Below are 55,648 nucleotides of genomic sequence, written 5' to 3'. Positions count from 1 at the left end.
TGAACTTCGGCCGCGACATCACCTATGAGCGGCGCAGCGACTACTGGGCACGCGATCTGAACGTGCGGCGCGGGCTCTACAACTTCGACCACGTCACCTACAAGATCTACAAGGACAATACCGCGCAGACCGAGGCCTACAAGGCCGGTGAGTTCGACTACATCCAGGTCTTCATCGCCCGCGAGTGGGCACGCACCTACGTCGGCAAACCTTTCGAGAACGGCACGCTGATCAAGCGCGAACTCAAGCATGGCAATGCCGGCGACTTTCAGGGCTTCCTGCTCAACACGCGGCGCGACAAGCTCAAGGACCCGCGCGTGCGCCGCGCCATCGCACTGGCCATGGACTTCGAGTGGATGAACCGCCAGTTCTTCTATAACAGCTACACCCGGGTGCGCGGCTTCTTCAATGCCAGCGACTTCGAGTCCAGCGGTCTGCCCGGCGCGGACGAACTGGCGGTACTGGAGCCGCTGCGCGACAAGCTGCCGCCTGAGGTCTTCACCCAGCCGGTACCCCTACCGCCCAGCACCACGCCACCGGGCAGCCTGCGCGCCAACCTGCGCCAGGCACGCCAGCTCTTTGCCGAGGCAGGCTGGACCTTCCGCGACGGCGCGCTACGCAACGCCAAGGGCGAGCCCTTCACGCTGGAGTTCCTCGACAGCGGCGGCAGCATGGGACGCATCGTGACGCCCTACATCCAGAACCTCGCCAAGCTGGGCGTACAGGCCGAATACAAGCTGGCCGACTTCGCCCTGCTGCAGAAACGCATGGACGTATTCGACTTCGACGTGACCAGCGTGCGCCTGGTCGGCAGCGAAGCCCCCGGCGCCGAGCTGCAGGATCGTTTCAAAAGCAGCTCGGCCGAGCAGGAAGGCTCCGGCAACCTGATGGGCGTGCGCGACCCGGCGGTCGACGCCCTGGTCGACCAGATCGTGGCCACCACCACGCGCAAGGAACTCGTCGCCCGCGTGCGCGCACTCGACCGCGTACTGCGCTTCGGCCACTACTTCGTGCCGCACTGGTACGCCCAGACTTTCCGCGTGAGCTGGCGCGCCGGCAAGTTCGAACAGCCCACGGTGATGCCCAAGTACTACCAGCCCGACAACTGGGCGGTGGCGAGCTGGTGGGCCACGAGTGCGGTGAGAAGGTGAAAGCTTTGTGATGACACGCATGAAGCCCATAGCTCTAACCCCCCCCAGCCCCCCCTTGTCAGGGGGGGAGGCCACGCTGCCAGCACCTTGCGGGACCGTAAGGTTGGGCTCCGTCCCACAGGGACCGGCCGCAACGGAGCCGGGGCCTCATGCCCCCTCCCCTGACAAGGGGGCGGAAGGGGGAATTCGCAAGGCGCTGCCTTGCGCCCCTGGAGCGGATCGGGTGTGCAAACCCGATCCTTCGGCTGGGGAGGGGTTGAGGAATGGTAGCAACAACCCAGACGTATCATTCCTGCCCTACGATCCGAAGCTCACCGAACTGGCACGCAATAACCGCAAGAATCCGTCTCCTGCCGAAACGCTTCTCTGGCAGAAGGTGCTGCGCCATCGCCAGTTTGCCCATCTGAAGTTCCTGCGCCAGAAACCCATCGGTCACTACATCGTCGACTTCTATTGCGCGCAACTGAAACTCGCGATCGAAGTCGATGGCGACAGCCATGCGGCGCAGGCTGATTACGATGTTCGGCGTACAGCCGAGCTGACTCGATTCGGAATCCGTGTGGTCCGCTACACCAATCACGACGTCATGCACAATCTGGCCGGCGTTTTCGCTGATCTATGCCTGCATACCGGGAGTGCCCACTGACCATGTGGCCCTACATCCTCAAACGCCTGCTGCTGATGATCCCCACCCTGCTGGGTGTGCTGACCATCACCTTCGTGGTGATCCAGTTCGTGCCGGGCGGGCCGGTGGAGCAGATGGTGTCGCAGTTGCAGGGGCGCAATGCGGCGGGCGAAGGCCCTGCGCAGGGTGGTGCGGGGTATCGCGGGCGGCAGGGCGTGGATGCCGAGCGCATTGCCGAGATCAAGGCGCTGTACGGCTTCGACAAGCCGGCACACGAGCGCTACTTCCAGATGCTGGGCCAGTTCATGCGCTTCGACCTGGGCAAGAGCTTCTATCACAACAAGGATGTGTGGCAGCTCATCCGCGAGAAGCTGCCGGTGTCGATCAGCCTCGGCATGTGGACCTTTCTCATCGCCTACGGCATCTCGGTACCGCTGGGCATCGCCAAGGCGGTACGCGCCGGCTCGCGCTTCGATCTGGCGAGCACCTTTCTCGTGCTGCTGGGCTATGCGATTCCCGGTTTCGTGATGGGTGTGATCCTGCTGGTGCTGCTGGCCGGCGGCAGCTTCGTGCAGTGGTTTCCGCTGCGCGGCCTGGTGTCCAGCGACTGGGAGACGCTCAGCCTCGCCGGCAAAGTGTTCGACTACCTGCGCCACATCGCACTGCCGGTCACCGCCATGGTCCTGGGCAGCTTCGCGGTGATCACCGTGATGACCAAGAACGCGATGCTGGAGGAAATCCGCAAGCAGTACGTGCTGACCGCGCGCGCCAAGGGCCTGTCGGACCGCACGGTGCTATGGCGCCATGTGTTCCGCAACGCGCTGATCCCGATCATGACCGGCTTCCCGGCCGCCTTCGTGGGCGCCTTCTTCGGCGGCTCACTGCTGATCGAAACCTTGTTCTCGCTCGACGGCCTGGGCCTGCTGTCGTATGAATCCGTCATCCGGCGCGACTACCCGGTGGTACTGGGCAGTCTGTTCCTGTTCACCCTGATCGGGCTGGTCACGACGCTGATCCGTGACCTCACCTACCTGTGGGTCGATCCGCGGGTGAAGTATGACTGAGATGACCGAGACCACCCCTGCCCTGCCCTCGCAAAGCCCGGCGCGTCGCGCCTGGCGCCGTTTCCGCGCCAATCGCCTGGGCTACTGGAGCCTGCTGGTGTTCAGCCTGCTGTTTGCGCTGAGCCTGGCGGCAGAACTGCTGTCGCACGACAAGCCGCTGCTGGTGCGCTACGAAGGCCAGTGGTACTTCCCCCTCGCGCAGACCTTGCCCGAAACCACCTTCGGCGGCGACTTCGACAGCGAGACCGACTATCACGACCCCTTCATCCGCGAACAGTTGGCACGCGAGGGCAACTTCGCACTGTTCCCGCTGAACCCGTACTACCACAGCACGATCAACTACTTCGCCAAGTCTCCCAGCCCCTCCGCACCCGATGGCAACAATCTGCTGGGCACCGACGACCGCGGGCGCGACATGGTCGCGCGCCTGCTCTACGGCTTCCGCATCTCCGTCTGTTTCGCCCTGCTGGTGTGCGTCATCACGACCCTGATGGGGGTGTGCTACGGCGCCATCCAGGGCTTCTTCGCGGGCTGGACCGACATCGCGATGGAGCGCGGCGCCGAGATCTGGGGCGCCATGCCCACGCTGTACATGCTGATCATCTTCTCCGCCCTGTTCTCGCCCAGTTTCTGGCTGCTGGTGCTACTGATCGCCGCCTTCGGCTGGCTGGGCATCGCCGCCTACGTGCGCGCCGAGTTCCTCAAGAACCGCACGCTGGACTACGTGCGCGCCGCACGCGCGCTGGGCCAGAGCCGGCGCCGCATCATCTTCCGCCACATCCTGCCCAACAGCCTCACGCCGGTCGTCACCCTGGTGCCCTTCGAGATGGCGGGTGCCATCGGCGCGCTGACCAGTCTGGACTTCCTCGGTCTCGGCATGCCACCCGACACGCCCAGCCTCGGCGCCCTGCTGGCGCAGGGCAAGGACAACCTGGACGCATGGTGGATCTCACTGTCCACGGTCGGCGTGCTGGTGCTGACCCTGTTGTTGCTGGTGCTGATCGGCGACGCGCTGCGCGACGCGCTGGACCCGCGCAAGCTGCTGGCGGAGGACGCCGCATGAACACCCCTCACACCCTGGCACCGCTGCTGCAGGTTGAGGCGCTGAACATCCACTTCGGCCCACGCCAGGTCGTGTTCGATGCCAGCTTCACGCTGGAGGCCGGGCGCAAGCTCGCCATCGTCGGCGAGTCCGGCTCAGGCAAGAGTGTCACCGCCCTGTCCCTGCTGCGCCTCATCGACAGCGCGCGGGTGAGCGGCGGCATCCGCTTCGATGGCCGCCGCGTGCTCGACATGTCGGCCACCGAGCTGCAGCAACTGCGCGGAGGCGAGATCGCGGTGATCTTCCAGGAACCGATGACCGCGCTGAACCCGGTCATGACGGTGGGCCGCCAGATCATGGAAGCCCTGCAACTGCACAAGCAGCTCGCCCCGCAGGCGGCACGCCAGCAGGCCATCGCCGCGCTGGCGCGCGTGGGTATCCCGGAACCGGCGCGGCGCGTCGACAGCTACCCGCACCAGCTCTCCGGCGGCCAGCGCCAGCGCGCGATGATCGCCATGGCCCTGGCCTGCGAGCCGCGCCTGCTGATCGCCGACGAGCCCACCACCGCGCTGGACGTAACGATCCGCCACCAGATCCTCGACCTGCTCGACGAGCTGCGCCGCGAGCGCGGCCTGGCGGTGCTGATGATCACCCACGACCTGAACCTCGTGCGGCGTTTCGCCGACGATGTCGTCGTCATGGAGAAAGGGCATATCGTCGAGGCCGCCCCCTGCACCCAGGTCATGCAGGCCCCACAACACCCCTACACGCGCAAGCTCATCGACAGCCGCCCGCAGCGCGCCCTGGGCCAGCCCGGCAGCGGCGTGGTGCTAAGTGGCGAGCAGTTGCGGGTGGACTACGCGATCCCGCGCCCCGGCGTCGCCGGCTGGTTCCGCAAGAGTCGCTTCACCGCGGTGGATGCCGTCAGCTTCCAGCTGGCGCCGGGCGAAACCCTGGGCGTGATCGGAGAATCCGGCTCGGGCAAGACCTCGCTCGCCCTGGCGCTGCTGAACCTGATTCCCGCGCAGGGCGAGATTCGGCTGGGCGAACGCCGCTGGCAGGCGCGCGGGCGCGCCGCGCAACGCGCCCTGCGCCGCGACATCCAGGTCGTGTTCCAAGATCCGCTGTCCTCGCTCTCGCCACGCCTCACCGTGGAGCAGATCGTCGGCGAAGGGCTGGAGGTGCACGCCCCCAGCCTGTCGGCAGCCGAGCGGCGCACACGCGTACTTGCCGCCCTGCAGGACGTGGGCCTCAGTGAGGACGGTCGCAGCGAACCGCTGCTTGCACGCTACCCGCACGAGTTCTCGGGCGGCCAGCGGCAGCGCATCGCCATCGCCCGCGCCCTGGTGGTGGAGCCGCGCATCCTGATTCTCGACGAACCCACCAGCGCGCTGGACGTGACGATCCAGCAGCAGGTGCTGAGCCTGTTGGCCGGCCTGCAGCAACAGCGTGGCCTGTCCTACGTGCTGGTCACGCACGACATCGACGTGATCCGCGCCATGGCGCACCGCGTGCTGGTCATGAAGGACAGCCGGGTGGTCGAGAGCGGCACGGTGGACGAGATCCTCACCCAGGCCCGCGAGCCCTATACCCGCACCCTGGTCGAAGCCGGTCTGCCGCTATAGGAAACGGGATCGGCCTATCACTTCCGGCCGATCGGCCGACTCACGCGTTGTCGCGCAAAGGCGCGTGAAATCTTGTTTTGGCTCAAGTCGCGGGACGCCCGTGCAATCCGCCTGAAACATCGCCTGCCTACAGTGGGCGCAGCTTCATCCGGATGTAACACATGTATCCCCTCGCTTTCCCGCCCTCGATGGACGCCCCTCCGCACGAGCCGCATTCTGCCGCGGCCAGCAGCCTCCATCGCATCATCGAGCAGCGTCTGCTGGACGTGGTGTTCCAGCCCATCCTCGGGCTGTCGACGCGTCATTACCTCGGCTACGAGGCGCTGACCCGGCCGCGCGACACGAGTCTGTTCGGCGGCCCGGCCGAGATGTTCGCCGCGGCCGAGCGCCTTGGCTGCGCCAATGCGCTGGACCACGCCTGCCGCACCCGCATCTTCGAGGAGTTCGCCCGCCTGCGCCTGCCCGGCACCCTGTTCCTCAACGCCACGCCGGGCAGCCTGTACGACCCCGCGTTCCAGAACGGTGCCACCCTGTCGCTGATGCGCGCGCTCAACATCACGCCCAGCCGCATCGTCATCGAGATCACCGAGAACCAGCGCATCGCCGACTTCGACCGCTTCCGCGACGCCCTGGCGCATTTCCGCAACCTCGGCTATCGCATCGCCATCGACGACCTCGGGCAGGGCATGTCCAACCTGCGCATGTGGACCGAGATCCATCCGGACTTCGTGAAGATCGACCGCCACTTCATCCACGGCGTCGCGCAGGACCCGCTCAAGTTCCAGTTGGTGCGCGCGATGCACGGCATGGCCGAGACCTGTGGTGCCTGCCTGATTGCCGAAGGCGTGGAGCAGCCCGAGGACTTCCGCACCCTGCGTGACATCGGCATCCCCTTCGTCCAGGGTTACTTCATCGCCCGTCCGCAGCCAGAGCCCGCCCTGCAGGTGAGCGAGGCTGTGCTGGGGGCGCTGGCCGCCACCCGCATCGCGGTCTTCCCCGGCTTCACCGCCGCGCCCTCCGGCAACGTGACGGCCCGCGCGCTGCTGCGCAGCGTCGTCGCGGCGCCGCCCCAGATGCCCAATGACGCGGTGTTCACCCGCTTCGAGGCAGACCCCACGCTGCAGGCCATCCCGGTCGTGGACAACGCGGGAGTACCGCGCGGCATCATCATGCGCGCCAACCTGATCGACCGTTTCGCCCGCCCCTACCGGCGCGAGATCTATGGTCGCAAGCCCTGCACCCAGTTGATGGACGCCTCGCCGCTGATCATCGACGAGAGCATGCCAATCCAGGAACTGTCGCGCCTGGTCACCAGCGCCGCACAGGCCGGCATTCCGGAGAGCTTCATCATCACCGAGGAGGGGCGCTACCTCGGCGTAGGCAGCATCAGCGACATGGTGGCACTGATCACCGACATGCAGATCCGTGCTGCGCGCTATGCCAATCCGCTGACGCAACTACCCGGCAACGTGCCGATCAACGAGCACATCGAGCGCCTGCTGGAGAGCGACTCCGGTTTCGTCGCCTGCTACGCGGACCTCGACTGCTTCAAGCCCTTCAACGACGTCTACGGCTACCGTCGCGGCGACGACCTGATCCAGCTCGTGGCCCAGTTGCTCACCGAATGCAGCGACGTGCGCCACGACTTCGTGGGCCATATCGGCGGCGACGACTTCCTGGTGCTGTTCCAGAGCCGCGACTGGCAGGCGCGCTGCGAGCAGGTGCTCGCCGCCTTCAGCGAACGTGCGCAGGGCTTCTTCGCCGAAGAGGATCGCATCAGAGGCGGCATCCACACCGAGGACCGTCTCGGCCGCAGCGTGTTCCACCCGCTGCCCACGCTGTCCATCGGCGCGCTGCCGGTCGAACCCGGCGGCTTCGGCTCGCACCACGAGATTTCGGCCGCCGCGGCCGAAGCCAAGAAACAGGCCAAGCGGATCAGTGGCAACAGCCTGTTCGTCGAGCGCCGCCAGCCCCCGCCACGCGTGGCGGAGCGCCATCAGGCGCGGCGCGAGTCGACGTAGGCCTGGGCCGCCGTCACGAAGCGCTGGCGTGCGGCCAGGTCGTCGATTTCCGGGGCCAGCTCGGCCAGCAGGGATTCGACATTGCTGGCACTGCGCCGGGCGTTCTCCACCAGCACGCTGGCGAAAGGCCCCACGTCCTCGGCCAGGCGGTGGACCAGGAAGCGCTGCAACTCGCCGTCGTCCTTGTCCAACTGGCGGCCCGCCCGGCCCGGCTCGTCCGCGGACGGTTCGTCGATGCGCAGTTGCAGCAGGCCCTCGACGGCGGCGGCGCCGTCCAGCGGCATGAAGTGCAAGGGCGAATCCGGCCAGTCGCGTGCGTACTGCGCGAACTCCGGGGTCGCCACCGCCCCCCGCTCCAGCACCAGGCGACGCAGGATGCTGTGGGCCGAGCGGATCGCCGAGCCCACGTAGCGCTCACTTTTTCCCTCCTGGGCGGAGAAGACCACGCCATGATGAACCAGCATGCGGACCCGCTCGTCCCCATGCTTGCCCTCGAACAGGCGCGCACTGGCGGCGGCACGGCGCAGCACGCTGCCCACCGGGGCATTGGGCGGCAGCACCAGGGTCAGGCCGTCGGCGGCATCGGCGCGCGACTGGCGCTGCACGCCACTGCTTTGCGCGACGGAAGAAACCAGCAGATGGGCCAGGGCGTCCACGCGGGCCGCCAGGGGGTGCACGGCACCCTGCGGCGCCAGCTCCACGGCCACGACGGTCGCCAGGATGGGTTGTTGCATGTTGGGGTTTGCCATCGAGCTCTCCGAAACCTGCGTCCGCCGGCTCAATCGCGCTTACCGGTCGCCTGCTGTGCGTGCAGGACGCGCATGGCTTTCTCGATACTGCGCCGCATGCGGTTGAAGGAGGCATGCAGGCGGGCGATCTCGGCCGCGCCCTGCTCCTCGAACTCAGGCAGGTCCAGGTGGCCACGGCTGACCATGTCGCTCAGTTCGCACACCCGCTCGATGGGCTTCACAATCAGGCGCGAGAGCATCAGGTTGATGAGCAGGAAGAGAATCACGAAGAGCCCGCCCAGCACCGCCAGGAAGGCGTAGAAAGCGCGCTGCGCGTTATGCACCGGCAGGCTCATCGGCACCGAGATGATCTGCGCACCGACCACTTCGTCGAGGCTCCAGCCAAAGCCCCCTTCGGTGCCATATTTGGCCACCAGCGAGGCCGGCGCGGCCTGCGGCGAGGTATGGCAGGCCAGGCATTGCGGATTGGTGATACGGATCGGCCGCGCGATGTAGAGCGTCGGGCCACGCTCCCCGAGGCGCTCGCCGACCACGTCGCCACTGACCGCGCCACTGCGGAAGCGCTCCACGATCTCCTGCTCCCAGGCCACCGCACGGTCGCGCGGGTTGGTCGGGTTCAGGGTCGCCTCGCGGTAGGAGAATTCGGGATACTTGGTACGCAGGCGGTCGAAGGTCTCGATCGCAGCGAAGGCGGGCACGGTCTGGGGCAGGAACTCCTGCTCCAGCATCGGATCGAGGCGCGGCTTGATCTGCTCCACCGTGTAGGCGCGCACCGACATCGCGGTTTCCATCAGCAGGTTGGCGTTGCGCCGCACGTCCTCTTTGGCGTTATCGACCAGCACGTAGTGCGCCACCAGCGCGCAGGCGGCAAAGCCCAGCGCAAACACGGTGGTCAGGACGATGTTGAAGCGCGTTCGGATTCGCATTGTCGGGGTTCTCTTCTGTGGGTTGTTTTGGTGTTATTTATTTCGTCGCGCTCGGGCTGGGTAGGCTCGAACGCAACGGCAGGCCGGATTCTTTGGCGGCGCAGCAGAAGGGTCAAGATGGCTAATCGGGGAATTAGCGGTATTCGACACATTTGCTTCTGAACCAGAGCCTACATGGAGGAGCAATATCGCCAGGCGGTCGATAAACAGACATGAACGGGCGGGCAGTCAACAAGGTTCGTCTTCGCTGCCGCCTTGCCACTGTCGGGCGCACGCGATGCACGCCCGGCCGGCTATGCGGACCGGGCGCAGGATGCCGCACCGCAGTATTTTTGCCCGGAACAGATCAATGGTGTTGACCTTGAGTTAGTAAATGCGAATAATTCGTAACAAGAACATAACACCTCCCCCGGGTCCCAGCATGTCCAGTGCGCTCACTCATCGCCCCAGCTACGCCTCTCAAGACGGCAGCTTGCCCGCCACGCACCGGCTTGCGGCGGTGGGAGTGGTCGTCGCGCTCCATCTGCTGGCCGGCTGGGCCATGTGGAAGATGGTGATCCACCCGGTCCTGCAGCCCGAGCATGTGGTGCAGGTCAGTTGGGTCGCGCCGCCGCAGCCGACCGTGGAGCCACCCCGCCCCACGCCACCAAAACCGCAACCCAAGCAGCCGCCCAAGCCCGCGCCGGTCATCGCCGCCGCGCCCACTCCCCAGCCGACGCCTGCCACCATGGTGGTCGCGCCCGATCCGACCCCCGCCCCGGCGGTGGAGTCGACCGCGCCGCCGACGCCTGCCGCGACGCCCGCCCCCCCTGCGCCGCAGCCGCGCACCGTGTCGATCTCGGAACTGGGCCTGCGCGTACCGGCCAAGCCGGAATGGCCACGCCTGTCGATCAAGCTGGGTGAGCAAGGCCGTGTGCTGGTGCGCGTCCTGGTTGACACCCAAGGCAAGGTGGCGCAGGCCTTTGTCCAGCAATCCAGCGGTTTCGAGCGTCTCGATCGCGCCGCCGTGCGCGCCGTGGAACGCGCCGAACTGAACCCCTATATGGAAGGTGGTCGTGCCGTGCCGGCCTGGGCCATCTACCCCGTCGAATTCAAACTTGAGTAAAGGAACGCAGTCATGAACGAAGCTGGAGCAATTGCGGCGGGTGCCGCCACGCAAGGCATGGGTTTTGCCCACTTCATCGCGCAGAGCGATGCCATTGGCAAGGGCCTGCTGGTGATCCTGGTGCTGATGTCGGCGATCTCGTGGACCCTGATCGTGATGAAGGGCGTCACCCTGTTCCTGCGCAAGCGCCGCTCGGACGCCTTCCTCCACACCTTCTGGAACGCCAGCTCGCTGGAGGCGGTGGAACACGAGATCAGCACCCACGGCGCGCACTGCCCCTTCTCCCACCTCGCCTCGCATGCGCTGCACGCGCGTCGCCACCACGCCCGCTACGGCGCAGCCAAGCTGGAGGAGGCCGGCAGCCCGCAGGACTTCATCACCCGCACCATGCGCAAGGTGCTGGATGAAGAGACCTCGCGCGTCGAGAACGGCCTGACCATGCTGGCCACCATCGGCGCCACGGCGCCCTTCGTGGGTCTGTTCGGCACCGTGTGGGGCGTCTATCACGCGCTGATCGCCATCGGCATGAGCGGCGCCGGCACGCTGGACAAGGTTGCCGGCCCGGTCGGCGAGGCGCTGATCATGACCGGCATCGGCCTGGCCGTCGCCATCCCGGCGGTGATGGGCTACAACTGGCTGACCCGCAGCAACCGCGTACTGTTGTCCAAGCTGGATGCCTTCGCCTACGAACTCTTCACCTTCCTCTCGCTGGGGCAGCCCCTGGCCCGCGGCGAAGTCTCCCCCGCCAATGTGACCAGCCTGGCGCCGCGCGCCGTGCAAGGCTGAGGAGCCCGCCATGGCCTTCGGAAGCTTCAACAACAAGACGAGCAGCGCACCGATGGCGGAGATCAACATGGTCCCGCTGATCGACGTGATGCTGGTACTGCTGGTGATCTTCATCGTCACCGCCCCGCTGCTGACCCACGCGGTCAAGCTGGATCTCCCCAAGGTCAGTTCGGAGGTCAACCAGTTGCAGCCGGAGAAGATCGAGTTCGCCATCGACGCCGGCGGCACCCTGTACTGGAACGGCGAGGTGGTCGACCGCGCCACCGTGCAGGCGCGCTTCCAGGCGGAAGGGCAGAAGACCGTACAGCCGGAGATTCACCTGCGTGCCGACGAGAACGCCCCTTACAAGTTCGTCGCTCAGACCCTGGGCGACGCCTCCAAGGCGGGCTTGAGCAAGATCGGCTTCGTGTCGCAACCGGATACGCCCTGAGAACGAATCATGTGCCCGCAGGACCCCAGCTCACCCGCCGTCCCCCCGCCCCAGGTCACCGCACCGACTGCGCCACCGCGCATCGCCAGCCGCAGCCTGCTGGGTGAGCACGACGAGGTGGAGATCGAGCACGAAGGCCAGCTCTACCGCCTGCGGCGCACCGCGCTCGGCAAACTGATCCTGACCAAGTAAAGAACACCCGGGCGACGCCCCCGCCGCCCACGATTCACCAAAATCCGCACCAGCCAGCCGTCGCCAGCCAGTGTGCATGCCCTTAGAGAGAGCACCATGCTGACGAAAAAACCCATCGCCCTGGCGCTGAGCCCCAGCGCCTCCCGCACCCTGCTGCCGCTGGGTGCCATGATCTTCTCCGGCCTGTCGATGGCCCAGACAGCCCCCGCCACCCCCAAGGCGGAATCGACCCTGCCGACCGCGACGGCCACCGCCACCAAGGAGGCCCCGCAGGACGGCTACCGCGCCACCAGCACGCGCGTCGGCAAGACCCTGCAGGACCCGCATGACATCCCGCAGGCGATCACCACGCTCACCAACCAGTTGATGGAAGAGCAACAGGTCGGTTCGCTGAAGGAGGCACTGCGCAACGTCTCCGGCCTCACCTTCAACGCGGCAGAAGGCGGCCGTTCGGGTGACAACATGATGTTGCGCGGCTTCTATTCCTTCGGCGACCTCTACCTGGATGGCATGCGCGACACCGCGCAGTACAACCGTGAAACCTTCAACCTGGAACAGGTCGATGTGCTGCGCGGTTCCGCCGCCATGCTGTTTGGCCGCGGCCAGGCCGGCGGCGTGATCAACCAGGTGAGCAAGCAACCGATGCGCGTCGACAGCAACAAGGTCACCGCCAGCGTGGGCACCGACCAGTACCGCGAGGTCACCGGCGACTTCAACAAGGCCCTGGGCGAATCCTCAGGCATCCGCCTCAACGTCTTCAACCGCGACGAAAGCAGTTGGCGCGAGAACCCGGCCAACGGCGCCAACCCGGAAATCCACCGCAACGGCCTGGCTCTGGCCGCCGCCACCGGCATCGGCGAGCGCGACGAATTCCAGTTCAACCACGTCGTCACCAAGACCATGGACATCCCGGACTACGGCGTGTCCTTCGACAACAGCACCCACCGCGTCAACACCAACTTCCCGCCCGAGTACTTCTGGGGCCTGCACAACAACTTCGACGACAGCGAAACGGCCGTCACCACCGGCACCCACATCCACCGCTTCAGCCCGGTGAGCCAGTTGCGTACCTCGGTGCGCGCCGGCAAGTACGACCGCGTGTACTGGGCCAAGACGCCCAGCGCCACCCTGGCGCCCAGCGCCACCGGCGCCACCGGCGGCAACCAGAACCGCTACATGGAGTACCAGACGACTGCGCTGCAGTCGGACTACAACAACAAGCTGGAACTGCTGGGCATGAAGCATGAGCTGATCACCGGCATCGAGTACTTCCATGAAGAGAACGACCGCTCCGGCCTGCAGAACCTGGGTACCGCCAGCGCGCCCTACTACACGCCCGCCGTGCGTGCCAACAACTCGACGACCTTCCACGCCAACAGCTACGCCTTCTACGCCCAGGACTCCATCGAGTTCGTGCGCGACTGGACGCTGACCCTGGGCGGCCGGCGCGACAAGATGAAGGCGCTCTACTCCAGCGCCACCGCACCCAGCCTCGAGTACGGCGAGAACAGCTACCGCGGCGGCCTGTCCTGGAAGCCCACTGAGGCGCAGCATTACTACGTGAGCTACTCGGACTCCTTCAGCCCGACGGCCGACCTCTACCAACTGACCGTGCAGGCGCAACCGCCCGAGCGCTCCAACACCGTTGAAGTGGGCGGCAAGTGGCTGTTCATGGGCGGCGATCTGTCCTTCACCACCGCGCTGTACTCCACCACCAAGGAATGGGAACGCAACACCGACCTGGAGTCCACCGCCTCCATCCTGACCAAGAAGCGCCGCACGCGTGGCGTCGAGTTCGAAGTCACCGGCAGCATCACGCCCGCCTGGCAGATCTTCTCCGGCCTGTCGCTGATGGACGCGGAAATCCAGGAAGTGGCGGAGAACTACAACGCCAACGGCACCGTGACCAAGGCCGACCCGCGCCTCCAAGGCCAGACCCCGCGCAACACGCCGGACTACACCTTCAACCTGTGGACCACCTATCGCGTGGCCCCGCACTGGAAGGTCGGCGGCGGCGTCGAGGCTAAGGGCAAGCGCTACGTCTACCAGCCCTCGACCGCCAACGCGAACAGCCTGTTCGATGCCAATGGCAACTTCAACCCGAACACCGCACCGGCCTACCAACGCTGGGACCTGATGGTGGCCTACGAGCAGTTGAGCTACGCGATCCGGGTGAACCTGCGCAACGTGTTCGACAAGGTCTACTACGACGCGCTGTACGACAACGGTGGCTTCGCCGTGCCGGGCACGCGCCGTGCCGTGATCGTGACCGGGGAGTACAAGTTCTGATCGGTCTTGACCGTTCAACTCCCTCCGTCAGCGCAGGTGCCGCAAGGCATCTGCGCTTTTTCTTGCCTTTCGGAGACATGCCATGCCTACTCGTTTCGCCTCGTTGCTGACGTTCGGCCTGTTGCTCACGGCCTGTACCACCGCGCCCGTTACCCCGAACTTCAAGGTAGAAAGCCAACAGCAAGGCCCAGCGCTGGGGTCGATAGACAAGCTGTTCATCCTCCATGCGCAGGCCGATGGCTACGACCCTTTGCGCCGCCAGGCCCAGGAGCTGGCCCTGGTCAGCGAACGCCAGCTCCGCGCTCAGGGTTATGCCACCGCAGCGGCGGCCCTACCGGACGCCGACAATGACAGCCTGGGCAGCCTGCAGCAGGCCTTCACCGCCTCAGGAGCCAGTCACCTGATGAGCATCAGCGTCAAGAATGCGAGCGCGCGCAGCTCCGGCGAACTGCTGAGCTACACGGTCGAATACACCTTGCGGGCCCCGGGCCGCTCAAACGGTCGCTGGACTTACCGCGCCCGTCAGGAAGACGGTCGTCCCGAAACCACGGCTCAACTCACCGCGGACTTGATTCGCGCCATGCAGACGGCGGGCATGACTCCGGCATCATCTGCAGGCGCTAGCAACAGCAAGCGCCCCTGAATCCGCCAGGCCAGCCACCGCCACCCAGCGAAGGAAACACCATGATCCTGCACATTCCGAACGTTCTCGACGCCGCCACCCTCGCCCGCTGCCGGCAACTGCTGGCCGAGGCCGACTGGGCGGATGGCCGCATCACTGCAGGCACCCAAGCAGCGGTGGCCAAGAACAACAGGCAACTCCCGGAAGAGAGCCCGCAGGCGCAGGCCCTGCGCGGCATCGTGCTGGAGGCGCTGTCGCGCAACGCACTGTTCTTCACCGCCGCGCTGCCGCGCCGCATCTACCCGCCGCTGTTCAACAACTACAGCGGCGCGACCAACTCCTTCGGCAACCATGTCGACAACGCGATCCGCACCCATCCCGCCAGCGCCCAGCATGTGCGCACCGACATGTCCTTCACCCTGTTCCTGGCGGAACCGGAGGAATATGACGGCGGCGAACTGATCATGGAGGACGGCTTCGGTGGTCGCGCGGTCAAACTGCCGGCCGGCGATCTGGTGCTCTACCCCTCCTACGTCGTGCACCGCGTCGAGCCAGTCACGCGCGGCGCGCGCCTGGCCTGCTTCTCGTGGCTGGAGAGCATGGTGCGCGACCCGCAGCAGCGCACCCTGCTGTACGAACTGGACATGTCCATCCTGGCCTTGCGCCAGGAGCAGGGCGAAACCGACACCGCCGTGCGCCTGACCAGTTGCTATCACAACCTCATGCGCATGTGGGCGACGGTGTAGGGCGGAACTCCGCAGGAGGTTCCGCCATGTGCCTTCGATGATATGCGTGCCGCCAGGCAGCGATCGGGCCGACCGAGAAGTCGCCTGGCGGCGACCGGCGGAACGCCCTGCGGGCTTCCGCCCTACGCCCTTGTGACTCCCCTCGCCCACGGGCGGGAGAGGAGATTCATGCAGATCAGGCGCCCACCGCCGCCTTCTGCAAGGCGATCAACTGGCCAATCCCCTGCTCCGCCAGCCCCAGCAGCGCATCCAGCTCCTGCCGCGAGAACGGCGCGCCCTCGGCCGTCCCCTGCACCTCGACGAACCCCCCGGCGCCGGTCATGACCACGTTCATGTCGGTCTCGCAATCCGAATCCTCGGGGTAGTCCAGGTCCAGCACCGGCTGACCTTGGTAGACGCCCACCGAGATCGCCGCCACCCAGTCCCGCAGCGGCGAGGCGCTCAGCGTACCGGCCGCGATCAGCTTGCCGATGGCATCGTGCAGCGCCACGCAGGCCCCCGTGATCGAGGCCGTGCGCGTGCCGCCATCGGCCTGCAGCACATCGCAGTCGATCGTGATCTGGCGTTCACCCAGCGCGGTCAGATCGACCACCGAGCGCAGGCTGCGACCGATCAGGCGCTGGATCTCCTGGGTACGCCCGGTCTGCTTGCCCTTGGCCGCCTCACGCGCCATGCGCGTATGCGTCGAACGCGGCAGCATGCCGTACTCGGCTGTCACCCAGCCCTGCCCCCTGCCGCGCAGGAAGGGCGGCACACTCTCTTCCACGCTGGCGGTGCACAGCACGCGCGTATCACCAAACTCCACCAGCACCGAACCCTCGGCATGGCGCGTGAAGTTGCGCGTGATGCGCACCTCGCGCAGTTGATCGGGGGCGCGACCGGAGGGACGGATACTCATGGGAAATTACCTGTAGCGAGGGAAACTCAAAATGGAACAGGTCGATGCGGCAGAGGCCGTCGCGAGCGGTTCAAGTTTGAGAGGAGAAGCGCAGCCGTACACGAAGTACGGCGAGCATCGCAGTCTCAAAATTGATCCGCGCAGTAGGCCTATGCCTTATCGACCGGGGTCGAAGCGGGAGTACTTTTTGATCGCCGAGTTGATCTCGTTGATCGCCTGCTCGATGTCGGCATCCGACAAGGCGCTGCCCCCCTCGCCAGGGGCGCGGCTGCGGAAGCCCTCCATCTGCGTCGTGTTGCCATCGAAAGGCATGGTCGCGGTAGAGATGGTCGAGGGCGTTTCCTCGGCGTAATCGTCATGCCAGCGCATGGCCAGCATCGACAGATTGTCGCAGGTGAGCCCGCCACGCGCCTCCGCGCGGTCCATCAGGCGCGGCGACGCGGCCACCACGTCGGCGTCGCCCAGGCGCTCGGCCATCTCGTCATTCTCGAGATTGCCCCACACGCCGTCAGAGCACATCACGATCAGGTCGTTGACGAACAAGGGCACCGGCGAGGAGAACTCGATCTGAGGTGAATGCGTACCGCCCAGGCAACTGAAGATGCGGTTGCGCGCCGGATGGTGCGCCGCCTCTTCCTCGGTGATCAGCCCCTGGTCGATCATCAGTTGCAGGCGCGAGTGGTCACGCGTCTGCGCGATGCTGCGGCCACGCCGGATCAGGTTCAAGCGGGAATCCCCCGCATGCGCCCAGAAGGCTACGCTGTTCTGCACGATGCAGGCCACGATGGTGGTACGCGGCGGCTCTGGCAGGCCCTTGTCGAAGGAGTAGTCGAGGATGGCGTTGTGCGCGTTCGACAGCGAACGCGACAGGAACATCATCTCGTCCTTCAACTGCGGCGTGGCACTGCGCTGGAAGGCTTCGACCAGGTACTGCACCGCGATCTGCGCCGCGATCTCACCGTGCAGGTGGCCGCCCATGCCGTCGGCCAGCACCATCAGCAAGGACTCGCGCGAATAGCTGTAGGCCACGCGGTCCTGGTTGGTCGGCCGGCTTCCCGGCCGGCTCTCTTGGAAAATGGTGAATTTCATCGCTTGCCCATCAGCTCACGCAACCGGTAGCTGATCCGACCGAGAATGGTCGTCGGTTGCTTTGGAACGACGTGCCGGGAGCGCGTCAACAAGGCCTTCTGCAAGGCATACACGCTCTGCGGACGATCCAGCGGGTTGATCTGCAGGCACCAGTCGATGGTTTCCAGCAGGTGGTTCGAGTATTGACCGTTCCAGCGCTTGGTGGCCCACTCGATGGAGTCTTTCTTGATGCGTTCGTCCGAGCGCTGCGGCGCGCAACCGGCGAGACAGGCGTACATGGCCGCCCCGGTGCTGTAGATGTCGCTCCACGGGCCAAGATTCTCGCGCTCGTTGAACTGCTCGGGCGGGGCGAAACCAGGCGTGTACATGGGCTTGAGCATCGGCGTATCGGCCGCCAGGGTCTGGCGCGCCGCGCCGAAGTCCAGCAGCACCGGCGTGCCGTCGTTGCGCAGATAGATGTTGGAGGGCTTGATGTCCAGGTGCAGCAGCTTGTGCGCATGCACCTCGCGCAATCCATTGAGCATGCGGGTGAACACACCGCGGATGAAGCGCTCCTTGATGTGCCCCTTATTGCGGTGGATGAAGTCCTGCAGCGTGCGACCACGCTCGAACTGCATGACCATGTACACGGTGCCGTTGGCGCGGAAGAAATTCAGCACGCGCACCACGTTCGGATGCATCAGCTTGGCCAGCGAGCGGCCTTCCTCGAAGAAGCACTTCATGCCGTAGCGGAAAGCGGCCTGGTGCTCCTCGGTGATCTGCGGCTCGATCTCGCCGGATTTGCGCAGGGCGAGCGAATTGGGCAGGTATTCCTTGATCGCCACCGGCGTGCCATCACTGTCAGTGGCGAGGTAGACGATGGAAAAACCGCCCAGGCTCAATTGCTGCTCGATACGATACTGCTCCAGCTGGAAGCCGGGTGGCAGGGGACTGTTGGCTTGAGACGGCATCTGTCTGGGCGTTAATATCCGGCTGGCGGGCGCATTGTCGGCTTTGGGGCGCGAACTGTAAAGAAACCGTCTCAGAAAAGCCGGCCGCGCCATCGGCACCGCCTCGCTACGGCTCAGGCCGCGGGCGATGCGTCGGCCATTCACGATCGTCGTCGCCCCTGAAAGGCGGGCACTACTCCCGGTTGTCGTGCCTGGATTCAGGCGGCGTCTCATCTTTGTTCTGACTCTCTGCGCTCGTCCTGCGAGCGCCATTACCCTGGAAATTCCTATGGTCTACAGCATGACAGGCTATGCAGTCGTCTCCCGTAATATCGGCCGTGCGCTGATGCAACTGGAGCTGCGCAGCATCAATTCGCGTTATCTCGACCTCGCCTTCCGCATCATCGAAGAGCTGCGCTTTGCCGAGCCCATCGTGCGCGACCAGATCTCCAGCAGCATCACGCGCGGCAAGATCGAATGCCGCATGAACCTGCAGGCCAACGCCGAGCAGACCGCCGAGCTGCGCCTCAACGACACGGCCCTGGGTCAGTTGCGCGAAGCGCAAGCGCGCGTCAGCGCCCTGTTCCCCGAGGCCAAGCCGATGAACGTTGGCGAGATCCTGCGCTGGCCCGGCGTGCTCAGCGAAGACCGCCTGGAGTCCGAGACCCTCACCGCCACGGTGCTGGAACTCGCGCGCGAGGCCGTCGAGGAGCTCCGCGCCAGCCGCGCCCGCGAAGGCGAGAAGCTGGTGGCCATGCTGCGCGACCGAGTGGCGATTATGCGCGAGCGGGTTGCCCGGGCGACCCCTCTCGTCCCCGCCGCGGTAGCCGAATATCGGGAAAAGCTCACCACCCGCCTGCGTGAGGCCGTGGCCACCCTGGACGAAGACCGCATCCGCCAGGAGGTCACGCTGTTCGCCCAGCGCGTCGACGTGGCCGAGGAGCTGACCCGCCTGAACGCCCACCTGGACGAGGTGGAGCGCGTGCTCAAGGCGGGCGGCGCAGTGGGCAAGCGCCTGGACTTCCTGATGCAGGAGCTGAATCGCGAAGGCAACACCCTGGCCTCCAAGTCGGTCTCTACGGAACTCACGAACATTGCCGTAGACCTGAAGGTCTACATCGAGCAGATGCGCGAGCAAGTGCAGAACCTGGAGTAAGCAAGGACATGAGCGGCATCCTCTACATCGTCTCGGCCCCCTCGGGCGCCGGCAAGACCACGCTGGTGCGCGGCCTGCTGGAGCGCGACCGTGGCGTGCGCCTGTCGATTTCCTACACGACGCGCGCACCGCGCGAGGGCGAGCAGGAAGGCGTGGCCTACCACTTCGTGGACATCCCGCGCTTCCTGGCCATGCGCGAGGCGAACGAATTCCTGGAATGGGCCGAGGTTCATGGCAACTATTACGCCACATCGAAGCCCTGGATCGAGGCCCAGCTCGCCGCCGGGAAGGACGTGCTGCTGGAGATCGACTGGCAGGGCGCGCAGCAAGTACGGGGCCTGTTCCCCGACGCCGTCGGCATCTTCATCATGCCACCATCATTCGCCGAGCTGGAATCGCGCCTACGCGGGCGGGGTAAGGACAGCGAAGAAGTCATCGCGCGCCGCCTGGCGGCAGCCGAGGACGAGATGAGGCAGGTGAACCAGTTCGATTACGTTATAATTAACAACGACTTGCCGGAAGCCCAGGCGGACCTCGTCGCGGTCGTCCGCGCGGCCCGCCTGAAAACCCGCATTGCCCGTGTCCGGCACCCGGAAGTATTCCTTCCTGATGCCTGACCGCCATCCCGACTTTTCCTGGAGCCCACCATGGCCCGTATCACGATCGACGATTGCCTGAAAAGAATCCCCAACCGTTTCCAGCTGACCCTGGCCGCCACCTACCGCGCTCGCCAGATCACCAATGGCAGCACGCCGCAGGTCGAGACCGAGCGTGACAAGCCCACCGTGGTCGCGCTGAAGGAGATCGCTGCCGGCAAGGTCGGCCTGGAAATCCTCAACCGCGGGCAGGCCTGAGGCCGCCAAGACCGCACAAGGGATGCAGCACAGGAAGCCCGCCATGGAGCCTTCTCCGCCGCCTGCGTCCCTCCTGCCGCCTGTCGAGTCCGGCCCGCCCCCCATGGGGCCGGCCAGTCTTGAGCCGGATGACGGCGCCACCAAGGGCGCCGGTGAGGCCGTCTCGCACCACCTTTTGAGCCCGGCCGACGCCATCGAGTTCTCACGCCTGCGCGCGCAGGCCGGCCGCTACCTGAAGCAGGACGATGTCGAACGCGTGGAGCAGGCCTTCGCGCTGGCGCTCAAGGCGCACGCCGGGCAGTTCCGCATCAGCGGCGACCCCTACGTTTCCCATCCGCTGGCCGTGGCCGAAATCCTGGCCCAGTGGCATCTCGACCCGCAGGCCCTGATCGCCGGCCTCCTCCACGACGTGATGGAGGACAGCGAGATCACCAAGGACGACATCACGGGTCAGTTCGGTCGCATTGCGGCCGACCTCGTCGATGGCGTCTCCAAGCTGGACCGCATCGAATTCCAGTCCTACGAACAGGCTCAGGCCGAGAACTATCGCAAGATGTTCCTGGCCATGGCGCGTGATGTGCGCGTCATCCTGATCAAGCTGGCCGACCGCCTGCACAACATGCGCACGCTGGACGTGGTGCGCCCCGACAAGCGCCGCCGCATCGCCCGCGAGACGCTGGAGATCTACGCCCCGATCGCCAACCGCCTGGGCCTGAACACGCTGTACCGCGAGCTGCAGGAACTGTCGTTCAAGCATTCACACCCCTACCGCTACCGCGTGCTGGCCAAGGCACTGAAGGAAGCGCGGGGCGACCGCCGCGAACTGGTGGCGCGTCTGATGAACAGCGTGCAGGAACGCCTGCCGGCCTGGGGCGTGGATGCCGAGGTGTATGGCCGTGAAAAGCACCTGTTTGGCATCTACAGCAAGATGATGGAGAAGCGCCTGTCCTTCTCGCAGGTGCTGGACATCTACGGCTTCCGCGTGCTGGTCAAGGATGTGGCGAGCTGCTACCTCGCCCTGGGTGCGCTGCACGAGCTGTACAAGCCGGTGCCGGGCAAGTTCAAGGACTACATCGCGATCCCCAAGGCCAATGGCTACCAGTCGATCCACACCACCGTGATCGGCCCGCTGGGCATGCCGGTGGAGGTGCAGATCCGCACCCTGGAAATGCACGCCGTGGCCGAGAGCGGCGTGGCCTCGCACTGGCTGTACAAGGACGACTCCGAGTCACTGTCGGACCTGCAGCGCAAGACGCACAACTGGCTGCAATCGCTGCTGGAGCTGCAGACCACCTCGGGCGATTCGAGCGAGTTCCTGGAGCACGTGAAGATCGACCTCTTCCCGGGCGACGTCTTCGTGTTTTCGCCCAAGGGCAAGATCTTCAACCTGCCGCGCGGCGCCACCGCCGTTGATTTCGCCTACGCGGTGCACACCGACGTCGGCAACCGCTGCGTGGCCTGTCGCATCAACGGCGAACTGCTGCCGCTGCGCACCGAGCTGAAGAACGGCGACCAGGTCGAGATCGTGACCGCCGGCCACGCCAACCCGAACCCGGCCTGGCTGTCGTATGCGCGCACCGGCAAGGCACGCGCCGAAATCCGTCATTTCCTCAAGACGGCGCAGCAGGCCGAGGCCACCTCGCTGGGCGAGCGCCTGCTGATCCAGGCCCTGCGCCCGCACGGCCACGTGCTTTCCGACATCGGCACCGCGGTGTGGGACCGTTATCTCAAGGATTCCGGCGTCAAGACACGCCACGAGGCGCTGACCGAGATCGGCCTCGGCAAGCGCCTGGCGGCCGTCGTGGCCAAGCGCCTGGCCGAGCTGCAGGAAGGTCACGAGGCGGCCAGCGGAGAGCTGGACCCCAATCGCCCGCGCAACACCAGCCCGATCCTCATCCACGGCGGCGAAGGCATGGCCGTGCAGATGGCGCGCTGCTGCCGCCCAATCCCCGGCGATCCCATCGTGGGCATGATCCGCAAGGGCCATGGCCTGGAAGTACACGTCAACGACTGTCCGGTGCTGACGCGCAACCGCTCGGCCGACCGCGACCGCTGGGTCGACGTGGAATGGGAACTCGGCACCGAGCGCCTGTTCGACGTCACCATCCGCGTGCTGGCCCAGCATCGACGCGGCGTGCTGGCGCGCGTGGCGGCCGCCATCGCCGATCAGGACTCCAACATCCAGAACGTGACCATGGAGTCGGAACGCAACGAGCACACCACGATCAACTTCACGCTGCAAGTACAGAACCGCCTGCACCTGGCGCGCATCATGCGCGGCGTGCGACGCATTCCGGATGTGATCCGGATCGGCCGCGTGCGCAGCGAGAAACCCAGCGAAAAACCCACCAGCGAACGCAAGTCGGGCACCTGAGCCCTCGTCCGCCGCCACGAATTCATTGAAACCCACGGAGAAACCGACATGGCCCTGTACGAATCGGACCACACCAAGTTCATGCGCGAGTGGATGGACAAGCATCCAGAGCAACGCGAGGAGCAACGCGCCGGGCGCGCCCTGTGGTGGGACAAGCCGCAGGAAGTGTCCCGCCAGCAGGAAGTGAAGTCGGCCGCCGTGCCGCAGAAGGCTTACTACTACCAGACCGAGAGCTGATTCCGGCGTCGCCGGCTTCGCCGCGCGGCACCGAGCAGTGCATCAGGCGGCCTCTATGGCCGCCTTTTCGTTGCTGCTGGCGCCTGTGTCAGGAAGCTGCGGCGGCCGACGCGGCTACGACGGCCGTTTCGGCGCTGACCCCGTCGGGCAGACCACCGACGATGCGCACCTCGCGCTGCGGGAAGGGGATTTCCAGACCCTCTTCCTTGAAGCGGCGCCAGATCTCGCGGTTGATGTCGGAGCGGAGCTGGCCGGTGCCGTTCAAGGGATCGTCGATCCACACGCCCAGCTCCAGCGTGATCCCGCTGTCATCGAATGACAGCAGATGGGCCGACGGCGCCGGGTCCTGCAGCACGCGTTCCTGGCCGCCGGCGATCTGCAGCAGCAGGTACAAGGCATGTTCCACGTCGCTCTGGTAGCTCACCTGCACGCGCATCGCGACGCGCGTGCGCGTGGTGGCGAAGGTATCGTTCTGGACCACGGTGCCGACCAGGGTTTCGTTGGGCACGATGTAATGGATGCCGCTGAGCGAACGCACCACCGTGTAGCGCGTGGTGATCTGGGTCACCTCGCCGCGCTGCTCGGCGTTGAGCTGGATGATGTTGCCGAGGCGGATCGAACGATCGAGCAGGATGATGAAGCCGGACACATAGTTGGCCGCGATCTTCTGCATGCCGAAGCCCAGACCCACACCCAGCGCGCCGCCGAAGACCGACAGCGTGGTGATGTCCAGCCCGGCCAGCGACATGCCGACCAGGATGGCCACGAACACCAGCACCGCCTTGAGGAGGCGGGAGAACACCACCTTGAGGTTGGCGTCCAGGGTATTCGCGCCATGCAGGCGATTCTCGGCGATACCGCCCAGCCACAGGGCCAGGATCACCGTGGCCAGGATCGTCACCACGCCCTGCGCGACCTGCCACAGCGTGACCTTGGTCTTGCCGATGGGCATGGCGAAACTGTCGAGCCAGGCGATGACCTCGGGCAGCAAGCCCACGATATCCAGGGCCACCGCAAGCCAGATCAGGGCAGCCAGGGTCTTCTCGAAACTGGCCAGCCAGCCGGAGGGAGAGAACACCCGGCGCAAGGCGAACACCGCCATGCGGATGCCCGCCATCGCGAACAGCAACTGCATGCCCAAGCCCAGCAGTTGAGAAGGCCAGCCCTGGCGATGTGCCACGAAGCGGCATACCGCCAGCAGGCCGATGCCGATCAAAGGGAAGGCCAGGCGCCGCGCGCCCTGCTTCTGGAAGGCATCATCACCCGCGGTTCGCCGTTGCAACCAGGCGGCAGCCAGCCACGCGGCGACGAGTACGACGGCAATCGCCATCAACTGGCGGCGCGCCGACACCTGTTCCATCAGGTCCAGCAGATCGTGCCACATGGCTTCCATGCCGCTTCGCTCCTATGACCGCGTGAACACGGCGGCGAAGAAGCCGTCGGTGCCGTGGGTGGCCGGGTCCAGGTGCAGGCGCTTGCCGGTATCCAGCGCAATCTTCTGCGCCGCCAGCGCCTCGCTGGCCGGCAGCTCGACGAACTCGGGATGCGCCGCGAGGAAAGCGTCAACGATGGCGTCGTTCTCCTCGGCCAGCAGCGAGCAGGTGGCATACACCAGGCGACCGCCTTTCTTCACCAGGCGCGCAGCAGCTTCGAGAATGGCGGCCTGCTTGACCACCAGTTCGGCGATGGCCGATTCATCCTGCCGCCACTTGAGGTCGGGGTTGCGGCGCAGTGTGCCGAAGCCGCTGCAGGGCGCATCGACCAGCACGCGGTCCATCTTGCCGGCCAGGCGCTTGATGCGCTGGTCGTTCTCATGCGCGATGGCGCTGGTCTGCACGTTCTGCAGGCCGGAGCGGGCCACGCGCGGCTTCATGCGGGCCAGACGGCGTTCCGACACATCGAAGGCATACAGGCGGCCGGTGGAGCGCATCAGGCCGCCCAGCAACAGCGTTTTTCCGCCAGCGCCGGCGCAGAAGTCGGTGACCATCTCGCCGCGCTTGGGGGCGACCAGGAAACCCAGCAGTTGCGAACCCTCGTCCTGCACCTCGACGCTGCCGTCGCTGAACAAGGGATGACGCTGCAAAGACACGCGGCCGTCCAGGCGGATGCCCAGCGGCGAGTACGGCGTCGCCTCGGCCGCAATGCCCTCTTCCTTGAATCTGGCCAGCACAGCATCGCGTTCGGCCTTGAGCGGATTGACGCGGATGTCGAAGGGCGCGGGCCGGTTCAGCGCGTCGGCCAGCTTCAGCGTGGCTTCTTCGCCGCGCTGTGCGACCAGGCGCTCGGCCAGCCAGTCCGGCATGTCGCAGCGCTCGGCCAGGCTCTCTTCGCGCGTCGCCGCCAAGCCCTTCACGCCGGCCAGCCACTCGCGCTCGCCGCCCGACATCAAGGGCTCCAACTGGCGCAACGAATAGCCCTCGAAACGCATCAGCCAGGCCAGGATCAGTTTGCGCGCACCCACCGCCTCGCCCAGTGCGGCGCGTACCCGGCGCAGGTGGCGCAGCACGCCATAGACGCTCTCCGCCACGAAGGCGCGGTCGCGCGACTGCAGCTTGCGGTTCTCGCGGAAGTAGGCGGACAGCACGGCGTCGGCCGGCTGCTCGAAACGCAGCACGTCATACAAGGCCTCGCCGGCGGCGTCCATTTGTTCAGGGGTGATGCTCACAGCCATGTTTTTCAATCCGTATCAGGTTCAGGTGGGGGGGGCTGACGACGTGCCAGCATGGCCCCCTCGATTTCCACTTGCGCGGCGCGCAGTTCAAGCTTCAGGTCCTGCTTGCGATCTTCAATGAAGATACGCACCGGTGCATTGCGCCAGGCCACAGCCAGGTCCACTTCGATGTACAGCTCACCGCCACGCGCCTCCGCCACGAAGGGACGCACCAGGACGCGGCCGACGGGCAGTTCGCGCTCACGTAGCGCCTTCTGCAATACCGTCACCCGCGCGACCGAGGCACGCGGACTCACGACGAAGATGTCAAAGGCCTCCGCGCTAGCCGGCTGCCCGCCCAGAAAGTGCAGCAGGGACAGGATGTCCAGCGCCACTCCTTTGGCTTCCACCTCGCGCTTGGCGCCATTGCGGTCCTGCCGCACCACCCCGGCAGCATGGTCGAACAGCGATTCGAAATGGCGCGTATTGGCCTGTTCGACGTAGCGTTCGACCCGCAGGTTGTTGCCGACCAGCCGGCCAACGGTTTCCTGCTGTGCATCGTAACGATAGGCAAGGCGGACCAGACCCGCAGAACGCAGGCTCAGGCGCGCATTGTATTGCAGCGCATCGTGAGTCCAGACATGTTCTGCATCCCCCGCCGACAGGCCACTGAGGCTGGCATCGAATTGCACCGCGCCGGCCACCGGCCAGTCACGCAGATCGGTGAGATTGCGCACGCCGTCAGCTGGCGCACTCTGGGCCAGCGGAACCGGCGCCGATTGCGCCAAGGGAGCCGAGGCCGCAACTTCCACCGGGGCCGACGCCGCGGGCGCGGCCGGCAGCACGGGCTCGGACTGCGCAGCCGGGGCGGATTGCAGCGGCGCTACTTCTGCCGCGGCCAACTGGCTCGCGGGCGATTTTTCGCGCCCTTCGGCCCGGCGCGCCGGTGGCCGCGGAGGCGGTTTTGGGGGCGTCGGCGCAATCGCCGCCACTTCGGAAGGCGCAGCCAGCAGGCGCGCCTCGATGCGCAAGGGCTCGCGGTGCTCGGGCAACTGCCAGCCGGGCGCCCCCACCAGGGCCCCCAGATGCAGCACGGCGGAAACGAGGTAGCCGATCTTCAGCGCGCTTCGCGTGTCTTGGGCGCGCACCCAGTCTTCCTTCAGTGATCGAGCGGCGGCACGCACCAGCCGACAGGGGAGTCGCCCTCCCCGGTCAGCCGCACCCGGCCGTCGACCAGGCTCAACCGGCCCTCGACGAACCAGCGCACGGCCTGCGGGTAGATACGATGTTCCTGCACCAGCACGCGCGCCGCCAGGCTGGCCTCGTCATCCCCCGCCAGCACCGGCACCGCGGCCTGGATGACGATGGGGCCGCAGTCGAGCTCGGCGGTCACGAAATGCACGGTTGCACCATGCAGGCGCACGCCGGTCTCCAGGGCCCGCTGATGCGTGTGCAGGCCGGCAAAGGCCGGCAGCAGCGAGGGGTGGATGTTGAGCAGGCGCCCTTCGTAGCGGCGCACGAAACCCTCGGTCAGCACACGCATGAAGCCAGCCAACACGACGAGGTCCGGCTGATGCGCGTCGATGATCTCGGCCAGCGCGGCATCGAAGGCCTCTCTGCTTGGGTAGTGCTTATGGTCGACCAGTTGCGCGACGATGCCCTGCTCGCGTGCGAAGGCCAGCCCGCCGGCGTCGGGGCGGTTGGCGATCACCGCCGCGATGCGCGCGCCGGGAATGCGCGCCCGCACGATGGCTTCCATGTTGGAGCCCCGTCCCGAGACGAGAATGACGATGTTCTTCATGCTCAGGCGGCGCTGGAAGCGCTACGGCTGCGCAGCCAGGCGATGGCCAGCGGCAGCAGCGAGATGGCGATGATGCCCACCACGAACAGCGAGAGGTTGTTCTTGATGACCGGAATGTTGGCGAAGAAGTAGCCGGCCCAGGTCAGCGAGAAGATCCACAGCGCGCCGCCGAAGATGTCCAGCGGCAGGAAGCGGCGGTAGTCCATCGCCGCCACCCCGGCCACGAAGGGGGCGAAGGTGCGGGCCAGCGGCAGGAAGCGCGCGATGATGATGGTCTTGCCACCGTGCTTCTCGAAGAAGGCGTGCGTGTTGTCAAAGGCACGCCGGTTGAAGAAGCGCGACTGCTCCCACTTGAACACGCGCGGGCCGACCGTGCGCCCGATCCAGTAGTTCAGGTTGTCGCCCAGCACGGCGGCCACGAACAGGGTGAAGGCCAGCACGTTGACGTCCATCCCCCCCGCGGCGGCCAGCCCGCCCGCCACGAACAGCAAGGAGTCGCCGGGCAGGAAGGGGAATACCACCAGGCCGGTCTCGCAGAAGATGATGGCGAACAGGATCACGTAGATCCACGCGCCGTACTGCGCCACCAGCATGGCGAGGTACTTGTCCAGGTGCAGGACGATGTCGATGAATTGGGCGATGAGTTCCATGTCGGGGTCCGTACTTGCTTGTCTTTATTCGGCGTCGGCACGACGCACGCGGCGCGTGCGCACGGCTTCGGCCAGCATGTCCAGCAGCTCGACCGAACGCTCCCAGCCGAGGCAGCCGTCGGTGATGCTCTGGCCATACTCCAGCGTCTTGCCGGGCACCAGATCCTGGCGCCCTTCCTTCAGGTGCGACTCGACCATCACGCCCATGATCCGGTCCTCTCCGGCCGCCAGTTGGCCGGCGACGTCCTGTGCGGCTTCGAACTGCAGGGCGTATTGCTTGCGGCTGTTGGCATGCGAGCAGTCGACCATGAGGCGAGCCGCCACGCTGGACGCCGCCAGCTCCTTGCAGGCTTTGTCAACGCTGGCCGCATCAAAGTTCGGTTCCTTGCCGCCGCGCAGGATCACATGGCAATCCTCGTTGCCGGCGGTCGACACGATGGCCGAGTGGCCGGCCTTGGTGACCGACAGGAAATGGTGCGGCGAAGCGGCCGCCTTGATCGCGTCCACCGCGATGCGGATGTTGCCGTCGGTGCCATTTTTGAAGCCGACCGGGCAGGACAGGCCGGAGGCAAGCTCGCGGTGCACCTGGCTTTCGGTGGTGCGCGCGCCGATGGCGCCCCAGGCGATCAGGTCGGCGATGTACTGCGGGGTGATCATGTCGAGGAACTCGGTGGCCGCTGGCAGGCCCAGCTCGTTGACCTCCCACAGCAGCTTGCGCGCCAGGCGCAGCCCCTCGTTGATCTGGAAGCTGCCGTCCAGGCGCGGGTCGTTGATCAGGCCCTTCCAGCCCACCGTGGTGCGCGGCTTCTCGAAATAGACGCGCATCACCACCAGCAGGTCGTCCTTGAGCCTTTCGGTCTGCTCCTTGAGACGCCCCGCGTACTCCATGGCGGCCTGCGTGTCATGGATCGAACACGGCCCGACGACCACCAGCAGGCGGTCGTCCTGTCCGTGCAGGATGCGATGGATCGCCGCCCGCGCCGCAAAGGTCGTCTGCGCCGCCTTGTCGGAAGCCGGAAACTCACGCAGCACATGGGCCGGCGGAGCCAGTTCCTTGATTTCGCGGATGCGGACGTCGTCGATATGCGGGGTGAGGGCACTCATGGGGGGGAATCCAGGGTGATGAGAGGAGGACCGCATATTTTAGCCGACCCAGCCCCTCCCCGGGCCGCCGACCGGCCGGCGCCGTCATGACTTGGCAGGGCATTCATGCTTCAATGCGCCCATGTCCGCCCATCACCTGATGGCCTGTCCCGACTGCGACCTGCTGCTGCGTGCCGAAGCCCCCGCGCCGGGCGCCGTGACGCGGTGTCCGCGCTGCGATGCCGTGCTGCACCGCCAGTCGTTCCAGGGCCCCGACTTCACGCTGGCCCTGGCCGGCGCGACCCTGATCGTGCAGATCATCGCCAACAGCTTCCCCATCGTGTTGCTGAACCTGCAGGGGCTCAAGAGCAGCGCCACCCTGCCCGGCACCGCCGGCATGCTGCTGGAGCAGGGCTTCGAGACAGTGGCGGTCCTGGTGTTCATGGGAGTCGTGCTGGTGCCGACGCTGCTGCTGTGCTGCACCCTCCACGTCTATGGCGGCCTGTTGCTGGGACGCGTGCTGCCAGGCTTCCGCCACGTCGCGCGCCTGCTCTTCGCGCTGCCGCCCTGGGCCATGATCGAGGTCATGATGCTGGGCATCATCGTCGCCGTGGTGAAACTGCGCGCCTATGCCGATGTCACGCCGGGGCTCGGCCTGTGGGCCTATTGCCTGTTCATGCTGATGTTTACCGCCCTGCTGCCGCGCCTGGACCGGCGCTGGGTATGGGACCGCCACGACGCGCTGCGCAGCGCCGCGACTGAGCGCAGTCCTCTGGCGGAGCAGACATGAGCAGCGCCGCCGAACGCGGGCTGGCCCGCTGTCACATGTGCGAGTTGGTTCAGCGCTTGCCCAGCGGCACGAGCGACGGCATCTGCACGCGCTGCGGGAGCGCGATCCATCTGCGCAAACCCAACAGTCTGGGGCGCACCTGGGCCTTGCTGGTGGCGGCCTACATCCTGTACCTGCCGGCCAACCTGCTGCCGATCATGGAGAGCACCAAGCTCGGGGATGCGCAGATCGACACCATCATGAGCGGTATCATCTACCTGTGGCATGAGGGCAACTGGGATCTCGCCATCATCGTGTTCATCGCCAGCATGGTGGTACCGATCGGCAAGCTGCTTGCGCTCTCCTGGCTGGCGCTGAGCGTCCACTTCGGCCCCTCGCGCCAGCGCCATGCGCGCACCCGCATGTACCGTGCGGTGGAGTTCATCGGCCGCTGGTCGATGCTGGACATCTTTGTCGCCGGCCTGCTCACCGCCCTGGTCAATTTCAACGCGCTGCTGATGGTGCGCGTGCTGCCCGGTGCGGTCGCCTTTGCCGCCGTGGTGGTGCTGACCATGCTGGCGGCATTCTCCTTCGACCCCCGGCTGATCTGGGATACACGACGATACGATGACTGAGCCCCACGCATCCGAACCGACTCCGCTGCCCGATTCCCTGCCGGTGGCAAAACCCCTGCCACGCAAGCGCTGGGTTCCCTCGCTGGTGTGGGTGATTCCGATGCTGGCGCTGCTGGTAGGAGGCGGACTGGCGATCAGCGCCTGGCTCTCGCAAGGACCGCTGATCGAGATCCAGTTCCGCGCCGCGGAAGGCATCGAGGCCGGCAAGACCAAGATCAAGTACAAGGACGTGGAGATCGGCCAGGTCACGGCACTACGCCTCAGCGCCGACCGCAGTGGCGTTGTCGTGCAGGCGCGGCTGGACAAATCGGTCGAGGACCTGCTCGTCGACGACACCCGCTTCTGGATCGTCCGGCCGCGCATCGGCGCTGGCGGCGTCTCAGGCATCGACACCCTGCTGACCGGAGCCTACATCGGCCTCGACTTCGGCAAGTCGAGCGAGTCGCGCACCGAATTCGTCGGGCTGGAAACCCCGCCCATCCTCACCTCCGGCCTGCCTGGTCGCTCGTTCAAGTTGCGTGCCGACGACCTGCGCTCGATCGGCTATGGCACGCCGGTGTACTTCCGTCGCCTGGAGGTCGGGCGCGTGGTCGCTTACCAACTGGATCAGAACGGCCAGGGCATCACCGCCCAGGTCTTCATCGACGCGCCCTACGATCAGTATGTCACCACCAGTACGCGCTTCTGGTCGACCAGTGGCGTCGAGGTGTCACTGGATGCGCAGGGCTTCCGCATGAGCACCGAGTCCCTGTCCTCGGTACTAGTCGGCGGTATCGCCTTCGGCGAGCCCACCGCCGCACCGGCGGCACCACGCGCAGCAGAGAACGCGGGATTCCGCCTGCATCCAGGCCGCGACCAGGCCATGCGCGAACCCGACGGCCGCGCCGAAGACCTCGTGCTGGTGTTCAGCGAGTCGGTACGCGGGCTGGAAGTCGGCGCCCCAGTGGATTTCCGCGGCATCGTGGTGGGCGAAGTCCGCAGTATCGGCGTGAACTACAACCCGCAGACGCGGGTCATCAATGTGCCGGTCACCGTGCGCATCTACCCGGAGCGCCTGTCCGACCGCTTCACCGGCAAGGAGACGCCGGAACGTGCCGGCATCCATCCTGACAACCAGCTCGCATCCCTGGTCGAGGCCGGCCTGCGCGGCCAGTTGCGCCTGGGCAGCCTGCTCACCGGCCAGCTCTACATTGCGCTGGACTTCTTCCCCAAGGCGCCCAAGGTACGGGTCGACGCGCGCCGCCAGCCGCGCGAATTGCCCACCGTGGCCAGCGGTACGGTGGAACTGCAAGCCACGGTCACCAGCATCGCCAACAAGCTGGACGCGATCCCCTTCCAGGAACTCGCGGCCGACCTGCGGCAGGCCCTGCAATCGCTCGACAAACTGGTGCAACAGGCTGATCGGACGCTGGCGCGGGTGGACGACGAGACCCTGCCGGAGCTGCGCGCGACCCTGGCCCAGGCACAACAGACCTTATCGACCGCCAATCGCACCCTGGACGACACCGCCCCGCTCAAGCAGGACCTGCGCGAAACCCTGCAGGAGGTTCGCCGTGCCGCCAGTTCGCTACGCACCCTGAGCGACTACATCGAGCGCCACCCGGAAGCGCTGCTACGCGGCAAGAAGGAGGAAAAACAGTGAGCTTCGCGCGCACCGTAATCAGCCTGTTCGCGCTGCTGACGCTGGTCGCCTGCAGCACCGCCGACGTCCCGCCACGCTACTACTCCCTGGCCCTGCCCACCGCCGCTGCGCCGATGGCGGCCACACCAGCGGTGCAGGTGGCCATTGCCTCGGTCAGCCTGCCCGAAGCGCTGGACCGCTCCAATCTGGTGCTGCGCAGCTCGCCCACCCGCATCGAGGTGATGGACAACGACCGCTGGGCCGAAGGCCTGCGCTACGAGATTCCGCGTGTCCTGGCCGCCCGCCTGAATGCGCTGCAGACGCATGCCGGCGTCAGCCACTTTCCGCAAGCAGCAGCGGACCGCGCCGACTACGCACTGGATCTGGACGTACAAGCGCTGGACGCCGAGCGCGGCCAGAGCGTACGGTTGAGCCTGCGGTGGAGCCTGCGCCCGGCGCGTGGCGAAGGCCCGCCCCTGCGCAGCGTCCAGGCGCAATACAGCGCCGCCCCGCGCGACACCAGCGTGGACGCCATCGTGGCGGCCACCGGCGACGCGCTGGACCAGTTCGCGCGGGAACTTGCCCCACAGCTCGGCGCTCTACCGCCTCTCGCGGCCAAACGCTGACCCGCATCAGCATTCCGCCCCGCTACGGCGTCCATACTGCAAACGAGGCAGATTCGACTGCCCAACCCTGATCACATCCATCACGCACGGAGAATCCGCACATGAAGCGAATCGCACTCGCCATCGCGCTGCTCGGCCTGGCCAGCGCCGCCTCAGCCGACATCGTCGTCAAGATCGGCCACGCCGGCCCCACCACCGGCCCGCTGGCGCACATCGGCAAGGACGGCGAGAACGGCGCCCGCCTGGCGATCGAAGACGCCAATGCCAAGGGCATCACCCTGGGCGGCCAGAAGGTCAAGTTCGAGCTGGTCGGCGATGACGACCAGGCCGACCCGCGCACCGCCACCACGGTGGCCCAGCGCTTTGCCGACGGCGGCATCAAGGGGGTGGTGGGCCATGTGACCTCGGGCGCCTCGATCCCCGCCTCGCGCGTCTACAACCAGGCCGGCATCCCGGTCATCACGCCCTCGTCCACCAATCCCAAGCTGACCGAGCAGGGCTTCAAGGTGACCTTCCGCGTGATCGCCAACGACCTGCAGCAGGGCGCCGCCATGGCCAGCTACGCCAAGACCATGGGCATCAAGAAGCTGGCCATCATCGACGACCGTACCGCCTATGGCCAGGGCCTGGCCGACGCGCTGGCCGAGAGCCTCAAGCAACGTGGCATCGAGGTGGTGGGCCGTGACTTCACCAACGACAAGGCCACCGATTTCATGTCCATCCTGACCCGCCTGAAGGGCAAGAACCCGGATGCAATCTTCTACGGCGGCATGGACGCCCAGGCCAGCCCGATGCTCAAACAAGTACGCCAGCTCGGTATGAAGGTCACCTTCCTCGGTGGCGACGGCGTGTGTACCGGCGAGATGCTCAAGCTCGCGGCCGCCTCGCTCGACGACAAGGTGTTCTGTACCCAGGCCGGCATTCCAATGGAAAAGATGCCCGGCGGCGCGCAGTTCCGTGAGCGCTTCAAGAAGCGCTTCGGCGGCGATGTGCAGCTCTACGCGCCGTACAGCTATGACGCAGCGATGAGCCTGATCGAAGCCATGAAGGCGGCCGACTCGCCCGAGCCCGCCAAGTACCTGCCGGCCCTGGCCAAGCTCAAGAGCAAGGGCGTCACCGGCAACATCGCGTTCGACACCAAGGGCGACATCCAGGAAGGCGGTATCACGCTGTACGCCTACAAGGCTGGCAAGTGGGTCGCCCAGTAATCGTCTGAGCTGTGCGGAGGCCCGGCGCGATCCGGGCCTCCGGTTTTTCTGCCTGGTGCTGCACACCTGCCGCCCCTGCTCCATGCCATCCCCCTCCTCCGCCTCCCCCCTCCTGCCCAAGCTGCAGCGTGCCACACGCATCGCGCTCCAGGTGCTCGCCCTGAGCCTGCTGTGGTGGCTGGCTGACTGCTTGTCACATGCTTTCCTGCCTGGGATTCCGGGCAGCGTGCTGGGCATGGCCCTGCTGCTGGCTGCACTCGCCAGCGGCCTGGTCAAAGCGGACTGGCTCGCCGCCGGCACGGCCTGGCTGCTGGGCGAACTGCTGCTGTTCTTCATCCCGGCAGTGATCGCGATCGTGGATTACGGCGATTTCGTGCGTCTCTACGGCCTGGCCCTGGTGGCTATCATCGTGCTCAGCACCCTGGCCGTGATGGCCGCCACTGCGCTGGCGGTGGAATTCACCGTGCGCCGCTTCGGCCGACAGGACGAGGAGCACGAGGCATGAGCGCACTCCACGCGCACCTGCTGCCCAGCCTGTGCCTGCTGGCCACCCTGGGCCTGTACTTCGGGGCCAAGCGCCTGTACCGGCGCTGGCCGCGCTGGTGGAGCTCGCCGATGATCCTGGTGCCGACCGTGTTGATCGCCGGCCTGCTGCTGGCGCGCATTCCGTATGGGACCTACACGCAGTACAGCCACTGGCTGACCTGGCTACTGGGGCCGGCCACGGTGGGCTTCGCCCTGCCGATCTACGAGTACCGCGCGGTGATCCGGCGCCACTGGCTGGCGCTCAGCGTCGGCGTCACGGTCGGTCTCAGCGTGGCCCTGCTCACCAGCGTGGGCCTGGCCCGCCTGCTGGGCCTGGCCGATGTGCTGGCACGCAGCCTGGCCATGCGCTCGGTGAGCACGCCCTTCGCCATGTTGGGCGCACCGCTGGCCGGTGGCGCGGCCGACATCGCAGCAATCTGCGTGGTGATCACCGGCGTGTTCGGCGCCATCGCGGGCGAATGGCTGCTGGGTTGGCTGCCGGTGAAGAGCCCGCTGGCGAAAGGCGCCCTGTTCGGCGTCGCCGCGCACGGCGTGGGTACGGCCAAGGCCTATAGCCGCGACGCCGAGGAAGGCATGATCGCCAGCCTGACCATGGTGATCTCCGGCGTGATCATGGTGCTGATCGCGCCCTGGCTCGCCTACCTCCTCTGACAAACCAAGCGCGCGGCGTTCAGGCCGGATCGAAGCGATAGGCATCCATCGCCAGCGCCGGCCCGTCGAATCCACTCAGCACCGAGTGGGCGCGGTAAGCCTCGCCGGCCGCCCCCAAGGCCACGAACAGCGGCAGGAAGTGCTCCGGCGTGGGGTGTGCGCGGCGCGCGCCCGGTGCGGCCTCCCATTCCAGCAGCTCGGCGACGCGGCCCGCCAGTACGCGCGCATCCACCCAGTCACGGAAGGCCTGCGCATAGTCCAGCGGAGCCGGCGCGCCCTGGTGGCGGAAGAAGTCGCCGAGGTTGTGGGTCATGTGTCCGGAAGCAATGATCAGCACGCCTTCGGCCGCCAAGCCGCGCAGTGCGACGCCGACGGCGTGGTGACGCCGCGCATCGCCGCCAGCCTGCAAGGCCAGTTGGAGGACCGGGACATCGGCCTGCGGAAACATGTGCAGCAGCGGCACCCAGGCGCCGTGGTCCAGCCCGCGCGTGGCATCGGTACCCGCTGCGATGCCGGCGGCCTGCAAGCGCGCCGCCAGGGTCTCGGCCAGTACAGGTGCGCCCGGTGCCGGGTAGCGCAAGCGATACAGGGCCTCCGGGAAACCGCCGAAGTCATGGATCGTGCGCGGTGCGGCACTTGCCGTCAGCGTGGGATTCGCGGCCTCCCAGTGCGCCGACACCATCAGGATCGCGCGGGGCCGCGGCAGCGTAGCCGCCACCGCCTGCCAGGCGCGGCCGGCGGCGCCAGCCTCGACCGCATGCATGGGCGAACCGTGGGACAGGAAGAGGATGGGTTGGGGTTGGGGGGCGGTGTTCATGGCGACATCCTGGTTAGATGTGGCCATTGTGCGAGCAGCCTGTCCGCACCAGAAGCCATGTCACCGGGATTGATCGTTCCTCGCCCGGAACAATCCTGCGAGTCAATCAGAACGGCCAGGTGCCTTCGGGACAATTGACGTCCGCCGGGCGGAAGGCCGAGGGCGGGGTGCAGTCGCGGCAGGCGCAGCGCACACCACGGGCATTGATGCCGGCCCACAGGCGCAGCGCGGGGGCGCCGCCGCTCAACACATAGAGACGACGCGCTTCATCTGTACGGTAGGAGAACTGCATGCCACTCGCCGGCGGCAGCGGGATCGCGGGCGGGAAACGCTGCTCCGCGTCGCGGCTGCGCTGCAACTGCTCAGCCTGGCCCAGCAGGCTGTCACGCAGTTGCTTGCCGCGCGCGCGGCCGACCTGGGCCTGATAAGCCAGCCAGGATGCCGCCACGAACACCATGATGACCAGCAGATAGACCCCGGCCTCCAGCATCCACGTCCCCCGCTGGGCACGCCTGCTCTGCGGCCGGCGACGCTGGCCTACGTCCCCCCGTAGTCCCCCGCTCACCTGATCCCCGACTTGCTTGTTGTTATGCGTTTGAACGATACACCACAAACACTAATTACAACAAAATCAAGGGAAAGCAAATGAAGCTCAGTCCTCCGCCTGCGCCCATTCGAGCGCTGGCGACACTTCCGCCCCCAGACCGCGCGCACCGAAGCGCAGCGCCTGCGGGTAGGGGAAGAAGTCCTCGACATGTCCCTCGCGCAAGCGCTGCTGGGTGCGCTGCCAGAACTCGGGGGTCAGGAGGTCCGGGTGGTACCTCATGAAGGCGTTGCGCACCCGCGGCAGGCCCAGCAGGAAGGTGCCGAACTCTTCGGGGAACACGTCGTTGCGCGCCACCGCGTACCAGATCTCGCCGCTCATCTCGGCTTCGGGGTTGGGCGGTGGCGGCACGCTGCGGAAGTGACAGTCGGTCATGAACTCGATCTCGTCGTAGTCGTAGAACACGACGCGGCCGTAGCGGGTGACGCCGAAGTTCTTCCACAGCATGTCGCCCGGGAAGATGTTGGCCTGCGCCATCTCGCGGATGGCATTGCCGTATTCGCGCACGATGTGGTCGGTCTGCGCCTCGTCGGCCGTCTGCAGGTAGATGTTCACCGGCGTGAGGCGCCGCTCGATGTACAGGTGGCGGATGACGATGGAATTGCCCTCCTCCTCGATGCTCTCCGCCGCCAGCTCGCGCAGTTCGGCGATCACCTCGGGCTGGAAACGATGCTTGGGCAGGGCCACCGACGAGAACTCCAGGGTGTCGGCCATGCGCCCCACGCGGTCGACCTCCTTCACCATGTGGTACTTGCGCTTGACCGTCTCCGGGTCCATCTCCTTGCGGATCGAGCGCGGGTCCTTGATGACCTTGAACACATAGGGAAAGGAGGGCAGCGTGAACACCGCCATGACCATGCCGCGGATGCCCGGCGCGATGATGAATTGGTCGTTCGAGTGCTGCAGATGGGTCATCAGGTCGCGGTAGAACATGGTCTTACCCTGCTTGCCCAGCCCCAGCATGGTGTACAGCTCGGAGCGCGGCTTGCTGGGCATGATGGAGCGCAGGAACTGCACATAGCCCGAGGGCACTTCCATATCCACCATGAAGTAGGCGCGCGACAGCGAGAACAGCAGCGAGATGCGCCAAGGCTCAAGGATGATGGTGTCGACGTAGAGCCCCTGCTCGCCACGCCGCACCACCAGCGCGAAGGGGTATTCGCGGTAACCGTTGATGGCCTTGCCGATGATGTAAGCCGTCTTGTTGCGGTAGAAGGCCGAGTGCAGCACCTGGATCTGCGCATTGAACTCGGGCGCCGGCCAGCCGCCGCGCAGATGGCGCGCCACCGCCAGCAGGATGTGGTTCACATCGCGCCGCAGGTTCTCGAAGGGCACCCCCCAGCCAAAATCCTCGATGATCTTCTGGATGGTCTGGCGCAGGCCCGCTTGCTGCGGGTAGTAGCTGGACCAGGTGGGCGGGTAGGAGTGGATGAACTCGGTGGAGATCGCCGGCCGCGCGAAGATGTAGTCGTTGTGGAAGTAGGTGCGGTGCAGGATGCGGCAGCACACCGAATTGAAGAAGGTTTCGGCCAGCTCCGGCTGCTTGTGGTTGATGAGCTGGCCGATGAAGAACAGCTTGACCTGCTGCCAGGTCTCGTCCGGCAGGTTCTCGGCATCGAACTCGCGCAGCAGGCGTGCGGTCGTCTCGCCGACCCGCGCGTCGTAGAACTCGACGCGCTCCTTCACCGCGCGCAGCTCACCCTGCCAATCGGCCTGCTCGAAGCGCGTCTTGGCCAGGCGCGTGGTGCTGCGGAAGATCCAGTAGTGGTTGTTGAAGCCTTCGATCAGGGCGAGCGCGATGGCGCGCGCCGCCCCTTCTCCGGCCACCGAAGTGTCGGCATCGCGGAACGCGGAACGGAAATCGCTCATGAGGTGCCTCCTGGCGAACTCAGCACGGCGCCCCCCAGGGGCACCGAGCAAGCTTCATGTCAGGCGCGGTCCTTAGGCTTGCACCTGCGGACGACGGCCCGCCCTCATTGTGCACCGCACAGAACGGGTCTGTACAAGGGGGACAATCCCTTTTCGCCAAGTCTTATATAAGTCTTGGCCGGATGCTAGAATGACGTGCTTGCGGCGAGAGGGCCCACCCCCTGCCGCCAACCGAGTCCGGCCAGAAGTCCCCGCTTGTCCCCGGCCGGATCCCCCAGACTGACAAACCTAGAGGAAGCCAGAAACATGAGCGCATCGCTGATCAAGGTCCCCGCCGGCGGCCAGAAGATCGTCCCGGGCCAACCGATTCCCAACAACCCGATCATCCCCTTCATCGAAGGCGACGGTATCGGCGTGGACATCACCCCGGTGATGATCAAGGTCATCGATGCGGCGGTGGAAAAGGCCTACGGCGGCCAGAAGAAGATCCACTGGATGGAAGTCTATGCCGGCGAAAAGTCGACCAAGCTGTACGGCGAGAACGAATGGTTCCCGGCTGAAACCTTCCAGGCCCTGAAGGACTACTCCATCTCCATCAAGGGCCCGATGACCACCCCCGTCGGCGGCGGCATCCGTTCGCTGAACGTCGCCCTGCGCCAGGAACTGGACCTGTACCAGTGCGTGCGCCCGGTGCGCTACTTCAACGGCGTGCCCTCGCCCCTGAAGCGCCCTGACCTGGTCGACATGGTGATCTTCCGTGAGAACACCGAAGACATCTACGCAGGCGTCGAATGGGCAGCCGGTTCCGAGCAGGCCAACAAGGTCATCAACTTCTTCAAGACCGAGATGGGCGTGAAGAAAATCCGCTTCACCGACGACTGCGGCATCGGCGTCAAGCCCGTGTCCAAGCAAGGCACCGAGCGCCTGGTGCGCGCCGCCATCAAGTACGCGATCGACAACGACCGCAAGAGCGTGACCCTGGTGCACAAGGGCAACATCATGAAGTTCACCGAAGGCGCCTTCCGCGACTTCGGCTACGCCCTGGCCAAGAACGAATTCGGCGCGGTGGAGATCGACGGCGGACCGTGGTGTTCGTTCAAGAACCCGAAGACGGGCCGCGACATCATCGTCAAGGACGTGATCGCCGATGCCTTCCTGCAGCAAATTCTGCTGCGCCCGGCCGAGTACGACGTGATCGCCACGCTGAACTTGAACGGCGACTACATCTCCGACGCGCTGGCCGCACAAGTGGGCGGCATCGGCATCGCCCCGGGCGCCAACATCTCCGACCAGTACGCCTGCTTCGAAGCCACCCACGGCACCGCCCCGAAGTACGCCGGCAAGGACTATGTGAACCCCGGTTCGCTGATCCTCTCGGCCGAAATGATGCTGCGTCACATGGGCTGGACCGAAGCCGCCGACCTGGTGATCAAGGGCATGGAAGGCGCCATCAACGCCAAGACCGTGACCTACGACTTCGCCCGTCTGATGGAAGGTGCGACCGAAGTGAAGTGCTCCGCCTTCGGCGACGCGATGATCGCGCAGATGTAACTTGCCGCAGTCCTGGCAAGAAAAAGCCCCGCTCTGGCGGGGCTTTTTCTTTGGGTTACGAATGCGCTACCCCGCCTTGCGCAACATCGACACCATGCGCGGCAACACCAGCAGCACGGCCGCCACGGCCAGCAATGAAGCCGACAGCGGGCGCGAGGTGAAGGTGCTCCAGTCGCCCTGGCTGATGACCAGCGCCTGCCGCACCGACTGCTCCAGCAGGGGACCCAGGATCATACCGACGATCAAGGGCGCCGCCGGAATGTCGAGCCGGCGCATCATGAAGCCCAGCACCCCGAACGCGAACAGCATGCCGACGTCGAACAGCGAGTTGCCCGCGCCGTACACCGCCACGGTCGAGATCACCAGGATGCCGGCATACAGCCACTGCGGCGGGATGTGCAGGATCTTCACCCACAGCCCCACCAGCGGCAGGTTCAGCAACAGCAGGATCACGTTGCCGATGTAGAGGCTGGCAATCAGCGTCCACACCAGGCCGCTCTGCTGCGTGAACAGCAGCGGGCCGGGCTGGATGCCGTAGCCCTGGAAGGCGGACAGGATCACCGCCGCCGTCGCTGAGGTCGGAATGCCCAGGGTCAGCAGCGGCATCAGCACGCCGGCCGCCGAGGCGTTGTTGGCCGCTTCCGGCCCCGCCACGCCCTCGATGGCTCCCTTGCCGAACTCTTCCGGATGCTTGCTCAGCTTGCGCTCGCTGTAATAGGACAACAGGGTCGGCAGTTCCGCGCCCCCCGCCGGCAAGGCGCCGAAGGGGAAACCCAGCGCGGTGCCGCGCAACCAGGGCTTCCAGCTACGTTTCCAGTCCTCGCGCGACAGCTTCACGCTGCCTGAGAGCTTCATCACCTCACCCTCGGCGAAGTGCCCCTGCCAGGCCAGGAACAGTGCCTCGCCTACGGCGAAGATGCCGACCAGCACGACCGTGACCTCCACCCCGTCGAGCAACTCGGCGGCGCCGAAGGTGAGACGTGGCTGGCCGGTCTGCAGATCCACGCCGACGAAGCCCAGCATGAGCCCGATGGCCAGCGCAATCAGCCCTCGCAGGGCGGAGTTGCCCAGCACCGAGGACACCGCCACCAGGGCCAGCACCATCAGTGCCGCGTACTCGGCCGGGCCGAAGGCCAGCGCAGCCTCCACTACCCAGGGCGAGAAGAAGGTCAGCGCGATGGTGCCGATGGTGCCGGCGATGAAGCTGCCGATCGCCGCCGTGGCCAATGCCGGCCCTGCGCGCCCGCGCCGCGCCATGCGATTGCCCTCCATGGCGGTCACCATGGTGGCCGACTCGCCCGGCGCGTTGATCAGGATGGAAGTGGTCGAGCCACCGTACATGGCGCCGTAATAGATGCCCGCGAACAGCACGAACATCGCCGCCGCCGGCACCTTGTAGGTCAGCGGCAGCAGCAGCGCGATGGTCAGCGCTGGCCCGATGCCGGGCAGCACCCCGACCAGGGTGCCCAGGAAGCAACCCGCGAATCCATACATCAGAATCTCGGGTTGCAGGGCGACCGCGAAGCCGCCCATCAGTGCGTCGAATGTGGACATGGTCATCCTGGAATGGAGAGAGAGCCCAGCTTCAGGAAGGGGCCCAGTTGCACCCCCAGCGCGCGGTCGAACAGCAACCAGATCGCCAGCGTGACGACGAACCCCATCAGCAGCGCACGCCCCACGCCCCGGCTGCCGAAGGCCTGGGCGAACAAGGCGAAGCCCACGGTGCCGGCGGCACCGATGCCGACCGTGGCCAGCAGCCCCATGAGGGCCGCCAGACCACCGATGAGCCAGGCGCCACGCAGGGTACCGCCGGGCACCGGTTTGAGCTCGGCATCATCCGCCGCATCGGGGCAACGCCCCTGCCAGGCAGCCTGGGTATAGCCCATGGCCAGCACCAGCAGGAACAAGGCGCCGGCCCCCGGCAACAGCCGCGGGCCGACGCCGTCGTCGAGGATGGGCTTGGGAATGGCCATCACGCCGACCACCCCCAGCACCGCCAGCGCGAAGATGGCGATGCCGGCGGCAATCGGGAACAGCCGATCGCTGATCTTGAACCAGCTTGTCATAGCGCCTCCTCAGGCCAGGCCCAGTTCCTTCATCACGGCTTCGGTCTCGGCCACGTCCTCGGCCAGTTCCTTGGCAAAAGCGTCGCCGGACAGGAAGACGTCGGTCCACTTGCGCTGCGCAACGATCTCCTTCCAGGCAGGCGCCTTGTCCAGCGCGCCGAGGTAGTCGGTCAAGGCCTGCTTCTGCTGCGCCGTGAGGCCGGGAGGCGCAAACACGCCGCGCCAGTTGGCCGCCACCACCGGCACGCCGAGTTCCTTCAAGGTTGGCACCTCCACACCGGGGATACGCTTGTTGCCCGAGACCGCCAGCAGACGCATGCGGCCGGCCGCCACCTGTTCGGCGAATTCCGAGTAGCCCGAAATGCCGGCCGAGACCTGGCCGCCGATGATGGCCGCCACCGCTGCGCCGCCGCCGGCGAAGGCCACGTAGGCCGCATCCTTCGGGTTGAGCTTCAAGGCACGCAGCAGCATGCCCAACAGCAGGTGGTCGGTGCCACCGGCGCTGCCGCCGGCCACACTGACCGCCTTGGGATTGGCCTTGAACGCGTTTTCCAGATCCTTCCAGGTCTTGAAGGGGCTGCTCGCCGGTACCGCGATCACGCCCGCCTCTTCGGTCAGACGCGCGATGGGCGTCACATCCTTGATCGTGACCGGGCTCTTGTTGGCGATGCCTGCGCCCACCATGACCGAGCCGCCCACCATCAGCGCATTGCCCTGCCCTTTACGCATGTTCACGAACTTCGGCAGGCCCACCATGCCGCCGGCGCCGCCGACGTTCTCGAACTGGAAGTTGCCGACCAGCCCCGCCGACTTGGAGGCCGCCTCGATGGCCCGCCCGGTGCCGTCCCACCCGCCACCCGGCGCGGCCGGGATAAACATGTTGATGCTCTCGAACAAGGGCGCAGCAAAGGCGATGCGCGGCAGACCCGCCGCCAGCGGCGCAAGGCCGGCACCGATGATCAGACGACGACGTTGGGTGTTGATGCTCATGATTGGCTCCTCTTGTGGGTGGTACGCCGGTCAGGCGTGGTTGCTCGCAGAGGCTGCTACGCAGCCCGCCGCCAGCATTTCTTCTATTTCTTCAGGTTCGTAGCCCAGTTCGGCCAGCAAGGCGCGGGTCTGCTCACCCACGGCGGGCAAGTCGCGCCGGGTACGCGTGCGCCGGCCATCGAGCGCCAGCGGCAGGGCCGGCACCGCGCTGACCCGGCCGTCGGGCAAGGTGACTTCGGTGAATCCATCCGACGCCAGCAGATGCGGGTCGCCGAACAGATCCTCGGGGCGCTGGATCGGCGCGAAGGGCAGGCCGGCCGCCTCGCAGCGACGCATGATCTCCGCCTTGGCGAAACCGCCGATGTGCTCACGCAGCGCGGGCATGAACTCGTCGCGCGCACGCACGCGCATCGCATTGCTGGCCAGGTCGGGCCGATTGAGCAGATGCGGCAGGTCGAAGGCCCGGCAGAAGGCCTGCCATTGGGCATCGCTGACCACACCGATGAAGACCTGATCCGCGTCGCGCGTGGCGAACACGTCATACACCGCCCAGGCCGACAGGCGACTGGGCATCGGCGGCGCCGGCCGACCGGTCACGGCGTACTGCAGCATGTGCTGCGCGACGAGGAAGACGTTGTTCTCGAACAGACCCGCCTGCACCAGCTTGCCCTGCCCGGTGTGCTGGCGCTCGACCACGGCGGCGAGGATGCCGATCACCGCGAACAAGCCGCCCATCACGTCGTTCACCGAGGCCCCGGCACGCAGGGGGCGCCCCTCGGGCCCGGTCATGTAGGCCAGGCCGCCCATCATCTGCACCACCTCGTCCAGCGCGGTGCGCTGCTCGTAGGGGCCGGGCAAGAAGCCCTTCATCGCGCAGTAGATGAGGCGCGGATGGCGCGCACGCAACGGCTCTGGCCCCAGGCCCAGCTTCTCCATCGCACCGGGGCGGAAGTTCTCGGTCACGATGTCGGCGCTGGCGATCAGGCGCTCGACGACCTCGCGCCCGCGCGACGACTTCAGGTCGACCGCCAGGCTCTGCTTGTTGCGGTTGTAGGTCGGCCAGTAACCGGCACCGGAGCCCGGCAGGCTGCGCGTGCTGTCGCCCTCCACGCTCTCGACCTTGATGACTTCGGCCCCCAGGTCGGCCAGCACCAGGCCGCAGGCAGGCCCCATGACCATGTGCACGAACTCGACCACACGCAGCCCGGCGAGCGGCAAGGCCGTACTCATGGCGTGCCCCCCGAGGCGTAGCGGAAGTCTCGCGGCAAGCCTGCTTCCGGCACCTGGCCGTAGAGCGGCTCACCCGGCAGCGCCTCGGCGAGCACCTGGCGCGCGGCGAGCAGACCATCCAGGCGCACGCCGGTGTCCACGCCCATGGCCTCGAACATGAAGACGAGGTCTTCGGTAACGATGTTGCCGCTGGCACCCGGCGCATAGGGGCAGCCACCCAAGCCGGCCTGCGAGGCATCGAAGGTACGCACGCCAACCTCGTAGGCCGCCAGCGCATTGGCCAGCCCGAGGCCGCGCGTGTTGTGCAGATGCGCGCCGCCCGCGCGCTTACCCAGTTCCGCCTGCAGGCGCGTGAACAATCGCTTCACCTGCGCCGGATTGGCATAGCCCGTGGTGTCGGACAGGCCCACGGCATCCGCGCCTGCCTCCGCACAGGCCAAGGCCAGCGTGATGACCTCGTCTTCCTCCACCTTACCCTGCAGGGTGCACCCGAAGGCGGTGGAGATGCCGACCTCCACGCCGACCGCTGGCGCCTGCTCGGCGCGCAGGGCGACCACGCGACGCAGCTCCTCAACCGCCTCCTCCGGCGTCTTGCGGATATTGGCGAGGCTGTGCGCGCGCGAGGCGGAAATGGGCAGGGTCAGCTTGTGCGCACCGGCCGCCAGCGCCGCTTCGGCGCCCTTCAGATTGGGCACCAGGGCCAGCACGGTAATGCCCGGAATGGCTCGCGCACCGGCCACGACCTCGGCCGCGTCGGCCATCTGCGGCAGCAGCTTCGGCGGCACGAAGGCGGCCACCTCGATCTCGCGCAGACCGCTGGCCGCCAACGCGCGTATCCAGTCCAGCTTGGCCGACGTCGGCATGCTGCGCGCAAGGCTCTGCAAGCCATCACGCGGGCCAACTTCGCTGATCAGGACGGATGCATCTGACATGCCCCCAGTGTGGGAGGCGGGTTGACGCAGATCAAGCTGTGGAAATCCGAATACTGCGCCGCAACATTCGGCGCCGCCCAGGCGCAGGAAAAGAAAAACCCCGCCGCAGCGGGGTTTTCACGGTGCAAGACGCCCGGATTACAGGGGCTTGCGTGCCTTCTGATGGCATTCGGCTTCGTACACCACGCGGCGCAGGGCACGGGTGGACTTGCGGAACAGGCGCTTGGAGGACTTGCTCAGGCAGCGGCGCTCCATGGAGGAACGGCGAGTACGGTTGGCGGTAGAGGCCATGAATCTTCTCCGAAAGGGAATTTGCTCGACACAGCGCCACCGGAGCGCCGGCAGCAAAGCGCGCTAATTTACTGTTTTTGGACCACAAATGCAAAGCCCGCGCAAGCCGATCAGGCGTTTCCGCCCGCGCCCGGAGTCTCAGCTGGCCTGCGCAGGGAGGCTTCCAGCCGGTCCATGTAGAGCGCGTAGAAGCCGACGATGGCGAGAAACCACAGCAACAAGCCCTGCGCCGCCATGTAGAAACCCAGCGGAAAGCCCATCACCACGATCTGATTCAATTCGTTGGCGTACAGGCAGCAGGCCACGGTCGCCAGCCCCCACAGCAGCAACAGGCCAAGGGTGATGCGGCGGGTTCGCCGCCAGTATTCGAGCTTCAGGCGCGCGGAATCGGGCATGCGCGCATGCTACGCACGCCCGGTCCGCACGCCATCAGGGCTTCCCCGCCCGGCTCAGTCCAACTTCTCGTACAGCGGCAGGGTGAGGAATTCCGGGTAGTCCTCGGCCAGCGACATGGTCTCGAAGATCTCCGCCGCGCGCTCATACGTGCCCACCGCTTCGCCCTGCGCCGTCACGGTTGCCTTCACCTTGGCCAGCTCTTCCGGGATCAGCCCCTTGACCAGCTCGGCCGTGACCTTGCGACCATCTTCCAGCACGCCCTTGGGCGAGCGCACCCACTGCCACACCTGCGAGCGGCTGATCTCGGCCGTGGCCGCATCTTCCATCAGGTTGTGGATCGGGACGCAGCCGTTGCCAGCCAGCCAGGAGCCGAGGTAGTGGATGCCGACGTTGATGTTGTTGCGCAGGCCGACTTCCGTGATCGGCGCCTCGGGCACGAAGTTCAGCAGGTCGGCCGCGCCGTAGCTGACGTCCTCACGCTGCTTGCTCCACTGGTTCGGCTTGTCGCCCAGCACCTTGACGAACTCTTCCATGGCGATGGACACCAGCCCCGGGTGCGCCACCCAGCCACCGTCGAAACCGTCGCCGGCATCGCGCGTCTTGTCGGCGCGGATGCCGGCCAGCGCCTTCTCGTTGGCCTCGGGATCACTCTTGATCGGAATCAGCGCGCTCATGCCACCGATCGCCGGCGCGCCGCGCTTGTGGCAGGCCTTCACCAGACTCAGCGCATAGGCACGCATGAAGGGCACGGTCATCGTGATGCTGCCGCGGTTGGCCAGACAGAAATCGCGGTTGGTCTTGAACTTCTTGATGCAGGAAAAGATGTAGTCCCAGCGCCCCGCATTCAGGCCCGCGCTGTGCTCGCGCAGCTCGTACAGGATCTCTTCCATCTCGAAGGCGGCCAGGATGGTCTCGATCAGCACCGTCGCCTTGATCGTGCCGCGCGGAATGCCGATCTCGTCCTGCGCCATGCAGAAGATGTCGTTCCACAGGCGCGCCTCCAGGTGGCTCTCCATCTTGGGCAGATAGAAGAACGGCCCGGCGCCACGCGCGATCTGCTCCTTCGCGTTGTGGAACAGAAACAGCGCGAAGTCGAAGATGCCGCCTGACACACGCTGGCCGTCGACCAGCACATGTTTCTCATCCAGATGCCAGCCACGCGGACGCACCAGCAGCGTGGCCACCTTGTCATTGAGCTTGTACGACTTGCCGCTCTGCTCCAGCGAGATCGTGCCGCGCACCGCGTCAATCAGGTTGATCTGACCCTGGATCTGGTTGAACCAGTTCGGCGTGTTGGAATCCTCGAAGTCGGTCATGTACGAATCCGCCCCCGAGTTCAGCGCATTGATGATCATCTTGCGCTCGACCGGGCCGGTGATCTCGACACGACGGCATTCCAAGGCCTTGGGCAGCGGCGCGATCTTCCACTCACCCTCGCGCACCGCCTTCGTCTCCGGCAGGAAGTCCGGCTTCGCGCCCGCATCCAAAGCCTTCTGGCGCTCGACACGCGCTGCCAGCAAGGCCTGCCGGCGCGCTTCAAACGTCCGATGAAGCTTGGCCACCAATGCCAGCGCCCCTGGCGTCAGCACCTGCTCGAAACCCGCTTGCAGCGGCGCGTTGATCTGCATGCCCGTCGGTAGATCCAGCTTCATCACACACCCTCCATGAACGAATGTGGCGAGTCTAGCAATGCCACGAAATGTATAGAATCCAAGAAACAATCAACTCTTTATGTACAAAAAGTACAAAATGGACCGCTTTAAGGAAATCTCCTGCTTTGTCGATGCCGCGCGCCTGGGCAGCCTGTCGGCCGTCGCCCGCAGCGAGGGCGTCAGCCCGGCCATCATCGGGCGCCGGTTGGACGCCCTGGAGCAGCGTCTGGGCGTCAAGCTGCTGGCCCGCAGCACGCGGCGCCTCACGCTCACCACCGAAGGCCAGTTCTTCCTGGAGCACTGCCAACGCATCCTGGCCGACCTCGCCAACGCCGAAGCCACGGCCAGCCAGGGACGCACCCATCCCGCCGGCCACCTCAAGATCACCGCCCCCGCCGGCTTCGGCCGGCGTTACATCGCCCCCATCGTGCAAGAGTTTCTTGCAGCGCACAATAAAGTCAGTGTAAGCCTTGAACTCACAGATCGCATCGTCGACGTCGCCGCCGAAGGCTTCGATTGCGCGATCCGCTTTGGGGAGGTGGGCGACACTCATCTGGTCGTGACCAAGCTGCTGGAAAACAAGCGTGTTTTCGTTGCCAGTCCAGACTACTTTTCCACTCATGGGCACCCCAGCACACCCACCGATCTGTCACGGCACGCCTGTCTATTGCTCCCGCATCAGCAAGGCTGGCTGTTCGGCATGCCAGGCAAGGCCGGCGTCACCAACCTACGCCTGCGGGGCCGTTTCGTATGCTCGGATGGCGCAGTGCTCCGGGAGTGGGCACTGGCAGGCTTAGGCATCGCTTGGCGTTCGATGTGGGAAGTCCGTCAGGATCTCGATGAGGGGAGGCTGACCAGAACGCTGCAGGATTTCGAACCGCCCCCCGTGAAGATCCAGGCAGTCACTCCGCCCCAGGGCCTGGCGCGCGTGGCGCTCCGGTTATTTATCGAGCGCCTTCAGGCGGCCCTGCTACGCTAGGGGGCAAAGGCCCAGTCGGTATCACGATCAGGTTCTCGGGCGCGACCGCCAGATCGCCAAAGGCCAGCTCAAAGCCCAGCCGACTTGCCACCGCGGCGCCCTGCTTCCTTGCCGGCGTGAAGCGCAAGGACCGGATGTAGGCATCCAATCGCGCAACCACCCAAGGCGCGCCCCTGGCCCCAACCCAGCGGACACCGCGTACCTTTCCCTCCTGGTCGATGAACACCCAGGCTTGGGCACGCGTCGTAGGCACCGGCAGATCCTTTAGAGGCAGCTCGAAATCCAGTCCGTCCGGGGGGATAGGCGGTTCATCTAGATCCTTGAGCGCCCAATACTCGCGCTCGTCAAGCGGCTCAACTTTCGTATCGATATCCGCTTGAGCACTGGCGGGCATGCGTGCAGGTTCCGCCGCGGTCCGGTCCACCTCCGCGCCAGGCCGTGGGCCGGGCTCGCCAGCCAGGGGGTCGTCCGCCGCGGGTAGCCACACGTGGAAACGAGCAGGTGCGCCAGGAGTTGCACCAAACTCCACGTCCTCCGATTCCATCCAAAACCACCAACCGACGGCATGGATAACGAACGACACGACAGACGCGACAAGGAATGTTCGCGACACACACTCACTCCGAAAACCAATCCACCTCAGCTTAACCCACCTACCATTCGGGGGAATCCTGGGTCCGCTGTTCCGCTCACGGGCGGCGCCCATCTGAAGGAGGTCAAAAAACGACACCTGCCTGACGATAATGGTCACAAGACTGACTACCCGACTGGTACACGTCACTTTGCACGATTTGATCAATCAAGACATTGCTGGGACGATGCGTTGCTCATGTGTTAAGAAGGACAGCCACTCGCCCCTTCTAATCGTCCGCCCGTCCGGACTCTGTCAAAATTGACAAAACCGCATTCCAGACTGTACTGAGAGGGAGACTAACCATGGCGCGACAAAAAGGCTTCACCCTTATCGAACTCTTGATCACCGTGGCCATCATTGCCATTCTGGCGAGCTTGGCCGTGCCTGCCTACACAGACTACATCCGGCGCGGCCGCGTCGCTGGCGCAACCCAGTTCCTGTCGGAACTCAAAATCCGCCTTGAGCAGTTCTACGGATCAAACCGGGATTTCAACGCGGCCAACTCTCCCTGCCTGACGAATTGGGACACGCCCGACAGGGCCTTTACCGTCACCTGCCGCGCGCCGACCGCCGACACCTTCATCTTGACGGCCAACGGTAATGTCGATGTCGGCTACGTCTACACCATCAACCAGAGTGGCCAGAAAACCTCGACCGGCTTTGGCAGTAGTTCGACAAACTGCTGGATCATGAAGCGAGGGGGGGGCTGCTGATGAGCACGTCCCGCTCAAATGGCTTCACCCTGATCGAACTGATGGTGACGGTCGCACTCATCGCGATCCTGCTTGGCATCGGCGTACCTAGTCTGGGCAACTGGATTGCACGGGCAGGCGTGAACACGGCCGCCGAAACGATCCAAAACGGCTTGCGCCAGGCCCAGGCCGAAGCGGTTCGCCGGAATGCTGCGGTGGATTTCCTGCTGGTCAGCGTCGCGGCCAACGCCGTCACTTCGGCCACGCCAGCCACGGCAGGCACCACGGGCTGGCAGTCCTGGGTCATCCGGCTCGCCTCGGACAACAGTGTGATTGTCGCTGCCGATATTTCTGCAGATGCCGCGAGGGCCACGCTTAGCACCAGCACCGCTGCAGCCAATGCCTTGCGCTTCAATGGATTCGGCCAGGTCATGACGACCGCAGGGGCTCAGTTGGGCGCGCCGGTGATTTTCGACGTGCGTAACACCGACCCTTCGGTTCGCTCCGCCCGCTGCGTGTATATCACCCCCGCCGGTGCGGTTAAGGTTTGCAACCCGTCAGTCTCAGCCGCCAATCTCGCCAGTTGTGCCAACACCCCGATCGTCAACAACTGCAATGCGCCCTGAGGGATCTTTCATGCAACGCCACCACGCCAAAGGTTTCATGCTGCTCGAGGCGATGATCGCGCTCCTGATATTCTCGTTGGGAATACTCGGGGTCATCGCCTTCCAGGCCTCCAGCACAAAGCTGACTGCTGACGCCCGCTATCGCACCGAAGCTGCGTTGTACGCAGACGAATTGATCTCCCGCATGCGGCTCGCCGATCGCGCAACGCTGGCTGCCAGTTATTCAACGGGCGGTGCGGCTCTGAACGCCTGGACCGCCTCCCGGCTCAATGCGGCGGCAAACCGGCTCCCAGGTGCGGCGGCAAGAGTGACCATCACGCAAGACCTTACCGTCCCCGGTGGCCTGGGTGCCTTCCTCGCCAACGTCACGATCGAATGGCACGGCCCCGGCACGGCAGCGGCGACCACCACAGCCACCGCCACCGCCATCCAGACTGCCGAACAAGGCAGGTACGTCACCACCGCGTTCATTGAATAGCATGGATACCCTTCACGCGCGTCGCGTTACCAAAAGGCCGGCATGCTCCGGGATCAGCCTAATTGAGATCATGATCGGCATGGCGATCGCCATGGTCGCTGCCGTCATTATTCTGCAGACTTTCTCGAACAATCAGGTTTTTGCCCGGGCTACGCAAGGCGCCAGCGATGCGCAGCAGACCGGTAACGTCCTGTCCCGCTACCTTTCCCGAACGCTGGAGGAATCTGGGTCTGCACTGACGGCAGCAGAGGGCATCTGGGGGTGCCGTCTCAATGCCACCATGGCAGGCGTGGTCACCCACCCACGCCCCGGTGCATTTCCCAACCCTTTCCAATTCATACCAATCCCACTGCGCCTTGCTCCGGCCATTGCAATCAGTGGCTCTGCTACTGGGGTCAATCCAGATATCGACACCATGGTGATTTCGATCGGCAGACCCGCCGGGTCCAGCCAGGACTTTGGTGCCACGTTCAATACGGAACTCCAGATTTCACCCAACCCAGCCATCGGATTCAGCCCCAACGACTACCTCCTGTCCTATCCGCCGCTGGAAGGCGCCGCCAACGTCAATGACTGCAATCTTGTCCGCGTTGCTTCCACTTTCGTCCCGACCGCGCTACGTCCCATCATTCCCGGCCTCGGTTCACGCGCCGTAGGTCTTGCCCCCAACTCGGTAGCACTGGCCGCAAATTACGGTCAGCCTCCCAACACTGGCGCCCCGTTCTTCATTCGAAACATCGGTCAGGCCCCCGCGCTGCTCGGGCTCACCGTGGACGCCAATACAGCCTCCCTCATGTCGCTGGACCTGTTAGCGGTCAATCCGGCGCCACAGATCATCGCGGAGAACGTCGTAGCGCTGAAGGTGCTTTATGGCTTCGATGCAGACAACAACAACATCATCTCGAATGCGGAATGGCAAGAGCCCGTGGGCGCACTGGCACCAGCCACGCTGCTGAACGGAACGCAAGCCTCCGCCAGCGTGCTTTCGCAGATCATCGCCATCCGGATCAACTACGTCGTCAGAAGTTCGCAATTGGCGGGCTTCGATGGTGGTAACCAGACCGTGACCCTGTTTCCTGATCGCGTCCCTGCCTACCCGCCCATCGTCATGGCCGGCAATGCTGCGCGCTACCAGTACCAGGTGTTCGATGTCACGGTTCCCCTGCACAACCCGAGGTCCCTGTGATGACCAGCCATTACCCGAACGGATGCAAACGGCAGCGTGGCGCCATCCTCATCATTACGCTCGTCATCCTCACCGCGATGACGCTGGCCAGCGTAGGGCTCCTCCGCTCCGTCGACACTGCCACGCTGCTGTCCGCCAACATCGGCTTCAAGAGAGATGCGGCCGCACGTGCCAGCGTCGTCGCGCAAACCCTGATCACCGCACTCAGGGATGCCACCTTCACGGCCAACACGGATTTTGGCTGCACCAGCACAGGCTGTACTCCCTCCATCAATAAATACAACTACTCGCCGATCATGCTCGAAACCGGAACAGATGGCATTCCGTCAATCCTGCAGCCAGCGAATAAAACAACCTACCAGGCAAATTTCGGAGTGAACTCCTGGACGACCAATACGACTGCATTGGCTGAAATGGCCCAGAACAGAGTTGATATTTATTTCCTACTGGATCGTCTATGTGACGAAATGGGCAGCGCCACCAAAGAACGCTGCGTATTCGACGAACCACAGGACATCATTGCGGATCTATCCGGCGACTACCGAGGATCGGGCTCTTCCAAGGGCCTAGGCTCCCCACCCGGCACCAACGCACGCCCCTTGTACCGATTGACGGTACGTGCGGACGGACCGCGCCAGACCGCGGCCTACATTCAACTGATCGCAACCCTCAAATAACTGAGGCAGGAGCATAACCATGAGCTATGTGAAAATGCTTCGCTCTGCATTGAGCGTTTCGCTCGCAGTATTGCCCTCCATCGCGCTGAGCGCGCCAACCAAACTGGCCGATCAGCCCCTTGCCTGGGGAAGTGCGCAAGCAGTCGGCGGAGCGAACGTAATCCTTACGCCGTCGGTGGAATGGCCAACCGCACTGGGGGTTGCACACAAAGAGGCCGACTTTGTTCCTACTAAGGAATTCGTCGGCTATTTTGACCCAGCAAAATGCTACACATACAATGGAACATATTTTGTACCGGCTTCCATGGCCGCGATCGTCTCCGGTCGCTGGCAATGCAGCAACGCCTGGAGTGGAAACCTGCTGAACTACGCCACGATGGGCACGATCGACATCTTCCGGTGGACCATGACCGGCGGAAGCAGGTGGGTGGACCCCAACGCATCACCTGCTGTCAACTACGACCTCCCCTACGACAGCACCGACACTTCCAGTTCGCTTGTCGTCCTGAGGCGAGCATACTCTAACGGTCAAGGTGGGGACGCGACTTTTCCTGTCAGGAGAATTCAAGGTTCAGTCGCCGGAACCATCTCGGCTTACATGCCCGCAGTGTCAGGCATCAACCGCAGCAATACCGTTGGATTTGATAGCTTAACCCGTGGCATTACCTTTGCTGTCGCAAACACCACCACCACGGGTCACTCCAATTTCCCAACTCCTGCCGCCATATTTAACGCGGCCGTTGAGGTATGTAATGTCAACGTCGGACTGGAAGGAAACTGCAAGACCTACCGGACTGTAACAAACGGCGTCACTCGTTACGCATACAAGCCTGAAGGCCTGATGCAGCAGTACAAGGATCAATTCCGTTTTGCCATCTTCGGCTACCTGAATAGACAGTACGCATCCGGCTCCAGCGGGCCGGATTTGGATGGCGCCGCCTTGCGCGCACCAATGAAGAATATCAGTTCGGAACTGACTGATATGGGCGCGTATGTCCGCAATCCAGACTCCGCGCTGGCGAGTGCCACCTCGGTGGCGGGCGGAGGTGCGATACAAGACTCAGGAGCAATGAACTACCTGAACAAATTCGGGTTCCGCTCACAGAGCTACAAATCCCATGACCCGGTTGGAGAAATGTATGCCGAAGCTATACGTTATTTCACTGGGGCATCCGGTTCCTCGCTGACAACCATCCCTGTCGCCACACCTTCGCTGGCGGAACTCGACTACTTTCCGATGATCACCAACTGGACTCAGTATCCAGCAATCAAGAACTGGTGTGATCGGAATTTCGTGATCGGGATCGGTGACGTCAATACGCACGCTGACAAAAACATTTCGGCCACAGACTCCCCAAAAGCGGCGATCGAAGACACACGCGGTGTCATCACTGTGACGGATCCAACCGGTGCAACCGTAGACGTCAAGGCCTGGACTGCCAAAATTTTCAGCTCTGGACAAGAGCCCGGCGGCATGGCTGGCTGGGAAGGCCGCCAAACCATCGGTGGCGTTGAAACCGGAACCAATGCAGGCTACAACTTTGTCACCAGCGCCTCAGTAAACAGCGTCGGGCGCTGCTGTAACCAGAACGGTTTTTTCATGGCAGGCCTGGCCTTCTGGGCCAATACCAACGATGTGAGCGCCCTGGCAGGCCCCAAACCGACCAATCAGATTCAGACAGTGCAAACCTACTGGGTAGATGTGCTGGAAAATCTGCTCTACAAAAATTACAACCAGTATTACCTGGCAACCAAATATGGCGGTTTTCGCGATGGCAACGCCACGGGATTCCCTTCATACAATCCTGCAAACAGCTATCCGAATACATTGACCGAATGGTCAGCCGATTGCCGGACTCTTCTTGGAACTTGCTCAAATCCGGGCACACCGTCAATCCGCGTACCGGACAATTATTACCCCGCATCAGATGCCAACAAGATGCGCTCCGGGCTGTCAGCGATCTTCCAAAATGCAGGCGGCACCATTTCGGCAGGGTCTGGCATTTCTGGAGGAACAGCAAACTTCCCCAGAAACGCCCTGGTCACGGCATACCAGACGAAATTCGACCCCAATGATTGGACCGGTGACGTCTATCCCATTTCAACGACGGGCTTCGACTCCGCCGGTAATTTGATCATTTCCACATCGCCTGCACCATGGTCTGCTAGGACAGTACTTACCAACCAGTTCGCCGGCACAAACTGGGATCAAGGAAGAAAAATCATCACCATGGGGCTGGACAGTGTCGTCAATGGTGTAGAGACCTTCAAGCCGACACCATTCCGGATTAACGCGCTTGCTCCGACGCAATTGGCGACTTTGGGAAGCACCGCAACCGAGCAACAGGCTGTGCTTAACTATCTACGAGGCGACCGGACAGGAGAAACCGCTACTGCACCCGCCACCCCGCCCTTCCGCGAGCGTAAGGCCCTGCTTGGAGACATCGTCGACTCTTCCGCCGTTTATGTGGGAGAGCCGGATGCCGTGTATGGTGTGGATGACTTCAACCCCGGATACAGCACATTCAAGTCTGGGTCAGCTTCACCCGCAGCGGGCCGTGCAGCCAATCCAATACTGGTTGTTGGCTCCAACGACGGAATGCTGCATGTGCTGAACGCGACGACTGGTCAGGAATTGTTCGCCTACGTGCCTTCGGCACTGTACGAGGGACCCACCATCGAAGCCACAGGATCCGCCGAGATCGACGGCATCGCTGCACTTGCAAGCAAGAATTACTCGCACCATTTCTACGTCAACGCTACACCGACCGTGCGCGATGTGGATTTCAATCGCGCTGGCGATGACAACTGGAAAAGCGCGGGCGCAG

General features: G+C 65.2%; 56 protein-coding genes (2 of these 56 only partly in view). 33 read left to right on the top strand and 23 right to left on the bottom strand.

What is annotated here, in order from left to right; translation table 11 throughout:
* The 6 genes from NMB43_RS06460 to NMB43_RS06435 all read left to right on the top strand — a co-directional run.
* Positions 1–1,151, top strand: partial view of an extracellular solute-binding protein gene (locus NMB43_RS06460; RefSeq protein WP_494351330.1) — the 3' portion only. Its footprint begins 685 nt before the window's first position; the window shows 1,151 of its 1,836 coding nt (coding positions 686–1,836); its start codon lies beyond the left edge, outside the window; it ends in the stop codon at positions 1,149–1,151.
* A 223-nt stretch (positions 1,152–1,374) separates the two neighbouring features.
* Complete coding sequence (locus NMB43_RS06455; protein WP_494351329.1) at positions 1,375–1,797, top strand: endonuclease domain-containing protein; 423 nt, start codon at positions 1,375–1,377, stop codon at positions 1,795–1,797.
* 2 nt (positions 1,798–1,799) lie between these two features.
* Entirely contained in the window at positions 1,800–2,840 is a 1,041-nt protein-coding gene (locus NMB43_RS06450) for a microcin C ABC transporter permease YejB (RefSeq protein ID WP_494351328.1), read from the top strand.
* A gap of 1 nt (position 2,841) precedes the next feature.
* Complete coding sequence (locus NMB43_RS06445; protein WP_494351327.1) at positions 2,842–3,903, top strand: ABC transporter permease; 1,062 nt, start codon at positions 2,842–2,844, stop codon at positions 3,901–3,903.
* The gene (locus NMB43_RS06440) at positions 3,900–5,507 is read left to right on the top strand and encodes an ABC transporter ATP-binding protein (protein ID WP_494351326.1); all 1,608 of its coding nucleotides are present in this window, start codon (positions 3,900–3,902) and stop codon (positions 5,505–5,507) included. Before NMB43_RS06445 ends, NMB43_RS06440 begins: the two co-directional genes overlap by 4 nt.
* A gap of 161 nt (positions 5,508–5,668) precedes the next feature.
* Positions 5,669–7,528 carry a GGDEF domain-containing protein gene (locus NMB43_RS06435; protein WP_494351325.1) on the top strand — a complete coding sequence of 620 codons (1,860 nt, stop codon included), beginning with the start codon at positions 5,669–5,671 and terminating at the stop codon, positions 7,526–7,528.
* On the opposite strand, the gene NMB43_RS06430 is transcribed toward NMB43_RS06435, so the two are convergent.
* The gene (locus NMB43_RS06430; RefSeq protein ID WP_494351324.1) at positions 7,504–8,277 is read right to left on the bottom strand and encodes a DUF8082 domain-containing protein; all 774 of its coding nucleotides are present in this window, start codon (positions 8,275–8,277) and stop codon (positions 7,504–7,506) included. The two genes, NMB43_RS06435 and NMB43_RS06430, sit on opposite strands and share 25 nt — an antisense overlap.
* 29 nt (positions 8,278–8,306) lie before the next feature.
* Positions 8,307–9,203, bottom strand: coding sequence for a Tll0287-like domain-containing protein (locus NMB43_RS06425; protein ID WP_494351323.1), 897 nt, complete (start codon positions 9,201–9,203; stop codon positions 8,307–8,309).
* A 421-nt stretch (positions 9,204–9,624) separates the two neighbouring features.
* Between NMB43_RS06425 and NMB43_RS06420 the strand changes: the two genes are divergently transcribed.
* From NMB43_RS06420 to NMB43_RS06390, 7 genes are all read left to right on the top strand, one after another.
* Positions 9,625–10,308 carry an energy transducer TonB gene (locus NMB43_RS06420; protein WP_494351322.1) on the top strand — a complete coding sequence of 228 codons (684 nt, stop codon included), beginning with the start codon at positions 9,625–9,627 and terminating at the stop codon, positions 10,306–10,308.
* A gap of 12 nt (positions 10,309–10,320) precedes the next feature.
* Positions 10,321–11,094: a MotA/TolQ/ExbB proton channel family protein gene (locus NMB43_RS06415; RefSeq protein ID WP_494351321.1), complete on the top strand. Its 774-nt coding sequence runs from the start codon at positions 10,321–10,323 to the stop codon at positions 11,092–11,094.
* 10 nt (positions 11,095–11,104) lie between these two features.
* The gene (locus NMB43_RS06410) at positions 11,105–11,524 is read left to right on the top strand and encodes an ExbD/TolR family protein (RefSeq protein ID WP_494351320.1); all 420 of its coding nucleotides are present in this window, start codon (positions 11,105–11,107) and stop codon (positions 11,522–11,524) included.
* A gap of 9 nt (positions 11,525–11,533) precedes the next feature.
* Complete coding sequence (gene hemP, locus NMB43_RS06405; protein ID WP_494351319.1) at positions 11,534–11,716, top strand: hemin uptake protein HemP; 183 nt, start codon at positions 11,534–11,536, stop codon at positions 11,714–11,716.
* Positions 11,717–11,812: 96 nt separating this feature from the next.
* Positions 11,813–14,005 (top strand): TonB-dependent receptor, encoded by a 2,193-nt coding sequence (locus tag NMB43_RS06400; RefSeq protein WP_494351318.1) that lies wholly within the window; start codon positions 11,813–11,815, stop codon positions 14,003–14,005.
* Positions 14,006–14,087: 82 nt separating this feature from the next.
* On the top strand, positions 14,088–14,648 hold the full coding sequence (locus tag NMB43_RS06395; protein ID WP_494351317.1) for a hypothetical protein: 561 nt from the start codon (positions 14,088–14,090) through the stop codon (positions 14,646–14,648).
* A gap of 41 nt (positions 14,649–14,689) precedes the next feature.
* Positions 14,690–15,373, top strand: coding sequence for a Fe2+-dependent dioxygenase (locus NMB43_RS06390; protein ID WP_494351316.1), 684 nt, complete (start codon positions 14,690–14,692; stop codon positions 15,371–15,373).
* A gap of 175 nt (positions 15,374–15,548) precedes the next feature.
* Here the strand turns inward: NMB43_RS06390 and rph are convergent, their stop codons facing one another.
* The 3 genes from rph to NMB43_RS06375 form a co-directional block, all read right to left on the bottom strand.
* Positions 15,549–16,265: a ribonuclease PH gene (gene rph / locus NMB43_RS06385; RefSeq protein ID WP_494352123.1), complete on the bottom strand. Its 717-nt coding sequence runs from the start codon at positions 16,263–16,265 to the stop codon at positions 15,549–15,551.
* A 162-nt stretch (positions 16,266–16,427) separates the two neighbouring features.
* Positions 16,428–17,360, bottom strand: a complete 933-nt coding sequence (locus NMB43_RS06380) for a PP2C family protein-serine/threonine phosphatase (protein ID WP_494351315.1) — start codon at positions 17,358–17,360, stop codon at positions 16,428–16,430.
* Complete coding sequence (locus NMB43_RS06375; protein WP_494351314.1) at positions 17,357–18,310, bottom strand: serine/threonine protein kinase; 954 nt, start codon at positions 18,308–18,310, stop codon at positions 17,357–17,359. The genes NMB43_RS06380 and NMB43_RS06375 overlap by 4 nt, the downstream gene beginning before the upstream one ends.
* 268 nt (positions 18,311–18,578) lie before the next feature.
* On the opposite strand from NMB43_RS06375, the gene NMB43_RS06370 reads away from it, so the two are divergent.
* From NMB43_RS06370 to NMB43_RS06350, 5 genes are read left to right on the top strand one after another with little or no spacing between them, the layout of a single operon-like run.
* Positions 18,579–19,445, top strand: a complete 867-nt coding sequence (locus NMB43_RS06370) for a YicC/YloC family endoribonuclease (protein ID WP_494351313.1) — start codon at positions 18,579–18,581, stop codon at positions 19,443–19,445.
* A gap of 8 nt (positions 19,446–19,453) precedes the next feature.
* A complete protein-coding gene (gmk, locus tag NMB43_RS06365) occupies positions 19,454–20,062 on the top strand; it encodes a guanylate kinase (RefSeq protein WP_494351312.1) in 609 nt (202 codons plus the stop codon).
* A 30-nt stretch (positions 20,063–20,092) separates the two neighbouring features.
* Positions 20,093–20,299, top strand: coding sequence for a DNA-directed RNA polymerase subunit omega (gene rpoZ / locus NMB43_RS06360; RefSeq protein ID WP_494351311.1), 207 nt, complete (start codon positions 20,093–20,095; stop codon positions 20,297–20,299).
* Between the two features lie 43 nt (positions 20,300–20,342).
* Positions 20,343–22,673 (top strand): RelA/SpoT family protein, encoded by a 2,331-nt coding sequence (locus NMB43_RS06355; RefSeq protein WP_494351310.1) that lies wholly within the window; start codon positions 20,343–20,345, stop codon positions 22,671–22,673.
* Positions 22,674–22,721: 48 nt separating this feature from the next.
* Positions 22,722–22,910: a DUF3460 family protein gene (locus NMB43_RS06350; protein WP_494351309.1), complete on the top strand. Its 189-nt coding sequence runs from the start codon at positions 22,722–22,724 to the stop codon at positions 22,908–22,910.
* A gap of 88 nt (positions 22,911–22,998) precedes the next feature.
* Here the strand turns inward: NMB43_RS06350 and NMB43_RS06345 are convergent, their stop codons facing one another.
* From NMB43_RS06345 to aroG, 6 genes are read right to left on the bottom strand one after another with little or no spacing between them, the layout of a single operon-like run.
* Positions 22,999–24,303, bottom strand: a complete 1,305-nt coding sequence (locus NMB43_RS06345) for a mechanosensitive ion channel family protein (protein ID WP_494351308.1) — start codon at positions 24,301–24,303, stop codon at positions 22,999–23,001.
* 12 nt (positions 24,304–24,315) lie between these two features.
* Positions 24,316–25,581, bottom strand: a complete 1,266-nt coding sequence (locus NMB43_RS06340; protein WP_494351307.1) for an RsmB/NOP family class I SAM-dependent RNA methyltransferase — start codon at positions 25,579–25,581, stop codon at positions 24,316–24,318.
* 5 nt (positions 25,582–25,586) lie between these two features.
* On the bottom strand, positions 25,587–26,708 hold the full coding sequence (locus tag NMB43_RS06335; RefSeq protein WP_494351306.1) for a DUF3108 domain-containing protein: 1,122 nt from the start codon (positions 26,706–26,708) through the stop codon (positions 25,587–25,589).
* A gap of 11 nt (positions 26,709–26,719) precedes the next feature.
* Positions 26,720–27,361, bottom strand: a complete 642-nt coding sequence (gene purN / locus NMB43_RS06330) for a phosphoribosylglycinamide formyltransferase (RefSeq protein ID WP_494351305.1) — start codon at positions 27,359–27,361, stop codon at positions 26,720–26,722.
* A 2-nt stretch (positions 27,362–27,363) separates the two neighbouring features.
* Positions 27,364–28,011 (bottom strand): DedA family protein, encoded by a 648-nt coding sequence (locus NMB43_RS06325; RefSeq protein WP_494351304.1) that lies wholly within the window; start codon positions 28,009–28,011, stop codon positions 27,364–27,366.
* Positions 28,012–28,035: 24 nt separating this feature from the next.
* Positions 28,036–29,115: a 3-deoxy-7-phosphoheptulonate synthase AroG gene (gene aroG, locus NMB43_RS06320; protein WP_494351303.1), complete on the bottom strand. Its 1,080-nt coding sequence runs from the start codon at positions 29,113–29,115 to the stop codon at positions 28,036–28,038.
* 121 nt (positions 29,116–29,236) lie between these two features.
* On the opposite strand from aroG, the gene NMB43_RS06315 reads away from it, so the two are divergent.
* From NMB43_RS06315 to NMB43_RS06285, 7 genes are all read left to right on the top strand, one after another.
* Entirely contained in the window at positions 29,237–29,884 is a 648-nt protein-coding gene (locus tag NMB43_RS06315) for a paraquat-inducible protein A (protein ID WP_494351302.1), read from the top strand.
* Positions 29,881–30,498: a paraquat-inducible protein A gene (locus NMB43_RS06310; protein WP_494351301.1), complete on the top strand. Its 618-nt coding sequence runs from the start codon at positions 29,881–29,883 to the stop codon at positions 30,496–30,498. The genes NMB43_RS06315 and NMB43_RS06310 overlap by 4 nt, the downstream gene beginning before the upstream one ends.
* Entirely contained in the window at positions 30,491–32,140 is a 1,650-nt protein-coding gene (locus tag NMB43_RS06305; RefSeq protein WP_494351300.1) for a PqiB family protein, read from the top strand. The genes NMB43_RS06310 and NMB43_RS06305 overlap by 8 nt, the downstream gene beginning before the upstream one ends.
* Complete coding sequence (locus NMB43_RS06300) at positions 32,137–32,745, top strand: PqiC family protein (RefSeq protein ID WP_494351299.1); 609 nt, start codon at positions 32,137–32,139, stop codon at positions 32,743–32,745. Before NMB43_RS06305 ends, NMB43_RS06300 begins: the two co-directional genes overlap by 4 nt.
* A 101-nt stretch (positions 32,746–32,846) precedes the next feature.
* The gene (locus tag NMB43_RS06295) at positions 32,847–33,953 is read left to right on the top strand and encodes a branched-chain amino acid ABC transporter substrate-binding protein (protein ID WP_494351298.1); all 1,107 of its coding nucleotides are present in this window, start codon (positions 32,847–32,849) and stop codon (positions 33,951–33,953) included.
* An 82-nt stretch (positions 33,954–34,035) separates the two neighbouring features.
* Positions 34,036–34,458: a CidA/LrgA family protein gene (locus NMB43_RS06290; RefSeq protein WP_494351297.1), complete on the top strand. Its 423-nt coding sequence runs from the start codon at positions 34,036–34,038 to the stop codon at positions 34,456–34,458.
* Positions 34,455–35,150 carry an LrgB family protein gene (locus NMB43_RS06285; RefSeq protein ID WP_494351296.1) on the top strand — a complete coding sequence of 232 codons (696 nt, stop codon included), beginning with the start codon at positions 34,455–34,457 and terminating at the stop codon, positions 35,148–35,150. Before NMB43_RS06290 ends, NMB43_RS06285 begins: the two co-directional genes overlap by 4 nt.
* Positions 35,151–35,169: 19 nt before the next feature.
* On the opposite strand, the gene NMB43_RS06280 is transcribed toward NMB43_RS06285, so the two are convergent.
* The 3 genes from NMB43_RS06280 to aceK form a co-directional block, all read right to left on the bottom strand.
* Entirely contained in the window at positions 35,170–35,967 is a 798-nt protein-coding gene (locus NMB43_RS06280) for a dioxygenase family protein (RefSeq protein WP_494351295.1), read from the bottom strand.
* Between the two features lie 106 nt (positions 35,968–36,073).
* Complete coding sequence (locus NMB43_RS06275) at positions 36,074–36,457, bottom strand: hypothetical protein (RefSeq protein ID WP_494351294.1); 384 nt, start codon at positions 36,455–36,457, stop codon at positions 36,074–36,076.
* 162 nt (positions 36,458–36,619) lie between these two features.
* The gene (gene aceK / locus NMB43_RS06270) at positions 36,620–38,440 is read right to left on the bottom strand and encodes a bifunctional isocitrate dehydrogenase kinase/phosphatase (RefSeq protein WP_494351293.1); all 1,821 of its coding nucleotides are present in this window, start codon (positions 38,438–38,440) and stop codon (positions 36,620–36,622) included.
* A 306-nt stretch (positions 38,441–38,746) separates the two neighbouring features.
* Here aceK and icd point away from each other — a divergent pair, with 306 nt between their 5' ends.
* Entirely contained in the window at positions 38,747–39,991 is a 1,245-nt protein-coding gene (icd, locus tag NMB43_RS06265; RefSeq protein WP_494351292.1) for an NADP-dependent isocitrate dehydrogenase, read from the top strand.
* Between the two features lie 66 nt (positions 39,992–40,057).
* Here the strand turns inward: icd and NMB43_RS06260 are convergent, their stop codons facing one another.
* From NMB43_RS06260 to aceB, 8 genes are all read right to left on the bottom strand, one after another.
* Positions 40,058–41,545, bottom strand: coding sequence for a tripartite tricarboxylate transporter permease (locus NMB43_RS06260; protein ID WP_494351291.1), 1,488 nt, complete (start codon positions 41,543–41,545; stop codon positions 40,058–40,060).
* Between the two features lie 2 nt (positions 41,546–41,547).
* Entirely contained in the window at positions 41,548–42,057 is a 510-nt protein-coding gene (locus tag NMB43_RS06255; RefSeq protein WP_494351290.1) for a tripartite tricarboxylate transporter TctB family protein, read from the bottom strand.
* Positions 42,058–42,066: 9 nt separating this feature from the next.
* On the bottom strand, positions 42,067–43,047 hold the full coding sequence (locus NMB43_RS06250; protein WP_494351289.1) for a Bug family tripartite tricarboxylate transporter substrate binding protein: 981 nt from the start codon (positions 43,045–43,047) through the stop codon (positions 42,067–42,069).
* A 30-nt stretch (positions 43,048–43,077) separates the two neighbouring features.
* Positions 43,078–44,277: a CaiB/BaiF CoA transferase family protein gene (locus tag NMB43_RS06245; protein WP_494351288.1), complete on the bottom strand. Its 1,200-nt coding sequence runs from the start codon at positions 44,275–44,277 to the stop codon at positions 43,078–43,080.
* Positions 44,274–45,209, bottom strand: coding sequence for a hydroxymethylglutaryl-CoA lyase (locus NMB43_RS06240; protein ID WP_494351287.1), 936 nt, complete (start codon positions 45,207–45,209; stop codon positions 44,274–44,276). The genes NMB43_RS06245 and NMB43_RS06240 overlap by 4 nt, the downstream gene beginning before the upstream one ends.
* Before the next feature lie 138 nt (positions 45,210–45,347).
* A complete protein-coding gene (locus tag NMB43_RS06235) occupies positions 45,348–45,500 on the bottom strand; it encodes a hypothetical protein (protein ID WP_494351286.1) in 153 nt (50 codons plus the stop codon).
* 110 nt (positions 45,501–45,610) lie between these two features.
* Entirely contained in the window at positions 45,611–45,895 is a 285-nt protein-coding gene (locus tag NMB43_RS06230; protein WP_494351285.1) for a DUF4212 domain-containing protein, read from the bottom strand.
* Between the two features lie 54 nt (positions 45,896–45,949).
* Positions 45,950–47,548 (bottom strand): malate synthase A, encoded by a 1,599-nt coding sequence (aceB, locus tag NMB43_RS06225; RefSeq protein ID WP_494351284.1) that lies wholly within the window; start codon positions 47,546–47,548, stop codon positions 45,950–45,952.
* Positions 47,549–47,645: 97 nt separating this feature from the next.
* On the opposite strand from aceB, the gene NMB43_RS06220 reads away from it, so the two are divergent.
* A complete protein-coding gene (locus NMB43_RS06220) occupies positions 47,646–48,527 on the top strand; it encodes a LysR family transcriptional regulator (protein WP_494351283.1) in 882 nt (293 codons plus the stop codon).
* Here NMB43_RS06220 and NMB43_RS06215 read toward each other — a convergent pair.
* Positions 48,493–48,921 (bottom strand): hypothetical protein, encoded by a 429-nt coding sequence (locus NMB43_RS06215; protein WP_494351282.1) that lies wholly within the window; start codon positions 48,919–48,921, stop codon positions 48,493–48,495. The genes NMB43_RS06220 and NMB43_RS06215 overlap by 35 nt on opposite strands.
* 542 nt (positions 48,922–49,463) lie before the next feature.
* On the opposite strand from NMB43_RS06215, the gene NMB43_RS06210 reads away from it, so the two are divergent.
* The 6 genes in view from NMB43_RS06210 to NMB43_RS06185 are tightly spaced (at most 19 nt apart) and all read left to right on the top strand, a layout consistent with a single transcriptional unit that may run on beyond the window.
* Positions 49,464–49,874 carry a type IV pilin protein gene (locus NMB43_RS06210; RefSeq protein WP_494351281.1) on the top strand — a complete coding sequence of 137 codons (411 nt, stop codon included), beginning with the start codon at positions 49,464–49,466 and terminating at the stop codon, positions 49,872–49,874.
* The gene (locus NMB43_RS06205; protein WP_494351280.1) at positions 49,874–50,479 is read left to right on the top strand and encodes a GspH/FimT family pseudopilin; all 606 of its coding nucleotides are present in this window, start codon (positions 49,874–49,876) and stop codon (positions 50,477–50,479) included. Before NMB43_RS06210 ends, NMB43_RS06205 begins: the two co-directional genes overlap by 1 nt.
* A 10-nt stretch (positions 50,480–50,489) precedes the next feature.
* Positions 50,490–50,957 carry a type IV pilus modification protein PilV gene (gene pilV, locus NMB43_RS06200; RefSeq protein ID WP_494351279.1) on the top strand — a complete coding sequence of 156 codons (468 nt, stop codon included), beginning with the start codon at positions 50,490–50,492 and terminating at the stop codon, positions 50,955–50,957.
* Position 50,958: 1 nt separating this feature from the next.
* Positions 50,959–52,143, top strand: a complete 1,185-nt coding sequence (locus NMB43_RS06195) for a PilW family protein (RefSeq protein ID WP_494351278.1) — start codon at positions 50,959–50,961, stop codon at positions 52,141–52,143.
* The gene (locus tag NMB43_RS06190; protein WP_494351277.1) at positions 52,143–52,820 is read left to right on the top strand and encodes a pilus assembly PilX family protein; all 678 of its coding nucleotides are present in this window, start codon (positions 52,143–52,145) and stop codon (positions 52,818–52,820) included. Before NMB43_RS06195 ends, NMB43_RS06190 begins: the two co-directional genes overlap by 1 nt.
* 19 nt (positions 52,821–52,839) lie before the next feature.
* A protein-coding gene (locus tag NMB43_RS06185; RefSeq protein ID WP_494351276.1) for a pilus assembly protein crosses the window boundary here: on the top strand, positions 52,840–55,648 show its 5' portion. 1,184 nt of this gene lie beyond the right edge of the window; only the first 2,809 of its 3,993 coding nucleotides appear in the window; the start codon lies at positions 52,840–52,842; the stop codon falls past the right edge of the window.

The sequence above is a fragment of the Uliginosibacterium sangjuense genome (assembly GCF_059132465.1).
The sequence above is the reverse complement of the archived record's forward strand: the minus strand, read 5'-3'. Positions and strand labels throughout refer to the sequence as shown.

What these genes read in the sequence shown, in the direction of transcription:
- NMB43_RS06310 (WP_494351301.1), top strand. Translation starts at nt 29,881, where the DNA reads ATGAGCAGCGCCGCCGAACGCGGGCTGGCCCGCTGTCACATGTGCGAG.
- NMB43_RS06435 (WP_494351325.1), top strand. Translation starts at nt 5,669, where the DNA reads ATGTATCCCCTCGCTTTCCCGCCCTCGATGGACGCCCCTCCGCACGAG.
- NMB43_RS06235 (WP_494351286.1), bottom strand. Translation starts at nt 45,500, where the DNA reads ATGGCCTCTACCGCCAACCGTACTCGCCGTTCCTCCATGGAGCGCCGC.
- NMB43_RS06205 (WP_494351280.1), top strand. Translation starts at nt 49,874, where the DNA reads ATGAGCACGTCCCGCTCAAATGGCTTCACCCTGATCGAACTGATGGTG.
- NMB43_RS06445 (WP_494351327.1), top strand. Translation starts at nt 2,842, where the DNA reads ATGACCGAGACCACCCCTGCCCTGCCCTCGCAAAGCCCGGCGCGTCGC.
- NMB43_RS06375 (WP_494351314.1), bottom strand. Translation starts at nt 18,310, where the DNA reads ATGCCGTCTCAAGCCAACAGTCCCCTGCCACCCGGCTTCCAGCTGGAG.
- NMB43_RS06390 (WP_494351316.1), top strand. Translation starts at nt 14,690, where the DNA reads ATGATCCTGCACATTCCGAACGTTCTCGACGCCGCCACCCTCGCCCGC.
- NMB43_RS06255 (WP_494351290.1), bottom strand. Translation starts at nt 42,057, where the DNA reads ATGACAAGCTGGTTCAAGATCAGCGATCGGCTGTTCCCGATTGCCGCC.
- NMB43_RS06440 (WP_494351326.1), top strand. Translation starts at nt 3,900, where the DNA reads ATGAACACCCCTCACACCCTGGCACCGCTGCTGCAGGTTGAGGCGCTG.
- aceK (WP_494351293.1), bottom strand. Translation starts at nt 38,440, where the DNA reads ATGAGCGATTTCCGTTCCGCGTTCCGCGATGCCGACACTTCGGTGGCC.
- NMB43_RS06315 (WP_494351302.1), top strand. Translation starts at nt 29,237, where the DNA reads ATGTCCGCCCATCACCTGATGGCCTGTCCCGACTGCGACCTGCTGCTG.
- purN (WP_494351305.1), bottom strand. Translation starts at nt 27,361, where the DNA reads ATGAAGAACATCGTCATTCTCGTCTCGGGACGGGGCTCCAACATGGAA.
- NMB43_RS06415 (WP_494351321.1), top strand. Translation starts at nt 10,321, where the DNA reads ATGAACGAAGCTGGAGCAATTGCGGCGGGTGCCGCCACGCAAGGCATG.
- gmk (WP_494351312.1), top strand. Translation starts at nt 19,454, where the DNA reads ATGAGCGGCATCCTCTACATCGTCTCGGCCCCCTCGGGCGCCGGCAAG.
- NMB43_RS06410 (WP_494351320.1), top strand. Translation starts at nt 11,105, where the DNA reads ATGGCCTTCGGAAGCTTCAACAACAAGACGAGCAGCGCACCGATGGCG.
- NMB43_RS06325 (WP_494351304.1), bottom strand. Translation starts at nt 28,011, where the DNA reads ATGGAACTCATCGCCCAATTCATCGACATCGTCCTGCACCTGGACAAG.
- aroG (WP_494351303.1), bottom strand. Translation starts at nt 29,115, where the DNA reads ATGAGTGCCCTCACCCCGCATATCGACGACGTCCGCATCCGCGAAATC.
- NMB43_RS06295 (WP_494351298.1), top strand. Translation starts at nt 32,847, where the DNA reads ATGAAGCGAATCGCACTCGCCATCGCGCTGCTCGGCCTGGCCAGCGCC.
- NMB43_RS06430 (WP_494351324.1), bottom strand. Translation starts at nt 8,277, where the DNA reads ATGGCAAACCCCAACATGCAACAACCCATCCTGGCGACCGTCGTGGCC.
- NMB43_RS06275 (WP_494351294.1), bottom strand. Translation starts at nt 36,457, where the DNA reads ATGCTGGAGGCCGGGGTCTATCTGCTGGTCATCATGGTGTTCGTGGCG.
- icd (WP_494351292.1), top strand. Translation starts at nt 38,747, where the DNA reads ATGAGCGCATCGCTGATCAAGGTCCCCGCCGGCGGCCAGAAGATCGTC.
- NMB43_RS06190 (WP_494351277.1), top strand. Translation starts at nt 52,143, where the DNA reads ATGACCAGCCATTACCCGAACGGATGCAAACGGCAGCGTGGCGCCATC.
- hemP (WP_494351319.1), top strand. Translation starts at nt 11,534, where the DNA reads ATGTGCCCGCAGGACCCCAGCTCACCCGCCGTCCCCCCGCCCCAGGTC.
- NMB43_RS06425 (WP_494351323.1), bottom strand. Translation starts at nt 9,203, where the DNA reads ATGCGAATCCGAACGCGCTTCAACATCGTCCTGACCACCGTGTTTGCG.
- NMB43_RS06280 (WP_494351295.1), bottom strand. Translation starts at nt 35,967, where the DNA reads ATGAACACCGCCCCCCAACCCCAACCCATCCTCTTCCTGTCCCACGGT.
- NMB43_RS06450 (WP_494351328.1), top strand. Translation starts at nt 1,800, where the DNA reads ATGTGGCCCTACATCCTCAAACGCCTGCTGCTGATGATCCCCACCCTG.
- NMB43_RS06290 (WP_494351297.1), top strand. Translation starts at nt 34,036, where the DNA reads ATGCCATCCCCCTCCTCCGCCTCCCCCCTCCTGCCCAAGCTGCAGCGT.
- NMB43_RS06245 (WP_494351288.1), bottom strand. Translation starts at nt 44,277, where the DNA reads ATGAGTACGGCCTTGCCGCTCGCCGGGCTGCGTGTGGTCGAGTTCGTG.
- NMB43_RS06380 (WP_494351315.1), bottom strand. Translation starts at nt 17,360, where the DNA reads ATGAAATTCACCATTTTCCAAGAGAGCCGGCCGGGAAGCCGGCCGACC.
- NMB43_RS06195 (WP_494351278.1), top strand. Translation starts at nt 50,959, where the DNA reads ATGGATACCCTTCACGCGCGTCGCGTTACCAAAAGGCCGGCATGCTCC.
- NMB43_RS06355 (WP_494351310.1), top strand. Translation starts at nt 20,343, where the DNA reads ATGGAGCCTTCTCCGCCGCCTGCGTCCCTCCTGCCGCCTGTCGAGTCC.
- NMB43_RS06400 (WP_494351318.1), top strand. Translation starts at nt 11,813, where the DNA reads ATGCTGACGAAAAAACCCATCGCCCTGGCGCTGAGCCCCAGCGCCTCC.
- rpoZ (WP_494351311.1), top strand. Translation starts at nt 20,093, where the DNA reads ATGGCCCGTATCACGATCGACGATTGCCTGAAAAGAATCCCCAACCGT.
- NMB43_RS06220 (WP_494351283.1), top strand. Translation starts at nt 47,646, where the DNA reads ATGGACCGCTTTAAGGAAATCTCCTGCTTTGTCGATGCCGCGCGCCTG.
- NMB43_RS06420 (WP_494351322.1), top strand. Translation starts at nt 9,625, where the DNA reads ATGTCCAGTGCGCTCACTCATCGCCCCAGCTACGCCTCTCAAGACGGC.
- NMB43_RS06370 (WP_494351313.1), top strand. Translation starts at nt 18,579, where the DNA reads ATGGTCTACAGCATGACAGGCTATGCAGTCGTCTCCCGTAATATCGGC.
- NMB43_RS06250 (WP_494351289.1), bottom strand. Translation starts at nt 43,047, where the DNA reads ATGAGCATCAACACCCAACGTCGTCGTCTGATCATCGGTGCCGGCCTT.
- NMB43_RS06240 (WP_494351287.1), bottom strand. Translation starts at nt 45,209, where the DNA reads ATGTCAGATGCATCCGTCCTGATCAGCGAAGTTGGCCCGCGTGATGGC.
- pilV (WP_494351279.1), top strand. Translation starts at nt 50,490, where the DNA reads ATGCAACGCCACCACGCCAAAGGTTTCATGCTGCTCGAGGCGATGATC.
- NMB43_RS06285 (WP_494351296.1), top strand. Translation starts at nt 34,455, where the DNA reads ATGAGCGCACTCCACGCGCACCTGCTGCCCAGCCTGTGCCTGCTGGCC.
- NMB43_RS06345 (WP_494351308.1), bottom strand. Translation starts at nt 24,303, where the DNA reads ATGGAAGCCATGTGGCACGATCTGCTGGACCTGATGGAACAGGTGTCG.
- aceB (WP_494351284.1), bottom strand. Translation starts at nt 47,548, where the DNA reads ATGAAGCTGGATCTACCGACGGGCATGCAGATCAACGCGCCGCTGCAA.
- NMB43_RS06230 (WP_494351285.1), bottom strand. Translation starts at nt 45,895, where the DNA reads ATGCCCGATTCCGCGCGCCTGAAGCTCGAATACTGGCGGCGAACCCGC.
- NMB43_RS06350 (WP_494351309.1), top strand. Translation starts at nt 22,722, where the DNA reads ATGGCCCTGTACGAATCGGACCACACCAAGTTCATGCGCGAGTGGATG.
- NMB43_RS06215 (WP_494351282.1), bottom strand. Translation starts at nt 48,921, where the DNA reads ATGCCCGCCAGTGCTCAAGCGGATATCGATACGAAAGTTGAGCCGCTT.
- NMB43_RS06260 (WP_494351291.1), bottom strand. Translation starts at nt 41,545, where the DNA reads ATGTCCACATTCGACGCACTGATGGGCGGCTTCGCGGTCGCCCTGCAA.
- NMB43_RS06395 (WP_494351317.1), top strand. Translation starts at nt 14,088, where the DNA reads ATGCCTACTCGTTTCGCCTCGTTGCTGACGTTCGGCCTGTTGCTCACG.
- NMB43_RS06340 (WP_494351307.1), bottom strand. Translation starts at nt 25,581, where the DNA reads ATGGCTGTGAGCATCACCCCTGAACAAATGGACGCCGCCGGCGAGGCC.
- NMB43_RS06210 (WP_494351281.1), top strand. Translation starts at nt 49,464, where the DNA reads ATGGCGCGACAAAAAGGCTTCACCCTTATCGAACTCTTGATCACCGTG.
- NMB43_RS06305 (WP_494351300.1), top strand. Translation starts at nt 30,491, where the DNA reads ATGACTGAGCCCCACGCATCCGAACCGACTCCGCTGCCCGATTCCCTG.